This is a genomic window from Occultella aeris, assembly GCF_902703175.1.
GTDB classification, from domain to species: Bacteria; Actinomycetota; Actinomycetes; order Actinomycetales; family Beutenbergiaceae; genus Occultella; species Occultella aeris.
In genome coordinates this window covers 57,672-113,196 of record NZ_CACRYJ010000017.1, presented here as the reverse complement: position 1 = coordinate 113,196, position 55,525 = coordinate 57,672, and the positions used below count along the sequence as shown (strand labels likewise).

57 protein-coding genes and 1 pseudogene (2 of these 58 only partly in view) are annotated in these 55,525 nt (G+C 69.2%); 40 read left to right on the top strand and 18 right to left on the bottom strand.

Annotated elements, in window-relative coordinates; genetic code table 11:
- On the top strand, positions 1-161 hold the 3' portion of the coding sequence (locus tag HALOF300_RS06225) for a hypothetical protein (protein ID WP_156740081.1). 127 nt of this gene lie to the left of the window's left edge; 161 of the gene's 288 nt are visible here — the last part of the coding sequence; the start codon falls outside the window, past its left edge; the stop codon is at positions 159-161.
- 350 nt (positions 162-511) lie between these two features.
- Here HALOF300_RS06225 and HALOF300_RS06215 read toward each other — a convergent pair whose 3' ends face one another.
- Entirely contained in the window at positions 512-1,660 is a 1,149-nt protein-coding gene (locus HALOF300_RS06215; protein WP_156740079.1) for an ROK family protein, read from the bottom strand.
- Positions 1,661-2,013: 353 nt separating this feature from the next.
- Between HALOF300_RS06215 and HALOF300_RS06210 the strand changes: the two genes are divergently transcribed.
- The 10 genes from HALOF300_RS06210 to HALOF300_RS06165 all read left to right on the top strand — a co-directional run bounded on the left by HALOF300_RS06210 (position 2,014) and on the right by HALOF300_RS06165 (position 12,861).
- Positions 2,014-3,390 (top strand): ABC transporter substrate-binding protein, encoded by a 1,377-nt coding sequence (locus tag HALOF300_RS06210; protein ID WP_197522352.1) that lies wholly within the window; start codon positions 2,014-2,016, stop codon positions 3,388-3,390.
- Positions 3,390-4,358, top strand: a complete 969-nt coding sequence (locus HALOF300_RS06205) for a carbohydrate ABC transporter permease (protein WP_156740077.1) — start codon at positions 3,390-3,392, stop codon at positions 4,356-4,358. The genes HALOF300_RS06210 and HALOF300_RS06205 overlap by 1 nt, the downstream gene beginning before the upstream one ends.
- 46 nt (positions 4,359-4,404) lie before the next feature.
- Entirely contained in the window at positions 4,405-5,256 is an 852-nt protein-coding gene (locus HALOF300_RS06200) for a carbohydrate ABC transporter permease (RefSeq protein ID WP_231955097.1), read from the top strand.
- An 81-nt stretch (positions 5,257-5,337) separates the two neighbouring features.
- Entirely contained in the window at positions 5,338-7,242 is a 1,905-nt protein-coding gene (locus tag HALOF300_RS06195; RefSeq protein WP_156740075.1) for a glycosyl hydrolase family 28-related protein, read from the top strand.
- Positions 7,239-8,462: a Gfo/Idh/MocA family protein gene (locus HALOF300_RS06190; protein WP_197522351.1), complete on the top strand. Its 1,224-nt coding sequence runs from the start codon at positions 7,239-7,241 to the stop codon at positions 8,460-8,462. Before HALOF300_RS06195 ends, HALOF300_RS06190 begins: the two co-directional genes overlap by 4 nt.
- A gap of 3 nt (positions 8,463-8,465) precedes the next feature.
- Positions 8,466-9,470 carry an acetylxylan esterase gene (locus tag HALOF300_RS06185; protein WP_156740074.1) on the top strand — a complete coding sequence of 335 codons (1,005 nt, stop codon included), beginning with the start codon at positions 8,466-8,468 and terminating at the stop codon, positions 9,468-9,470.
- Positions 9,471-9,816: 346 nt separating this feature from the next.
- Positions 9,817-10,629 carry an IclR family transcriptional regulator gene (locus tag HALOF300_RS06180; RefSeq protein WP_156740073.1) on the top strand — a complete coding sequence of 271 codons (813 nt, stop codon included), beginning with the start codon at positions 9,817-9,819 and terminating at the stop codon, positions 10,627-10,629.
- Between the two features lie 51 nt (positions 10,630-10,680).
- Positions 10,681-11,286, top strand: a complete 606-nt coding sequence (locus HALOF300_RS06175) for a dihydrofolate reductase family protein (RefSeq protein WP_156740072.1) — start codon at positions 10,681-10,683, stop codon at positions 11,284-11,286.
- 25 nt (positions 11,287-11,311) lie between these two features.
- A complete protein-coding gene (locus HALOF300_RS06170) occupies positions 11,312-11,647 on the top strand; it encodes a YciI family protein (protein ID WP_156740071.1) in 336 nt (111 codons plus the stop codon).
- The gene (locus HALOF300_RS06165; protein ID WP_156740070.1) at positions 11,644-12,861 is read left to right on the top strand and encodes an RNA polymerase sigma factor; all 1,218 of its coding nucleotides are present in this window, start codon (positions 11,644-11,646) and stop codon (positions 12,859-12,861) included. The genes HALOF300_RS06170 and HALOF300_RS06165 overlap by 4 nt, the downstream gene beginning before the upstream one ends.
- Positions 12,862-12,882: 21 nt before the next feature.
- Here HALOF300_RS06165 and HALOF300_RS06160 read toward each other — a convergent pair whose 3' ends face one another.
- Positions 12,883-13,698, bottom strand: coding sequence for a class I SAM-dependent methyltransferase (locus tag HALOF300_RS06160; protein ID WP_156740069.1), 816 nt, complete (start codon positions 13,696-13,698; stop codon positions 12,883-12,885).
- A gap of 384 nt (positions 13,699-14,082) precedes the next feature.
- On the opposite strand from HALOF300_RS06160, the gene HALOF300_RS06155 reads away from it, so the two are divergent.
- Genes HALOF300_RS06155 through HALOF300_RS06145 form a run of 3 tightly spaced genes read left to right on the top strand, consistent with a single transcriptional unit; the run spans position 14,083 to position 16,027 of the window.
- Positions 14,083-14,718 (top strand): hypothetical protein, encoded by a 636-nt coding sequence (locus HALOF300_RS06155; RefSeq protein WP_156740068.1) that lies wholly within the window; start codon positions 14,083-14,085, stop codon positions 14,716-14,718.
- Positions 14,719-14,762: 44 nt separating this feature from the next.
- The gene (locus tag HALOF300_RS06150; RefSeq protein WP_156740067.1) at positions 14,763-15,566 is read left to right on the top strand and encodes a polymorphic toxin type 35 domain-containing protein; all 804 of its coding nucleotides are present in this window, start codon (positions 14,763-14,765) and stop codon (positions 15,564-15,566) included.
- 2 nt (positions 15,567-15,568) lie between these two features.
- A complete protein-coding gene (locus HALOF300_RS06145; RefSeq protein ID WP_156740066.1) occupies positions 15,569-16,027 on the top strand; it encodes a hypothetical protein in 459 nt (152 codons plus the stop codon).
- 19 nt (positions 16,028-16,046) lie between these two features.
- Here HALOF300_RS06145 and HALOF300_RS06140 read toward each other — a convergent pair whose 3' ends face one another.
- Positions 16,047-16,970 carry an arginase family protein gene (locus HALOF300_RS06140; protein WP_156740065.1) on the bottom strand — a complete coding sequence of 308 codons (924 nt, stop codon included), beginning with the start codon at positions 16,968-16,970 and terminating at the stop codon, positions 16,047-16,049.
- 150 nt (positions 16,971-17,120) lie between these two features.
- Between HALOF300_RS06140 and HALOF300_RS06135 the strand changes: the two genes are divergently transcribed.
- The 3 genes from HALOF300_RS06135 to HALOF300_RS06130 all read left to right on the top strand — a co-directional run bounded on the left by HALOF300_RS06135 (position 17,121) and on the right by HALOF300_RS06130 (position 18,148).
- A complete protein-coding gene (locus HALOF300_RS06135; RefSeq protein WP_156740064.1) occupies positions 17,121-17,492 on the top strand; it encodes a VOC family protein in 372 nt (123 codons plus the stop codon).
- A gap of 69 nt (positions 17,493-17,561) precedes the next feature.
- The gene (locus HALOF300_RS27690) at positions 17,562-17,783 is read left to right on the top strand and encodes an AbrB/MazE/SpoVT family DNA-binding domain-containing protein (protein WP_408636768.1); all 222 of its coding nucleotides are present in this window, start codon (positions 17,562-17,564) and stop codon (positions 17,781-17,783) included.
- On the top strand, positions 17,780-18,148 hold the full coding sequence (locus tag HALOF300_RS06130; RefSeq protein ID WP_156740063.1) for a type II toxin-antitoxin system VapC family toxin: 369 nt from the start codon (positions 17,780-17,782) through the stop codon (positions 18,146-18,148). Before HALOF300_RS27690 ends, HALOF300_RS06130 begins: the two co-directional genes overlap by 4 nt.
- A 68-nt stretch (positions 18,149-18,216) precedes the next feature.
- Here HALOF300_RS06130 and HALOF300_RS06125 read toward each other — a convergent pair whose 3' ends face one another.
- On the bottom strand, positions 18,217-18,696 hold the full coding sequence (locus HALOF300_RS06125; RefSeq protein WP_231955096.1) for an AAA family ATPase: 480 nt from the start codon (positions 18,694-18,696) through the stop codon (positions 18,217-18,219).
- 56 nt (positions 18,697-18,752) lie between these two features.
- Entirely contained in the window at positions 18,753-19,331 is a 579-nt protein-coding gene (locus HALOF300_RS06120) for a dihydrofolate reductase family protein (protein ID WP_156740061.1), read from the bottom strand.
- Between the two features lie 127 nt (positions 19,332-19,458).
- On the opposite strand from HALOF300_RS06120, the gene HALOF300_RS06115 reads away from it, so the two are divergent.
- Both HALOF300_RS06115 and HALOF300_RS06110 read left to right on the top strand, forming a co-directional pair.
- A complete protein-coding gene (locus HALOF300_RS06115; protein ID WP_156740060.1) occupies positions 19,459-19,851 on the top strand; it encodes a VOC family protein in 393 nt (130 codons plus the stop codon).
- A gap of 135 nt (positions 19,852-19,986) precedes the next feature.
- Positions 19,987-22,290: a hypothetical protein gene (locus HALOF300_RS06110; RefSeq protein ID WP_156740059.1), complete on the top strand. Its 2,304-nt coding sequence runs from the start codon at positions 19,987-19,989 to the stop codon at positions 22,288-22,290.
- A gap of 13 nt (positions 22,291-22,303) precedes the next feature.
- On the opposite strand, the gene HALOF300_RS06105 is transcribed toward HALOF300_RS06110, so the two are convergent.
- The 5 genes from HALOF300_RS06105 to HALOF300_RS06085 form a co-directional block, all read right to left on the bottom strand.
- Complete coding sequence (locus HALOF300_RS06105) at positions 22,304-23,020, bottom strand: dihydrofolate reductase family protein (protein ID WP_156740058.1); 717 nt, start codon at positions 23,018-23,020, stop codon at positions 22,304-22,306.
- A 48-nt stretch (positions 23,021-23,068) separates the two neighbouring features.
- Positions 23,069-23,536 (bottom strand): SRPBCC family protein, encoded by a 468-nt coding sequence (locus HALOF300_RS06100; RefSeq protein WP_156740057.1) that lies wholly within the window; start codon positions 23,534-23,536, stop codon positions 23,069-23,071.
- Between the two features lies 1 nt (position 23,537).
- Complete coding sequence (locus HALOF300_RS06095) at positions 23,538-23,876, bottom strand: ArsR/SmtB family transcription factor (protein ID WP_156740056.1); 339 nt, start codon at positions 23,874-23,876, stop codon at positions 23,538-23,540.
- Between the two features lie 72 nt (positions 23,877-23,948).
- Positions 23,949-24,734, bottom strand: coding sequence for an alpha/beta fold hydrolase (locus tag HALOF300_RS06090; RefSeq protein WP_231955094.1), 786 nt, complete (start codon positions 24,732-24,734; stop codon positions 23,949-23,951).
- 8 nt (positions 24,735-24,742) lie between these two features.
- On the bottom strand, positions 24,743-25,024 hold the full coding sequence (locus HALOF300_RS06085; protein WP_156740054.1) for a DUF1905 domain-containing protein: 282 nt from the start codon (positions 25,022-25,024) through the stop codon (positions 24,743-24,745).
- 91 nt (positions 25,025-25,115) lie between these two features.
- On the opposite strand from HALOF300_RS06085, the gene HALOF300_RS06080 reads away from it, so the two are divergent.
- The 3 genes from HALOF300_RS06080 to HALOF300_RS06070 all read left to right on the top strand — a co-directional run bounded on the left by HALOF300_RS06080 (position 25,116) and on the right by HALOF300_RS06070 (position 28,225).
- Positions 25,116-25,757, top strand: coding sequence for a TetR/AcrR family transcriptional regulator (locus HALOF300_RS06080; protein ID WP_156740053.1), 642 nt, complete (start codon positions 25,116-25,118; stop codon positions 25,755-25,757).
- 119 nt (positions 25,758-25,876) lie between these two features.
- On the top strand, positions 25,877-27,163 hold the full coding sequence (locus HALOF300_RS06075) for an MFS transporter (protein WP_156740052.1): 1,287 nt from the start codon (positions 25,877-25,879) through the stop codon (positions 27,161-27,163).
- Positions 27,164-27,286: 123 nt separating this feature from the next.
- Positions 27,287-28,225, top strand: coding sequence for a hypothetical protein (locus tag HALOF300_RS06070; protein ID WP_156740051.1), 939 nt, complete (start codon positions 27,287-27,289; stop codon positions 28,223-28,225).
- Positions 28,226-28,276: 51 nt separating this feature from the next.
- On the opposite strand, the gene HALOF300_RS06065 is transcribed toward HALOF300_RS06070, so the two are convergent.
- Positions 28,277-29,575 (bottom strand): substrate-binding domain-containing protein, encoded by a 1,299-nt coding sequence (locus HALOF300_RS06065; protein WP_197522350.1) that lies wholly within the window; start codon positions 29,573-29,575, stop codon positions 28,277-28,279.
- A gap of 142 nt (positions 29,576-29,717) precedes the next feature.
- Here HALOF300_RS06065 and HALOF300_RS06060 point away from each other — a divergent pair, with 142 nt between their 5' ends.
- The 4 genes from HALOF300_RS06060 to HALOF300_RS06045 are packed head-to-tail and all read left to right on the top strand — an operon-like array spanning position 29,718 to position 35,298.
- Entirely contained in the window at positions 29,718-31,010 is a 1,293-nt protein-coding gene (locus HALOF300_RS06060) for an ABC transporter substrate-binding protein (protein WP_156740049.1), read from the top strand.
- Complete coding sequence (locus HALOF300_RS06055) at positions 30,982-32,013, top strand: carbohydrate ABC transporter permease (RefSeq protein ID WP_156740048.1); 1,032 nt, start codon at positions 30,982-30,984, stop codon at positions 32,011-32,013. The genes HALOF300_RS06060 and HALOF300_RS06055 overlap by 29 nt, the downstream gene beginning before the upstream one ends.
- Positions 32,010-32,927, top strand: coding sequence for a carbohydrate ABC transporter permease (locus HALOF300_RS06050; RefSeq protein ID WP_231955092.1), 918 nt, complete (start codon positions 32,010-32,012; stop codon positions 32,925-32,927). The genes HALOF300_RS06055 and HALOF300_RS06050 overlap by 4 nt, the downstream gene beginning before the upstream one ends.
- Positions 32,928-32,970: 43 nt before the next feature.
- Complete coding sequence (locus HALOF300_RS06045; protein ID WP_156740047.1) at positions 32,971-35,298, top strand: FAD-dependent oxidoreductase; 2,328 nt, start codon at positions 32,971-32,973, stop codon at positions 35,296-35,298.
- Between the two features lie 27 nt (positions 35,299-35,325).
- Here the strand turns inward: HALOF300_RS06045 and HALOF300_RS06040 are convergent, their stop codons facing one another.
- On the bottom strand, positions 35,326-36,528 hold the full coding sequence (locus HALOF300_RS06040; RefSeq protein WP_156740046.1) for an ABC transporter permease: 1,203 nt from the start codon (positions 36,526-36,528) through the stop codon (positions 35,326-35,328).
- A gap of 75 nt (positions 36,529-36,603) precedes the next feature.
- Between HALOF300_RS06040 and HALOF300_RS06035 the strand changes: the two genes are divergently transcribed.
- From HALOF300_RS06035 to HALOF300_RS06025, 3 genes are all read left to right on the top strand, one after another.
- Positions 36,604-37,173, top strand: coding sequence for a TetR-like C-terminal domain-containing protein (locus HALOF300_RS06035; protein WP_197522349.1), 570 nt, complete (start codon positions 36,604-36,606; stop codon positions 37,171-37,173).
- A gap of 115 nt (positions 37,174-37,288) precedes the next feature.
- Positions 37,289-37,813: a hypothetical protein gene (locus tag HALOF300_RS06030; RefSeq protein ID WP_156740044.1), complete on the top strand. Its 525-nt coding sequence runs from the start codon at positions 37,289-37,291 to the stop codon at positions 37,811-37,813.
- Between the two features lie 124 nt (positions 37,814-37,937).
- Complete coding sequence (locus HALOF300_RS06025) at positions 37,938-39,692, top strand: bifunctional lysylphosphatidylglycerol flippase/synthetase MprF (RefSeq protein ID WP_156740043.1); 1,755 nt, start codon at positions 37,938-37,940, stop codon at positions 39,690-39,692.
- Here HALOF300_RS06025 and HALOF300_RS06020 read toward each other — a convergent pair.
- Positions 39,687-40,922, bottom strand: a complete 1,236-nt coding sequence (locus tag HALOF300_RS06020) for an alpha/beta hydrolase (RefSeq protein ID WP_156740042.1) — start codon at positions 40,920-40,922, stop codon at positions 39,687-39,689. The two genes, HALOF300_RS06025 and HALOF300_RS06020, sit on opposite strands and share 6 nt — an antisense overlap.
- Before the next feature lie 119 nt (positions 40,923-41,041).
- Positions 41,042-41,386: a DUF4352 domain-containing protein gene (locus tag HALOF300_RS06015; RefSeq protein ID WP_231955091.1), complete on the bottom strand. Its 345-nt coding sequence runs from the start codon at positions 41,384-41,386 to the stop codon at positions 41,042-41,044.
- Here HALOF300_RS06015 and HALOF300_RS26930 point away from each other — a divergent pair.
- On the top strand, positions 41,376-41,549 hold the full coding sequence (locus tag HALOF300_RS26930) for a hypothetical protein (RefSeq protein WP_197522373.1): 174 nt from the start codon (positions 41,376-41,378) through the stop codon (positions 41,547-41,549). The genes HALOF300_RS06015 and HALOF300_RS26930 overlap by 11 nt on opposite strands.
- 31 nt (positions 41,550-41,580) lie before the next feature.
- On the opposite strand, the gene HALOF300_RS06010 is transcribed toward HALOF300_RS26930, so the two are convergent.
- Positions 41,581-41,958, bottom strand: a complete 378-nt coding sequence (locus tag HALOF300_RS06010) for a hypothetical protein (protein ID WP_156740040.1) — start codon at positions 41,956-41,958, stop codon at positions 41,581-41,583.
- The gene (locus tag HALOF300_RS06005; protein WP_156740039.1) at positions 41,955-42,407 is read right to left on the bottom strand and encodes a hypothetical protein; all 453 of its coding nucleotides are present in this window, start codon (positions 42,405-42,407) and stop codon (positions 41,955-41,957) included. The genes HALOF300_RS06010 and HALOF300_RS06005 overlap by 4 nt, the downstream gene beginning before the upstream one ends.
- Before the next feature lie 148 nt (positions 42,408-42,555).
- Between HALOF300_RS06005 and HALOF300_RS06000 the strand changes: the two genes are divergently transcribed.
- The 10 genes from HALOF300_RS06000 to HALOF300_RS27610 all read left to right on the top strand — a co-directional run bounded on the left by HALOF300_RS06000 (position 42,556) and on the right by HALOF300_RS27610 (position 51,859).
- Complete coding sequence (locus tag HALOF300_RS06000) at positions 42,556-43,632, top strand: LacI family DNA-binding transcriptional regulator (RefSeq protein ID WP_156740038.1); 1,077 nt, start codon at positions 42,556-42,558, stop codon at positions 43,630-43,632.
- A 165-nt stretch (positions 43,633-43,797) separates the two neighbouring features.
- On the top strand, positions 43,798-43,935 hold the full coding sequence (locus tag HALOF300_RS05995) for a hypothetical protein (protein WP_156740037.1): 138 nt from the start codon (positions 43,798-43,800) through the stop codon (positions 43,933-43,935).
- Positions 43,936-44,014: 79 nt separating this feature from the next.
- The gene (locus HALOF300_RS05990) at positions 44,015-45,301 is read left to right on the top strand and encodes an ABC transporter substrate-binding protein (protein WP_156740036.1); all 1,287 of its coding nucleotides are present in this window, start codon (positions 44,015-44,017) and stop codon (positions 45,299-45,301) included.
- A 71-nt stretch (positions 45,302-45,372) separates the two neighbouring features.
- Entirely contained in the window at positions 45,373-46,341 is a 969-nt protein-coding gene (locus HALOF300_RS05985) for a carbohydrate ABC transporter permease (RefSeq protein WP_156740035.1), read from the top strand.
- A 5-nt stretch (positions 46,342-46,346) separates the two neighbouring features.
- Positions 46,347-47,255 carry a carbohydrate ABC transporter permease gene (locus tag HALOF300_RS05980; RefSeq protein WP_156740248.1) on the top strand — a complete coding sequence of 303 codons (909 nt, stop codon included), beginning with the start codon at positions 46,347-46,349 and terminating at the stop codon, positions 47,253-47,255.
- A 78-nt stretch (positions 47,256-47,333) separates the two neighbouring features.
- Positions 47,334-48,587, top strand: a complete 1,254-nt coding sequence (locus tag HALOF300_RS05975) for a family 1 glycosylhydrolase (RefSeq protein ID WP_156740034.1) — start codon at positions 47,334-47,336, stop codon at positions 48,585-48,587.
- A 61-nt stretch (positions 48,588-48,648) separates the two neighbouring features.
- Positions 48,649-50,103 carry an aldehyde dehydrogenase (NADP(+)) gene (locus HALOF300_RS05970; protein ID WP_156740033.1) on the top strand — a complete coding sequence of 485 codons (1,455 nt, stop codon included), beginning with the start codon at positions 48,649-48,651 and terminating at the stop codon, positions 50,101-50,103.
- The gene (locus tag HALOF300_RS05965) at positions 50,100-51,284 is read left to right on the top strand and encodes a fumarylacetoacetate hydrolase family protein (protein ID WP_231955089.1); all 1,185 of its coding nucleotides are present in this window, start codon (positions 50,100-50,102) and stop codon (positions 51,282-51,284) included. Before HALOF300_RS05970 ends, HALOF300_RS05965 begins: the two co-directional genes overlap by 4 nt.
- Positions 51,285-51,356: 72 nt before the next feature.
- Positions 51,357-51,674: a response regulator gene (locus tag HALOF300_RS27615; protein WP_331716212.1), complete on the top strand. Its 318-nt coding sequence runs from the start codon at positions 51,357-51,359 to the stop codon at positions 51,672-51,674.
- Entirely contained in the window at positions 51,671-51,859 is a 189-nt protein-coding gene (locus tag HALOF300_RS27610) for a response regulator transcription factor (protein WP_331716211.1), read from the top strand. The genes HALOF300_RS27615 and HALOF300_RS27610 overlap by 4 nt, the downstream gene beginning before the upstream one ends.
- Positions 51,860-52,130: 271 nt before the next feature.
- Here HALOF300_RS27610 and HALOF300_RS05955 read toward each other — a convergent pair whose 3' ends face one another.
- Entirely contained in the window at positions 52,131-55,262 is a 3,132-nt protein-coding gene (locus HALOF300_RS05955; RefSeq protein WP_269455263.1) for a DUF3427 domain-containing protein, read from the bottom strand.
- A gap of 63 nt (positions 55,263-55,325) precedes the next feature.
- A pseudogene (locus tag HALOF300_RS05950) lies at positions 55,326-55,525 on the bottom strand (SDR family NAD(P)-dependent oxidoreductase) (it continues 540 nt past the right edge of the window).

Sequence of the window (55,525 nt, the reverse complement as noted above, 5' to 3'; positions counted from 1 at the left end):
GCGTCTACAGCACGGAGTTGGCGGTCTTCGCCGCGATGGACCGGGCTCGCCAGCGGGAGGGATTCCGTGACGAGCCGGATTGCTTCATGGTAGATACGTACCTACTCGATGAAGACCAGTGGACGACGGGCTATGTGACGCTCTCGCCGGACGACGACTGAGGTTGTAATCGAAAGCCGACGGTCACGTCGGCACGTGCCCGATCATGGGCAATGATCGAACGCGACGTTCCGATGTTGACAAGCCTGGACCTCGAGGTGGACGCCGCCCACATCTACTTGGCCGGAGAGATCGCTTAAGGGGCGGTGGCTCGGACGGTCGTCATCGGGGACGCGCGGCTGGCCCGGATGGTCAACCTCGACCGGGACGTCGACGGCAGGCTAGTCGGAATCGAGGTGGTTGGCGCAAGCGCGATCCTGCCGCCCACGCTGCTCGACTCGCTCCAGACCCGAGCGACCCGGTGCGAATCGGCCCACCTGTGGTCTGTGCCGCAGACTCGGCGACGGCGCGTTCAGGTCCAGCGCTGGTCGAGCAGCAGGGTGTCGATATAGTCCAGGGTCCGGCGGATAGCGCCGACCGTGATCGCGTCGTCGCCGAGCCGGGTCAACTCGATCGTGGCCGGGAACAGCACGTCGGCGTTGACCTCTTCGCGAAGCCTGTTCAGAAGATAGTCACCCGAACGCGCCAGGTGCCCCCCGAGGACGATCATCTCGGGATCGAGTGCATGCTGGATGACCCGCACCCCTCGGGCCAGGTCGCGGACGAATCGCGTGGTGAACTTGGATGCGGCCTGATCGCCATGCGCTGCCGCATCGAAGACCTGCTCCGCAGCATGCCCGGGACGCTTGTCACCGGCCAGTTCGACGAGTTCGGTCAGGTAGTCCTCGGGCTTGCCCCAGTGCAGGTCGCGAATGGTGCCGAACTCGCCGGCGGCTCCGTTGCGTCCACGTAGCAGCTTGCCGCCGACGATGACTCCGACGCCGAGTCGCAGGCCGGTCAGGAGGAAGACCACGTCCTGGCATGGCTGTGCCACGCCCTGCCAATGCTCGCCGAGGGCCGCCAGTCGCGCGTGATTCTCCACGAACACCGGGCACTGCAGGACGGACTCCGCCTCGGTACGCAGGTCCAGGTCGTGCCAGGAGGGAACGGCCCAACTCCTCGTGATCCGGCCGTCGGTGGATACCACCCCCGGCACGCCGATGCTGGTGGCCCGCAGTGAACTGCGGGGCACCCCGGCCGTGGTGAGGCAAGCCTCCACCGCGTCGCGGACCCGCGTGACCAGGTCGGGTGCGGCGTCGTCGAGCTCCACCTCCTGGGTGTCGGTGGCGAGCACGGTGCCGCGCAGGTCCCCGAGCGCGGTGACCAGTCGGGCGCCGTCGAAGCCGATCCCCACGACGTGGCCGGCGCCCTGTCGGAACCGGAACCGCGAGGCCGGCCGGCCGGCCGTGGTGGAAGGGAGCGGTTCGACCTGCTCAATGAGGCCTCGTGCGTTGAGCTCTTTGATCGACTCGTCGAGCGTTGTCCGCGCGAGCCCGGTGAGTGTGCGCAGTTCGGTGCGAGTGGGCTCCCCTTGCTCGCGGATCGTCCGAAGCGTGAGCTCGGCGTTCAGTCGCCTGAGCATTGAAGGGTCGGCCCCTCCGGCCCCGGTGCCCTTGGTCATCCCCTACTCCGATCCGTGGTTGCAGCGAATGGTGCCACATCGAGTCATCCGTCCAGCCCGGCCGTCCCGCGCTCTTGACATTACGCCGAGACCTAGGCATATTAACACCACCGGCCACGAAGACGCCCTGACGCTCACGACGCTGACCCGTCCCGTACCGGTGCTAGCAAGCTCGTGATAGCCCCTCACAGGCCGTGCCGGACCGGGACCAACGGACGTTCACGGGCTTCGGAACGCGCCGTTCGGGGCGGCCCCCGCCGCGCCCACCAGACGATTCCGCTCACTCTCATCGTGGAGGACCCATGACCATGCACACCCTTACTCAGGCAACGCCGACCAGACGGACAATGCTGGTGGGCGCAGCCAGCCTCGCGGGTGCCGCGGCACTCGCCGCCTGTAGCCAGTCCGGCGGCTCGCCGAGCCCGAGCGGCACCGGGAGCGGGACGAGCACCGGTGCCACCCCGGCCGCGGTCACGATCTCGGTCTCGGGTATGCCGGACAAGCAGACCTTTCCGGAGGCGAACGCCCAGTTCCTCGAGGATGTCGCTGCCTTCGAAGAGTTGTACCCGCACATCACCGTCGACCCGCGCGCAACGGGCTGGCAACCCGACACGTTCCCGGCACGGCTTGCCGGCGGTCAGCTCGAGACCGTCTTCCAGGTGCCGGTCACGGAGGCACCGACCCTGATCCGGCACGGCCAGGTGGTTCCGATCACTGACTTCCTGGCCGACCTGGAGGGTTCGGACCTGCTCAACGAGCGAGTGTTGGAGCCGGTCAGCGTCGACGGTGAGCTGTACGGCATCCCGGTGCGGTCCCACTCGCTCGGGCTGATCTACAACCGCAGCCTGTTCGAGGCGGCGGGGCTGGACCCCGACGCGCCACCGACTACCTGGGACGAGGTGCGCGAGGCCGCCAGGGCGATCACCGCCCTCGGTGACGGAGTGGCAGGTTTCGCGGTCGGCACCAAGAACGGCACAGAGGGCGGCGGCATGTACGCCGCGATCAACGCGAGCTTCGGCGATGACACCTTCGTCGTGGAGGAGGACGGGAGCACGACGATCACGTTCGACAGCGAGGCGGGTCGTCGCGCGATGAGTTTCCTGCACGATGTCCGATGGCAGGACGACGCCTGGCCGGGTCAGACCATTCTCGGCATCGATGACGTCAAGCAGTTGATCGCGACGGAACGTCTCGGCCTGTGGGTCCACGCGCCCGATCAGGTGCGCAGCCTGACGCTGAAGTTCGGCGTGGACCCGTCCACGATCGGCCTGGCGGCGATGCCGCAGGCAGGCGGCGACGCCACCCAGCTAGGTGGCTCCATGGCGCTGTTCAACCCGGCTGCGTCACCAGAACAGCTCACTGCGGCGAGCCAGTGGATCTGGTTCGAGTACCTGCGCAAGTACCTCGATCCCGAGGTGGCCGCCGCCGAGGCCGAGGCACTCCGTGGCGACCCCGCCAATCTGGTGGGCATCCCCGAGTTGCCGATCTTCACCGGCGACCTCTACGAGCGTTACAACGAGGCGATCGCGCCGTTCGTCAACGCCCCACTGGAGAACTACGCGGACTACATCGAACGCATCGACGAACTGCGGCTGGTCCCGGAGCCGAACGCGCAGATCAAGTCGGTGCTCAACCGGATGGTCCAGCAGGCGGTCACCGAGCAGGACGTGGACGTCGAGGCAATGCTGGCCGACGGCGCGGGCGAGGCCGAGCAGGCAGCGTCCCGCTGATGGCGGTGTTGGACGAGCGGCGGCCACGGCCTGACCGGGCCCCCTTTGCGGGCGGCGCCGGTCAGGCGGCGCCCCCAGAGCGGCGTCGTCGCCTCAGCCTCACTCGTAGCACCGGGCTCGGCTACGTGTTCCTGGCGCCGGCACTGGTGGCGTTCGGGGTGTTCTCCTGGTTCCCGATCGGGCGTGGCATCGTCCTCTCGTTCCAGAGCGTCAACTTCGCCACCGAGTCGGTCTGGGTCGGCGTGGAGAACTACGCCGCGCTCCTCCGGGACTCGTTGTTCCTCGTGGCCTGGCGCAACACCGCCGTGTTCACGGCGCTGAGCCTGGTGGTCGGGTTCGTGGTCCCGCTGATCCTCGCCGGCGTGATCAACGAGGTGCGGCGGGGCGGACATGTGTTCCGGGCGATCGCCTACCTCCCGGTGGTGCTGCCGCCGGTGGTCTCGTTGCTGCTCTGGAAGTGGTTCTTCGATCCCGACGTCGGCCTGGCGAACACGATCCTTCGGGCGTTCGGTGGCGAAGGGCTCCGCTGGATCTACGACCCGGCGACCGCCATCCCGTCGTTGGTGCTCGTCGACACCTGGGCCTCGTTCGGCTCGGCGATGCTGATCTACTGTGCGGCTCTGCGCGGGATCGCGCCCGGCCTGTATGAGGCCGCGGAGCTCGACGGCGCCGGATTCGTGCGCAAGATCGTGCATATCACGCTGCCGCAGATGCGGTACATCCTGCTGGTCACACTGTTGTTGCACCTGATCGGCAACATGCAGGTCTTCACCGAGCCGTACGTCCTCACCGGAGGCGGGCCGAACGGTGCCACGACCACGATCGCGCTGCAGATCTACGACTATGCGTTCCGCTACAACGACTATGGCGCTGCTGCCGCGGCGAGTGTGGTCCTCGGCCTCGTACTTGCCGTCGCCACCGGGCTGTATCTGTGGGCTACCCGGAGGTGGTCGGGCAATGACAACTGACCAGATCCGGCCCCGGCGTCCCCAGTCGCCTCGTCGACCGAGGCCGTTGGAACGTGGCATCGTTTCGCCGCTGGCCTACCGACGGCCACGTGGACGTCTCGGCGGGGCGCTCGTCTGGCTCGGTCTCGCCGCCGTGCTCGGACTGATCGCGATCGGGCCCATCTACTGGATGCTGACGAGTTCGTTCAAGGACACGCAGGAATTGCTGCAGACACCACCGACGTGGCTGCCCGCGGTCTGGCATCTAGACAACTACGTCACCGCGTGGACCGTTCTCGAACTGCCCCGCTACATCCTGAACACCTTGGTGATCGCGGGCGGCACGGTGCTGACCGAACTGGTCGTCGCCTCGACGGCTGCCTACTCCCTGTCCGTCCTACGGCCCCGCGGCGGCGGCGTGGTGTTCGGCGCCATCATCGCGACCCTGTTCATCCCGGCCACGATCATCTTCGTCCCACTGTTCGTGACCATCCGTGACCTCGGCCTGATCAACAACCCGCTCGCGATCTGGCTGCCCGCCGCGGCCAGCGCGTTCAACGTGTTCCTGCTCAAGCGGTTCTTCGACCAGATCCCGCGGGAACTGCTCGACGCGAGCCGGATCGACGGGGCCACCCGCATGCAGACGCTGCGGCTGATCGTGCTACCGATGTCGAAGCCGATCCTGTCCGTCGTCGGGATCCTGGCCCTGATGGCGTCCTGGAAGTCATTCCTGTGGCCGATGCTCGTCCTTCCCGACCCCCGGCTGCAGCCGGTGTCGGTGATGCTGGCCCGGATCGGGGAGGACGTCGAACTCAAGTTCCTGCTCGCCGCGCTGGTCATGTCCAGCATCCCGGTGGTGGTCCTGTTCCTGATCTTCCAGCGCCGGATCATCGACGGACTCGGCTACATCCAGCGTTGACCCCTCGCACTCGGCGCCACCCACCCACCCAGCCATTCACTCGCACGCCCGCATCCTGCACATCACTCGAAGGAGAGTCACATGAGGACGACAGCCACGACCGAACCAGCCAGGCCTGCCGACCTGCTTGCCCGGAGGGGCCTGCTCGGTGCACTCGGCGTGGCCGGCGCCGCTATCCCCTTGGCGTTCGCCGGCCCGGCCCGGGCCGAGCCGGAGGCCGCCCCCGCCACGACGTCCTCGTTCGACGTGCGGGACTTCGGCGCTCTCGGGGACGGCAGCACCGATGACACCCAGGCATTCCGGGACACCGTCGCGGCCGTGGCAGCCGCCGGTGGCGGCCGGATGCACGTGCCCGCCGGCGTGTACATGATCTCGGGGCCGGTCTACCTGACGTCGGACATGGTCCTGGCAGGTGACGGTGATGCGTCGGTGATTCGAGCCACCCTCACCAGCGGTTGGACCACGGCTGACCGGCAGAAGGGCATCCTGAACATCGTCGGTGCGGTCAGGGTGCAGGTGCGTGACCTGTGCGTCGACCAGAACAGCTCGCAGCGGGAGCTCGCGCACTACGTGCAGTACTCGATGCTCCTCAACACGACCGAGGACATCGCCATCACGAATGTGACCTTCCGTGACGCCGGGCTGCGCAAGGAGGTGTCCCGACCGACCGGTCCGATCCTCGCCGTGTTCGCCAACGAGGAGAACGCCCCGAGCCCGGCGGGCGGCGGGGTCGGCGGGAACTACCGCGTGTACGTAGGTAACTGCCGGTTCCTCCAGCAGGGCGCGGCCCAGGTGCAGTTCGGGATCCGGGTCCGATCCGACTGGCAGGCCGACATCCCGCTGGAGGCGTACGAGCACTACAACGACGACATCGTCTTCGAGAACTGCCACTTCGACGGCTATTTCCTCAGGGAGGGCATCGAGTTCGCCGGACGGACCAATCGCTTCAACCAGGCCATCGGTTGTACCTTCGTGGGGCAGTACTCCACCGCGATCGACTTCGACAAGGGCACCAGCTACAGCGTCGCGGCCTTCAACCGGATCGACGGCATCCGCCAGCCCGAGGAGAACGTCCCGGACCCCAACATCCTGTTCTTCCCGATCACCGACCACGGAGCGCTGTACACGTTCGGGCCGTACTTCAACGTCGGCAACGTGATCGCCTACAACACGATCACCGCCTGCGCGACCCCGGGTGCTGGCAATGACCTCGAGGCTGCCTTCTATGTCGCAGGAACCCGGGACACTCGCATCATCGGCAACACCGTCGATGGATTCCACGGTGGAGCAGTCGGCGGCGGTCTGCGGCTCGATGTCGACGAGGTCCGTGGTCTGATCCTTCGGGACAATGTGTTCAAGGGGGTCAACTGGGGGATCCGGACGCCGGCCACCGAGCGACCCGCGCACTTCCAGGACACGCTGCACGACGTCGTCATCGCCGACAACACGATCGAGGCGGCCGGCCGGACGATCTGGCTGACCACGGCAGCGCCGGGAGGCAAGCACTTCCGGATCCACGGGAACCGGCTCGCCACCGGCGGTGCCGCCACACCGAACGTCGAGACGGGGCAGCAGGTGGCACTGCTCTTCACCGGCAACGCCGTCACGGGCGGCGACGTGGGTGTGCTCCAGTTCAGCCCACGGGCGGTCCTCTCGACGAACGTGATCAGCGGTGCCGCCACCGCATCGATCGATGTTCGTGCGGAGACCACCGTGCTCGCGAACGTGACCGACGACGCGGCGACGAACGACCTGGTCACATCGGACGGCACCCGACTGCCGACGCTCGTGGCCAACTCGTTCGCAGGTCCCGATGCTGCCTTGGGGCCCGCGATCAGCTACGCCGAGGCGCAGCCGAGTACGGGGACCTGGCGCGCCGGCGACCAGGTGTACCGCAGTCGGCCGTCAGCGGGTGCACCGTTCGGATGGGTGTGCGTGGCGGCCGGCACTCCCGGCACCTGGCGCGCGATCGTCGCCGCCCGATGACCGCCTTCCCGGCCGCGTCGGGGTCCATGGACCTTCTCGCCGACGATGACCTCCGCATCGGCCTGATCGGCTACGGCCGCCGTGGTCGTGCCCTTGGCCTGATCCACCGCCCACGAGCGGGCTCGGTGATCGCCGCGGTGCTCGACCCCAGCGATACCGCACGAGCCGAGGCGGCGGGCGCGTTCGGTGCCACAACGACGCTCTGCGCCAACCTCCCGCAGATTCTCGACCCGGCGCTCGGCCTGGATGCGGTCATCGTCGCCAGTCCGGACGCGATCCACGAGGAGCAGGTGGTGCCGGCCCTCGAGGCAGGGCTACCCGTCTACCTGGAGAAGCCCATCGCGATCACGACCGCCTCGGCGGATCGGATCCTGCGGGCATCGGAGCGCACAGGAACACCGCTCTACGTGGGTCACAACCTGCGTCACATGCCCTTCGCAGCCACGATGAAGGAGGTCATCGACAGCGGCGCCATCGGTGAGGTGAAGACGATCTGGTGCCGGCATTTCGTCGGCAGAGTCGGCGAGCTGTACTTCACCAACTGGCACGCAGATCGGCGCAACGTGAACAGCCTGCTCTTGGAGAAAGGTGCCCACGACCTCGACCTGATCCACTGGCTTGGCGGCGGGTTGACTGCACGTGTGCAGGCGTTCGGAGGTCGAGTGCTCTACGGCGACGACATGGTTGGACGGCCACCTCAGGACTCCGAGCCGCCGTGGTACCTCGATCCGGGCGACCCGGAGGCGGTCGCCGCCTGGCCACCGGCGACCGTACGTCGGTTGCATCAGGTGGTCGACGTCGAGGACATCTCACTGGTGAACCTTGAGCTGGACAACGGCGTGTTCGCCACCTATCAGCAGTGCCATTTCACTCCCGACTACTGGCGCAACTACACCGTGATCGGCACCGAGGGGCGCCTCGAGAATTTCGGGAACGGTGAGCCAGGCAGCCACGTGCTGGTCTGGGACCGCCGCCGGATGGGCTGGGGCGGCACCGCGGACCGTCGCATCGAGGTGCCGATGCGGTCGGGAACCCATTTCGGCGCCGACCGGCTGATCCTGGCCGACTTCCTTCGGACGCTGAGGGGCGCGCCGTCCGACCTCGGCACGGCCACGCCGCTCGCGGCTCGGTGGGCTGTGGCTGCGGCCGACGCTGCGACGCGATCGTTGCGGAGCGACGGCGGCCCTGTCGACGTGGCCGCGCCGGTGGGGGGAGGCTGACTGATGGTCCAGTTCGACCTGCCGTTGGCCCAACTGCGTGAGTACACCGCCGACCTGGTGGCGCCAGCGGACCTCCTGGAGTTCTGGCAGGAGACCCTGGCCGAGGGGACCGCGATGCTGGTGTCGTCGCCGAGGTTCGCGACGCCGTGGCGGCTTATCGACACTTACGACGTGACGTTCCGTGGGTACGCGGGCTCGCCAGTGCGGGCCTGGTTGTCAGTGCCCGCAGGCAACAGGACCCGCTTGCCGACAGTCGTGCAGTACCAGGGTTACAGCGGCGGACGATCGTTCCCTGAGAGTGCGAACGTGTGGGCGAGCGCCGGGTACGCCCACGTGGTCATGGACACCCGTGGTCAGGGATACGCCAACGGCGCACCCGCTCAGGCGACTCCGGACCCCTTGCTCGGGTCGGGCCACGCACCAGGATTCCTCACGGCCGGCGTCGAGAGCCCCGCCGAGTACTACTACCGGCGCGTCTACACCGACGCGGTGCGTCTCGTCCAGGCGCTTGGCGACTCGCCCCACGTGGACCCCGACCGGATCGCCGTGACTGGCAGGAGCCAGGGCGGCGGAGTGGCGCTCGCGGTGGCCGGGCTGGCGCACCTGGTGGGTCTGCGCCTCAGTGCGGTGCTGGCCGATGTCCCCTTCCTGTGTGCGTTTCCACGTGCCAATCAGGTCACCGACGCGGAGCCGTATCGCGAGATCGACCGGTACCTCGCCGGTTGGCGTGACCGGACCGAAGTTGTGTTCCGTACGCTCAGCTACTTCGATGCCGCACTTCTGGCCGCGACGGCACGTGCCGACGCGCTGTTCTCGGTCGGTCTCGTCGACCGGGTCACGCCACCGTCGACGGTCTTCGCGGCCTTCAACCGGTATGGCCTTGCGGCCGAGGAGGTGACGAAGGAGATTCGCGTCTACTCCCACAACGGCCATGAGGGCGGCGGCCAGTATCAGGTCCACGAGCAGGCCGCCTTCCTCGCAGCCCGGCTCCGTGGGGTTCAGGAGTGAAGCCGACGTGAAGGTGCACTCAAGACAGCCGCTGGACCCGATCCGTCGCCCTGATGACTCTGGTTGTGGCGGCGGTGCTCTGGACCTACCTGTGTGACGCGGCTTGTGTGTGCACGCGCCGGTGCAGACCCAGTGTCGCCGCGTACGCGTTGCGGTCTCGGCTCCGCATACTCGCGGCAGGCGCATCTGGCCCTGCTGGCCCGGCCGGTGCTAGCCCGGCTCGAGGACGCCCGGGTTCGCGGCCGTTGCTGGCCAACTAGCGCGTGGGCCTTCAGGCTCGGGATCGCCGTGTGCCACGCTTGGCGCGAGCGCGCACCGGCGTGGGTCCGCGCGATAGGGAGACGCGATGGCGACGAGCAGCTCGGTGCCGGCGGCCTCCCATGCGCTCGCGATCCTGCGCTACCTCGCCGCGCAGGCGGGCCCGGTACCCGCCGCCGCGATCGCCCGCGACCTCCGCCTGCCCCGCTCGAGCGTCTACCACCTGCTCGCAGTGCTGGAGCAGGACGGGTTCGCCGTGCACCTGCCCGAGGAGCGCCGGTACGGGTTGGGGGTGTCCGCGTTCGAGCTCGGGTCCGCCTACTCGCGCCAGGCGCCGCTGGCGCGACTGGCCCGGCCGGTGCTCGCCCGGCTCGTGGACACCGTGCACGAGTCCGCCCACCTGGCCGTGTTGCACGGGCGGGAGGTGCTCTACGTGGTGGAGGAGCGCGCCCGCGGCAGACCGCCGCTGGTCAGCGACGTCGGTGTGCGGCTGCCCGCGCAGCTGACCGCGAGCGGGCGCGCCATCCTCGCGGAGCTGCCCCGGGCGCAGGTGCGCGCCCTGTTCCCGAGTACCGACGCGTTCGTCGAGCGGCACGGCGCCGGCCCAACCACTCCGTCGGCGCTGCGTTCGCTCCTCGTCGACGTCCGCCGGACCGGGTACGCCACCGAGCATGGTGAGGTGACGCCCGGCTTCGCGTCCGTCGCCGTGGCCGTGTCCGACCACACCGGTCACCCGGTCGCGGGCCTCGCCATCACCTTCCCCACCGACGATGACATGCCCGACGGCGCAGCCTGGGCCGCGTACGCGGCCGCGGCCGGGCGGGCCGCGGCCACGCTGCGCGCGCGCATCGGCGGACGAACTCCGGAGGCCGGTGTCCGATCGGGGTCGAGCCGTTCGTAGTAGAGGTGAGGGCAGCCCGGGATGGGCGCCACGACGGAAGGGATGGCGATCATGAGACTGGTGACCAACACGCAGGTCTCGGTCGACGGGGTGATGCAGGCGAACGGGGGTCCGAACCCGGTCCTCGACCCCGGGATGGAGCGCGGCGGATGGGCCAGGCCGTTGTTCGACGACGAGTCACTGGCCTACGTCAACGAGGCGTACCAGCGCGCCGATGCGTTCCTGTTCGGCCGACGCACCTACGACCTGTTCGCCGGCTACTGGGGCGCGATGGGTCCGGAGAGCAACCCCATCGCTGACGCGCTGAACGCGCGGCCCAAGTACGTCGCGTCGAACACGCTCACCGACGCGGGCTGGGCGGACACGACGGTCCTCGCCGGTGACATCGCGCCAGCCATCCGTGAGCTGAAGGACAAGCCCGGCGGGGAACTGCAGGTGCACGGCAGCGGCCAGCTGGTCCGATGGCTGATCGAGCACCAACTCGTCGACGAGATCACCCTGCTCGTCTGCCCGGTGGTGGTCGGCCAGGGCACCCGGCTGTTCCCCGAGACCGGGCCCGACGCGGCGCTCGACCTGGTCGCCTCGCGGGCCTTCCCCAAGGGCATCACGCTGCAGGTGTACCGGCCCGCCGGTCGCCCGCAGTACGCCACCGACTGACAACCGCCAGAGGAGATGGGTTGACATGCAGTACCTGGTTTCCGTGATCGACAGCACCGCCGGCCTTGCCACCGACGAGGAGATGGCCGCGATCAACGAGTTCAACGACCGGCTCCAGGCCGAGGGCCACTGGGTCTTCGCCGGCGGCCTCGGGGCGCCCACCTCGGCCACGGTCATCGACAACCGCGGCGAGGAGGCGCTGTTCTCGGACGGGCCGTTCATCGAGTCGAAGGAGCACCTCGCCGGGCTCTGGATCTGGGAGGCGCCCGACCTGGATGTGGCGCTCCGGCTCGCCGCTGAGGGATCGAGGGCGTGCAACCGCAAACTCGAGGTACGGCCGTTCCTGACCTCGCTCGAGTGAGGGACCCCCACGAGGCGATCACCCGGGCCCACCGCGAGGAGTGGTCGCGGGTGGTCGCCTCGCTGACCCGGCGGTTCGGGGATCTCGACGTCGCCGAGGAGGCGGCCGCCGAGGCGTTCGCGACCGCCGTCGAGCGGTGGCCCGCCGACGGCGTGCCCCCGAACCCGGGTGGGTGGCTGACCACGACCGCGAACCACAAGGCCATCGACCGGATCCGGCGCGAGAACAAGCGCGAGGTCAAGCACAAGGAGGCCCAGGTGCGTTACGACGACCCGGCTGAGCCTCTTGGTGCCATCGATGACGAGCGGCTCCGGCTGATCTTCACCTGCGCTCATCCGGCCCTGGCGATGGAGGCCCGGGTCGCGCTGACCCTGCGCATGGTCGGCGGACTGACCGCGGCCGAGATCGGTCGCGCGTTCCTGGTGCGGGAGGACTCCATGACCCGCCGGATCACCCGTGCCAAGGTCAAGATCAAGGAAGCCGCCATCCCGTACCGGGTGCCCGACGCCGACGGTCTCCCGGCACGCGTGTCCGGAGTGCTCGCCGTGCTCTACCTCGTGTTCAACGAGGGCTACCTGTCCACGAGCCCCGACGCCGATCCCGTCCGGGCGGAGCTGACCGCCGAGGCGATCCGGCTCACGCGCCTGATCCGGGAGCTGTTGCCCCAGGACGGTGAGGTGGCCGGGCTGCTGGCCTTGATGCTGCTCATCGAGGCCCGCCGCCCGGCCAGGGTGTCGCCGGGCGGCGAGCTGGTCACGCTCGACGAGCAGGACCGGGGCGCCTGGGACGCGGCGCTCATCGCCGAGGGGCACCGGCTGGTGCGCGAGCGCCTGGCGACGGGAGCGGCTCCCGGCCGCTACCAGGTCCTCGCCGCGATCAACGCGGTGCACACCTCAGCCCGCACCATGGAGGAGACCGACTGGTCGCAGGTCGTCGCTCTCTACGACCAGCTTGTCCGCCTCGATCCATCTCCGATCGTGGCGCTCAACCGGGCCATCGCGATCGCCGAGCTCGACGGACCCGAGGTGGCGCTGGCCGCCGTCGACCGGCTTGTGGAACCGCTGGCCGGCTACCACTCCTTTCACGCGACCCGCGCGGACCTGTTGCGCCGCCTGGGCCGCAATCGGGATGCTCGTGCGGCATATGCCCTGGCCATCGAACTGGCGGGCAACACAGCCGAGGTTGCCGCCCTGACCAGGCGCCGTGACCTGTAGAAGAGGTCGCCGCCGTCGTGCTCAGGTAGACGGTCGACCCGCGCCGCCGGGCGCGGTGGGCTCCACCGGTGCCCGCTTGACCAGACGCGCACTGAGGTACCTGGTCTCGCCCGCAGCGAGCCGCGCATGGGTCCGCGTCCCCCGCAGCCCGGCGAACAGGTTGAAGGCACGATGGAACACGCGAGGGATCCACGCCGCGATCAGGGCACGACGGCGATCGTCGTCCAGGTCGAGTGCGGCCAGGACCCGCGGCGTGATGTCGCGCGTCTCCACGAGGTCCAGCCGACCGGACCTGAGCTGGCGACCAAGGGTGGCCATCCCGTCGGCTGACCGCAGGTCGGCGAACAGGAGATGGCCTCCCGGGCGCAGCACTCGGTGTACCTGCGCGAGGAACCGCTCCATCGAGTCGTAGCAGTGTGACGACTCCACGTTGACGACGACATCGAAGGAGTTGTCGGGGAAGGGCAGGTCGAGCGCATCACCCTGGACGAAGGTCAGGCCGGGGCCGACCCGGTCCCGTCGGCACAGGGCGATGGCCCTGCGGGAGAAGTCCAAGCCCGTCGTCGAGCGCGGATCGCGGTAGCGAGCGATGAACGATGCCCCGCCGCCGCGGCCGCAGCCGACCTCCAGCACGTCTGCTTCGCGCATCGGAGTCTCGCCGAGGACGTGGTCGTAGAGCTGGATGCACATGCGGTCGGGCTCGTCCGCGTCCTGGAGGTCCAGGTGCTGCCCGTCGGGGGGCGCGTAGCCGTAGTTCATGAAGGCCCACTCGGGCCGACGGACCCGCGCGGCGAGCAGCTCGTACAGTCCTCGCCAGGCGAGTTCGCGTGCGCTCATGACCGTCAGGCTACGGGTGTCCGGGCCGGTCACTCGGGCGATCCGTGACCATCGGATCCACGAGAGGGCGAATCGTGGCGGCCCGGGGACACCGCCGAGATCGCCACCCGGACCGGTCGCCGCGACAGGCTCGTGTGGTTCCCGGCGCAGGTCTGCCCGCAAGGGCGCATCACGGTGCCCTTCCGGCTGCACTCGCACCGCGAGTGTCGCGAACGTCGCATGACGATGATGGAGCAGACCTCAGCCTCCGCCACGACGGTAGTTCGGTCGCACTCCACAGCCATGAGGAGACCCATGGAGCCACGTCACGTCCAGCGTTTCCGGGAGACGTCCCCAATCCGCCGGGGATCGTCCGCCAGAGACGAACCCGCGGGTCTGAGTGCCGTGATCGCCGCCATTGCGCAGGGTCGCCGAGCGGGCCTCTCCGCAACGAGCACGGCGAGCATCCAGCGGCTGATCGGCAATGGGGCCATGGGCCGGGTGCTGGCCGGTTCGGCTGCCGGCTCCGCCACGCCCGCGGTGCAGCGCTTCAGTGTCGACTCGATGAAGCAGGAGGTGGGCAAGGACCTACGGGAGAAGCACGTCGGCACCGAGGCCATGCCGGACGTGAGCACAGCCGACGCGCGGGATCAGGCCGTCGCGGCGGTGTACTACCAGCGCGCCAGGGAGGACCGGCGCACGAAGAACACCGTCTTCTTCGTGGACCCGGCGACCCTCTTCGCCGACCTGCGAGAGACGAACAAGGACACCGACCTCCGGAGCGGACCGGACTACACCACGACCAACTCCTACCCGGCCATCAGCGTCCTGGTGGTCGGCAAGACCAACAAGGATTCCGAGGGGCGACAGGTGAAGGGCGCCGTCAGTGGCCCATTCGTGAAGTTCGAGATCGAGCACGGCCAGGCAAAGCCGATGGTCAGGATCAACAAGGACGGCGGACTGATGGCCTTCAACCATCTGCAGGAGACCAGCCCCAAGACACTCGGGACCAAGGTCGACGTGCTCAAGGACGAGGGCTGACGCCGGACACGGACCGGCTGGACCAGACCAGGAAGGCGGACCGAATGGACCTGCGGGACCGACGCCACGACGAACCCGGGCGCACCGGGTCTGCACCGACCCGCGATGTCCAGCCGGTGCCACCGCGGCCGGGCACGGCACAGCAGGACCTCCTGGACCTGCAGCGCTCCGCCGGCAACGCGGCGGTGGCGCGCCTGCTCCAAGCCGGCCGGCCGGTGCAGCGGCTCGTGGACCGGGCCAAGGCGCAGGAGCGGGTCACAACGTCGGAGTACAAGGACCTGAAGAACCGCCTGGACGCCGAGGGTGGCGCCGGGATGACCAGCCTGTTCACCGGCCAGTTCATCCGGCTGGCATCGCTGTTCAGGAAGAACCGTCCCTCGCTCGACATGCTCAGGAGCGCATCGCTCGAACACCTGGCCGTGGCTGCCTACGAGACACAGGACGCATTCGCCGCCACCAGGCTGGCGCAGGCGGTCTCGGGCTTTCCGGTGCTCACGCAGAAATCGCTCATCAGCAACGCGGTCCAGGTGGACGACCTGTCCGCCGCGATCGGAGCGCTCAGCGTGCAGAGCAAGAAGCACATCGCGGTGCCGAAACACAACTGGGTCAAGGCGGTCGCGGCGCCGGCCACGTTCCAGCCGTCCGACGAGCGTGCCGACGCAGTGCTGCACGAGCCCAGCTGGAACCAGGTGGCGGCGCTGATGTACGCGGCCATCCAGCACGGCGAGCAGACGACGTACAAGGTCTCGACCTTCCAACGGGTCCATGACTTCGGTGGCGAGCGGATCGCGGTCATCTTCACCGTGATCGGCGGCCAGCCCAGGGTCTCCGACGCGTGGGTGGAGTGAAGATGGCTGCCACCAGTGGGGTAGAGGCACTCGTCGGCCATGTTCGATCCGGCGATCTCACGTCGGCCGTCCGCGTAGCCGCCGAGCTGGACCTGACCGAGTTCCGCGAGGCCATGCTCGGCGAGGCCTTCGACCACCAATCGCTGTCCTGTTACGGCCTGTACGTCGGACTGCTCCAGCGGGGTGAGTCGGCCGAACTCCACGTCGCGGCGTCCGAGGTACTGAGCCTCGCACTCAACATCTACCCGGGTGCCTATCCGGTGGCGTTCGTCCACGCACAGCGAGCCCTGGCTCTCGAGCCTGACGACGTCTCGATCAAGGAGCACCTGCTGTCCTTCCACAACAATCCGGAGCGCCTGCTGCCGCCTGCGGAGGCGGCACGGGTGGCTGGAGAGGTCCTCGCCGTCGACCCCTCCAACGCAGCCGGACTGGAGGTGCTCCGAAGGCTCGACCTCGCGTAGAGGCAGGGGATGACGGCGGCTATCGGCGTAGCGCCAGTCCCGCGGCGACCTCGAGCACGCACAGTGCGGCAAGTCGGATCGTGCGCTGGTCGGGCGTGTCCGCGGTCGCGTCGATCTCGGTGAGATCGACCGAGGCGACGGCGGGGTGTGCGCCGGCAGCGCGGGCTGCGGCCCGTAGCTCGTGCGCGGCGATCCCGCCGGGTATCGAGGCCGGGCAGGCGGGTGCCACCGACCGGTCGCACACGTCCACGTCGAGGTCGACGTGCACCGGGCCGCCGCCCGACGAGGCGATCTCCAGGGCCTGGGCCATCACGTCCGCCATCGGGCGCCGGTGCAACTCGTCGCGATGGACGATCGTGATCCCGAGTTCGAGCGCGCGGGCCGTATGGGCCCGCGAGTTCGCGAAGTCCGCGATGCCGACCTGCACCACACGCTGCCCGTCCAGGCCGGCCTCGATCAGGCGCCGGACCGGGGAGCCGTTGCTGACGCCGTCGCGCAGGTCGTGGTGGGCGTCCAGGGTGACAAGGCCCGCCGTCGCGAGGTCCACGCCCCAGGTGCCGAGGGCTGCGGGCACGGTCGCGGCGTTGTCGCCGCCGAGTGCGACCAGGACGCGTGAGCGAGCCGATGCCTGCGCGACCGAGCGCATCGCGCGGGCCTCGCCGTCCGGGCCATCCGGCTCGGGGACGTCGCCGACGTCGGCGAAGGCCAGGGCGCCGAGGTCCGCGCAAGGTGGGCCTACGCCGTCGGGCACCACGAACTGGCTGTATCGACGCAGCGCGTCGCGGACCGCGGCGGGCGTGGCGTGCGCGCCGGTGGGGGACAGGGACGTGCGGTGGGTGGGGATGCCGATCAGGGTGAGGTCGACGCGTTCGGCGGGGTCGGCGGGCAGCGGTGGCCAGTCGCCGGCACGGGGCCAGAGCGGGTCGTGCGACAGCGCCGTCATGGTGGAAGGGTAGGCCGCGCAGGCCTCGACGGCGAGGCTCCCGTTCCGGATCGGGAGGTCCTCGAGATAGCGGCCAGGTCCTGACCTGTTCCCTGCGTAGGGTTTCGTTCAGGCGATCGGAGAGCGGTCGCCGTGAGGAGAGGATGACCGATGGACTGGAAGATCGAACTGATCCACGTGCCGGTGACCGATGTCGACCGGGCCAAGGAGTTCTACGTCAGGATCGGCTTCAATGCCGACCACGACCAGACCCCGTTCGAGGGCCTTCGGTTCGTGCAGATGACCCCGCCCGGCTCGGCGTGCTCGATCGCGTTCGGAACGGGGCTCGGGGGGACCCTGGAACCTGGCCAGCAGAACACGATCCAGGTCGTCGTGCCGAACGCCGAAGAGGCGCTCGCACACCTGCGGTCGGTGGGCGTCGAGGCCAACGGCGTCGACGAGCAGGCATGGGGGAACTTCGTCACGTTCGACGACCCCGATGGCAACACCTGGACGCTGCAGGAACTGCCCGCCCGCGGCTGAGGCAGGGTCAGCCCACTGATCCTGGCCCAGTGGTACCGTCATTGAGTGAGTGGTACGTACGCTGTGACGATGGGAGACCGGGGCCGATTGGTCGTCCCTGTGGAACTCCGCGAGCGCGCCGGCCTGAGGGTGGGCACACCGCTCATCCTCGTTGAGAGTGAGGCAGGCCTCGTCGTGATGACGAGGGAACAAGCACGTGCCCACCTGCGAAGGCAGCTCGAAGGGGCCGATCTCGTCGGTGACCTCCTCGACGACCGCCGCCGGGCCGCAACGGCTGAGGATGTTGCGTGAGGTCGGTGCTCGACGCGTCCGCGATCCTCGCGTTCCTCCAGGGCGAGCCCGGGGCAGACGCAGTCGAGTCGGTCCTCACGGATCAGGCGCATTGCTCAGCGGTGAACTGGTCGGAGGTCGCTCAGAAGGTCCGATCCGCGGGCGGGGACTGGCCCGTCGCCGACGCACTGCTGTCGAGTTATGGAATTCAGATCGAGCCGGCCACGATCGCCGACGCCGAAGCTGCTGCCCGGAGCTGGCGGCGCGGCTCCGGGCTCTCCCTGGCCGACCGGTTCTGCCTCGCGTTGGGCGAGCGGCTGGGTGCGACAGTCTGGACCGCGGATACAGCTTGGAGTTCAGTGGCCGACGTGCGGCAGATCCGGTGACTGCAGTGCGGACCGCAGATTGACAGATCGTGACCGATGGTGACCAGCCGGCATCGTCGCCGGGTGGCTCAATCCGACCCTGGTGGGGGGTCGAACAACGCGAGCTCGGCAGCATCGGGCGCCTGGAAGAGGGCGGCCCATTCGTCGAGGTGGTCGCGGCGGATGGGCGCGCTGTCCCAAGGTGGCTTCGAGTTCCGAGCCTCGATGCGCCGCCAGAGTTCGTCCACCGGGACATCGAGCACATGCAGTTCGACACCGACACCAAGGCCACGGGCTACGGAACGGACCTGATCACGTTCGGCCCGCGCCGCGAACCCGAAGTCGAGGACAACGCTGAGGTCCAGGCGCACAATCTCCTGGGCGAGCAGCCAGAGTTCGTAATTCACCTTCGCCTGGGTCGTCGTGGCCCACGGGGTGGGCCCGAGAGCCCAGAGCCAGTCATCCTTCGTGAGGCGTACGGCGCCCCGGTCCGCGGCCAACTGCCTCGCGAGTGTGGTCTTGCCCGCCCCGGGCAATCCGCAGGTGAGAATCAGTCGGGCCTCGCTCACGTGCTCAGTCAAGCAGTTCTGCGGGCTCGGTGAGGGACCATGCGCACGGCCACAGGTCAGCTGTGCCGGCTCGGTCGGTAGGTGAGTTCCTGGATGCTGCCGTCCAGCGTCCGCGTCTCGAGCAGCTCGAGGTCGAAGTCGGCGGCGCCCCCGAAGATCGGATCCATGCCGTTCTCGCCGGTGATCACGGGGAAGAGCGTCACCTGCACGACGTCGACCAGGCCGGCGTTCAGGAGTGCATTGTTCACCGCGAGACTGCCGTGGGAGCGCAACGGCACCTCGGACTCCTCCTTCAGTCGGGCGACCACGTCGACGGCGTCGCCCCCAACGACGGTCACGTCCGGCCAGTCGAGGGGACCTTCCAGGGTGTTCGAGACCACCGTGGTGGGCAGGTTCCGCATCCGGGTCACCCACGGGTCACGCACGTCGGAGTCCTCGGTGCTCGCCGCGAGCATCTCCACGAACGAGCGGAACGTGTGCGCCCCGAACACCATCCGCTGCTCCGCCTCGTATAGGGCGAGACGGCGGTCGAGCAGTTCGGGCCCCTGCTTGCCCCAGTACCCGGTCCAGTTGCCGCCGGCGGCGCCGAAGCCGTCGAGGCTGCTGAAGACGTCGAAGGTGTAGGTCACGGTCATGGTCGGCTCCTCGCGTGAGTGGTTGCCCCAAGGAGGCAGACCGAGGGCCACGGTGAAACTCATCGCTGCCGATGCGCCTGCGTGTCCGTTCACGTCGGCATCCGGCCTGCCTGGCAGACTCGCAGGGATGCCCGGACTTCATCATGTCGAGTTGTGGATCGCCGACCTCGAACAGGCCCGGACGGAGTGGGGCTGGCTCCTGGCCCGAGTGGGTTTCGCGCTGGACGGCGACTGGTCCGGCGGGCAGACCTGGACCGCCGGCGGCGCGTATCTCACGTTCACGACCTCACCGAACCTGACGAGTGCCGTGCACGATCGCCGCAGTCCTGGACTCAACCACCTCGCGTTCAAAGCCGGCGCGCGGGCTGCCGTCGACGCCATCATGGCCGATGCGCCGGAACACGGCTGGCGGCCGCTCTACCAGGAGCGCTACCCGCACGCCGGCGGGCCGGACCACTACGCGGGCTGGCTCGAGAACTCCGCGGGCTTCAAAGCCGAGATCGTCGCCGACGCGTCGTAGGGGCGTTCGACGCTGGTTCGAGTCCGGCTGCCCCATCGGGCGTACCGCGTGCCCCTTCGGCCGGTCGTCGCGGGCGGCGGAGCGTCAGGGTGCGCACCGTACGCTCGGGCGAGCGCTTTCACGTTGGGACCACCGATGGTGAGCAAGGTCGGGCAGGTCGCGGGCGACGGCGGAGCATCCGTCTCCCCGCGGTCTGTGCTGTCCGCTGCTCCGGTCGAGCGGGCCGCGATCGCGGCGGGCCGAGTCGCTGGGGTGGCCGGGTGGCACGTGCCTGCGCGGGCGTTGCTGGGAGACCTTCCCGGCCTGCAACGCAGCCTGGGGAACCGCGGGGTGGGTCGCCTGATCGCGGCGCAGAGGTCGACGTCTGCCACAGGGACGCCCATCCAGCGCACCACGATCGCGCACAAGGACTCACCGCCGGTCCGTTCCGGCGTGTGGAAGCACGCCACGCAGATGATGCAGGCCCCCGGCGACTCGCGGAAGGAGCGCGCGGGCGAGGTGGAGGCCCTGGTGGACCCGCTGCAGCCGGTCAACCCGATTGCCACGGCCAACGGCTACAACCCGCTCGGCTGGTACTGGGTCGGACAGTTCGTGGTCGCCGGTGTGGCGGCGAACAACGCACAACTCGCGCACCAGGGGTGGGTGCGGTTCCACCTGCTGAACGCGACCCTCGGCGGTGACGGCCATGACCCCGCCCACCTGGTCCCGACCAAGTCCGCGACGAACACGGGGAACCCGTGGGTCAACTTCGAGTACAACGCGAAGGCGCAGCCGTTCCTGCGCAAGTGGCTCCACTACCACGTGGAGGTCGGCTACCACCCTGCCGGCGGCACCGGTCTGCTCGGCGACCCGCACCTGGAGTTCTTCCCCAGCTCGATCCACGCCGAGTACAGCACCTGGGACCCCGTGCGGCTGGCGTGGGACCCCGGGATGACCGTCGACATCCCCGCGAACCAGCTCCAGGTCCCCAACGCCGCGCCGCACACCCAGACCCACTACATCGACGGCATCTCCGCCGGTGAACTGGTCATCCTCGGCGTGAACCCCTGGCTCGCCGCGCGGATCCTGAACGCATCGCGCGACCTCGCTCGCGCGACGACGTTGCAGAAGGTTTACGACGATGTCGTCGACTACGCCCAGATCGACCGCGGCCAGACCCAGAACCCCCTGGCGGCGGTGAACGGCGCGTGGCCAGGGCTCGAGGCCCTGCTCCGCAGTCACGCCGGGCACCACCTGCGTATCGCCGTGGGGGTGTCTCCCACGGACGCGGTCCTGCTGCGCGCCCGGCTGTCCGCACAGCAGATCCGGCAGTGGGCACTTACGGAGCCTGGTCGGATCGCGACCGCATGGAATGTGAACCAGGACGTGGTGCTCGCGATCGCCGCGGTGCTCACGGCCAATCAGCAGCTGACCTCCACGAACCTCTACCTGACGCTCGAGCAGCGGCACGGCATGCCGTATCTGGCCGCGACGATCGACCCGGACTGGCCGGCCATGGTGACCCGGATGGGTCGGGCCGGCGAGGTCTCGATCGCGATCGCGCATGACATGCGGTTCGCCACCGTCACGAACCGGCAGGCGGAACTGCGCTCGGAGAGCCACCGGGGCGTCCAGACGATCGGGAACCTGATCGCTCAGTACGCACTCCAACTCGGGCAGGCCGGCGAGGGCTTCCGGGCCACGGTCGCAGAGGTGCCCGGCCGCCTCGGTCGGGCGCTGTCCGGGCTTGGTGTGGCAACCTCGCCCAGCCTGCTTCGCCCCGCCCAGTCGAACGTGTCACTCGACGACATCCTGATGGGCATGGACATGTCCCAACGCTCGGAGTCACAGTTCACGAGCACCGTCCCGGGCGTGGAGTCCGCCGTGCGAGAGGCTTACGCCCTGGTTCGCGGCGAGTTCCAGAAGGCGCAGGAGCGGGCACGGGCCGAGCAGCAGCAGCGCGATGCACTGCAGCGCCGTGAGCAGGAGGAGCGGCGCGCCCGGGAGCTGCAGGAGCGTGAGCGAGTCGAGCAGGAGCGCCGGGCGCGGATGCAGGTCGAGCAGCCGCGGTTCGGGGATGGCCCGCGCGATCAGCGGGGGATCGAGCACGACCCGCGCGAGCGCGGTCGTTTCGACGCCGACCCGTACGAGCAGCCACGCCACGAGGAGGACCCGTACGAACGCCGTCGGGAGCGGTCGCCCGGAGGCGGGCGCTACCAGCACCCCCCGACCCACCGCACCGAGCCCTACCGCCGCGGGGGCGGCGATGTCCGTGATCGTCGGCACTACGACGACTACCGCGATCCCGACGACTATGACGAGCGCCGTGAGGGCGATCGGGACCGTCGCCGCCGCGACGACCGGCCGCGCTCCCAGTACGACCGGCCGCGTGGCGGCTACCCGGGGCCACACGGGGGCCGCCGCTACGACGAGGACCCCCGGCGCGGGCCGAACTACTAGTCCGGCTGGGTCGTCAGGAGCCGGCGACCGCCACCACCGCCGGTCCTTCGTCCCGGCCGCGATTGTCGAGCACCAGCGGGCGCTTGCCCTCGATGCGGTACCGGATGTGAGTGAGCCCATCGGTGGCGATCACGCGGATGGGCGTCAGCTCGATGCCCTCCTTGTCACCGAGCCCGAGATCGGGGCCGAGCAGGCGCATCCCGTCGCCGAGCAGCACCGGGGCGATGTGCAGTTCGAGCTCGTCCACCAGCCCGAGCGCCAGCGCCTGACGTACCAGCGAACCGCCACCGGCGACCTGCACGTCCTTGCCGCCGGCTTGCGCCTTGGCCTGCGCCACCGCGCTCGCGACGCCGTCGGTGACGTAGGTGAAGCTGGTGCCGCCACCGCGGTGCAGTACCGGCCGCGGGCGGTGGGTGACCACGAACACGGGGGCGCGGAAGGGTGGCACCTCACCCCAGGGCACCTCGCCGCCGTCCGCCATCCGCCGGCCCATGACGTAGGCGCCCGCGGCCGCGAAGGTCTCGGCGATGATGTCCGAGTCGGTGGTCTGCTCGCCGCCGGCGAAGCCCTGGCGCTCCCGCCAGGCGGCGGCGTCGACGGCCCAGCGGGTCACGCGGAAGAACCCGGCGGCCTCCGCGCTGTCGATCCAGTTCGTGGCGGTGTCGGTGTGCTCGGGGCCGGCGTAGAAGCCGTCGAGCGAGATCGACATCTGTGCGGTGACCTTGGTCATGATCGTTCTCCTGCCTTCGTCATGGGTAGGGGGTGTGACCGGACTCGGTCACGCGGCGAGCGACGCCCCGAGCTTGTCCAGCAGCCCCTTGGTGCCTTCCTCACGGCCGGCGGGATCGTCGAGCCCGTCGAAGTGAGCGCCCTGCTCGGTGTAGGTGAGGCGGGTGGCGTCGCCGTCGGGCTCGAGCGCGATCGTCACCAGCGAGGTGGACATGTGCCGGTCGTCGACCCACATGTCGTAGGTGAAGACGATCCGGGTGAGGTCGACGATGTCGGTGTAGGTCGAGTGGTAGCGGGACCGCGGGCCGCCGTGCCACTGACCGTCCTCGGTGCCGTGCCCACCGACCCGGAAGTCGTGGGACTTCTCGGTCTGGTTGAACTCGGGTTCGCCGGAGAACCAGAGGTCCCGCGCGTCGTTGTCGGAGAGTGCGTGCCAGACGCGTTCGGGCGTTGCGGGATAGGTCCGCTCGATCACGAACGTCGCGTGCGTCTGGCTGTGTCCGGTCTGTGTGTCCATCTCAGTTCTCCTTCGTGTTGTCAGGGGTGAGGAAGTCGCCCAATCGGTCGAGCCGGCGTTCGGCAGGAAGCCGCTGGCGTCCGATCCAGTCCGCGCCGGGGGTCAGTGCGTCGACGGCGAGTTGGAACGTGCGGACCCGGCCCACCTTCGTCGAGGTGACGAGACCGGCCCGCTCCAGCACGCCGAGGTGCTGCAGCAGGGACGGCAGGGCCATCTCGAACGGGCGTGCCAGTTCGCTGACCGAGGCCGGGCCGCGGACCAGCCGTTCGATCAGGGCGCGTCGCGTGGGATCGGACAGGGCATGGAACACCCGGTCCAGATCATCACGATAGTTAGGCATGTGCCTAAGTATCAATCGACGGACCACCCGGGGTCAAGTACCCCAGCCGTCACGTGGCTGGGATGGGTCGTCTCAACTGCTTCGCCGGGTCACGAAGCGCACCACCTCGGCCGCCATCGCCGCCGGCTCCCAGGCGTGATCCTTGCCTGGAACCGACCGGTGCGTCGCCCCGGGGATGGCCGCGACGACGGCGCGCGCCGCGTCGAGCATCATCGGGAAGGTGTGCGTTCCGGTCAGGTACTCCACCGGCACCCGGATGCCGTCGAGGAGTTCCCGGAGCGGCTCGGACTCGATCCAGGCGAGCGACTGCGCGTCCGCGACGTAGCTCACGACGCCCGCGACCATCGCCTCCCACATCGGCGATCGTCTGGCATCCGCGAGCCACTCAGGGGGCATGTCCTTCATGTAGTGCGTGAGGGCACCCTCGAGGTCGCCGCTGTCGATGCGGCGCAGCACCTCCTCGGTCCAGGGCACGGCGCCGCCCGTCTGCCCGCCGATCGGTGCCTCCCAGAGCATCAGTCCGTCGACCGGGAGTCCCTGGACGGCGGCGGCGAGCGCGATCGTGCACCCGGAGGAGTGGCCGCAGAGCACGGCGCTGCCCCCGGCCTCATCGATCAGTGCCGCGATCGCCGCGAGCTCACGATCGAGGTCGAGCATTCCGGTCGCCACTGACTCCCCGCGCCCGAGGCGGTCGTAGACGATAGTGATGAGGCCCGCGGCGGCGGCGCGCTCCGCTGTCTCGGTCGTCCAGGGGTCGATCGCTCGGAACGGACCCGCGCCGGCCACGAACACGATGGCCGGGCCGTCGCCGCGCTTGTCGAACGCGACCAGGTCGTTGGCGGCGCTGGTGAGGGTCATGGACATGGTCAGCCGACCCGCTCGGTGAGATGGACCGTCACGGGGTCTCCGTCGGTCTTGCCGAGAGGCTCCCGCAGGGCGGCCTTGACGGGGACCATGTGGGTGCCGTCGCCCATGGGCAACAGGGTGGCGGCGAACGGATGCCCGTCCAGTTCGCCGCGGACCTTCACCGGTCTGCGGGTGCCGAAGTACTCGCCCGAGCCGGGCATGACCACGATCGTCCATGCGCCGGGGGTCTGCTCGTCCCTGCTGAGCGGACCGGTGAACGTGGTGTCGATAGGGCTTGACATCATTCCTCCATAGAACTGGACCGTACAGTACTTGTTCGGTGAAACTAGACCGTGCAGTACTGTCAGGTCAAGTACTTCCGAGGAGACCCAGATGGCCGATACCGAAGAGCGCGGGCCGACGAGCCGCGCCGCGCAGCGTCGAGCGGCGATGCTCGCCGCCGCACAGGAGGCCTTCCTCCGCGACGGCTACCTCGGCACCAACATGGACGAGATCGCCACCGCGTCGAAGGTCTCGAAGCAGACGGTCTACAAGCACTTCGGCAGCAAGGAGGCCCTCTTCGTCGAGATCGTCACGTCCATGACCGTGCGAGCAGGCGACGGCGTGCACGACGTCAGCCCGGACGTCCAGGACGCCGAACGGATCACCGACTACCTCCGCGACTATGCCTTCCGGCAGTTGACCGCGGTGCTGACCCCCCAGGTGGTGCAGGTCCGTCGGCTCGTCATCGGCGAGGCCGGCCGCTTCCCGGAACTCGCCAAGGCTCTCTACGACCACGGCCCCCAGCGTGCGCTGGACTCGATGACGGACGTCTTCGCGAAACTGAGCGCCGGCGGGCTGCTGCACGTCGACGATCCTCGACTGGCCGCGGAGCAGTTCAACTGGCTCATCATGTCCGGTCCGGTCAACCGCGCGATGCTGCTCGGCGATGACGCCATCCCCACCCGTGCCGAACTTCGCCGCCACGCCGAGAACACCGCACGCCTGATCGTCGCGGCCTACCGGCCGGTCTGACTCGCCGTCGAGATGCCCTTGCCTTCCGCGGGCGGGTCCGATCGCGCGGCAGGCGCGCGCGCCCGCGCGGGGACCTCGCGGGAATGGACAATCCAGGGGCGAAGCGGTTGACTCCTGCGGTGCAGCGCCCCCGCAACCCGATGATCGCCACCCTCCTCAACCTCCGAGGCAACGGTCGCGCGGCCGTCTACACCGAGCCCCTGTGGGGCCTGTCGATGATGCTGGTGCTGCCCTACGCCTCTGTGTTCATGCTGGCCCTGGGCGTGAACGACGCCCAGATCGGGCTGCTGGCCACCATCTCGATACTCTCGCAGGTGGTCTTCGGGCTGCTCAGCGGTGTGATCACGGACAAGCTCGGACGTCGCCGAACCACGGCGCTGTTCGACATCATCGCCTGGGCGATCCCTTGCCTGATCTGGGCGTTCGCTCAGGACTTCTGGTGGTTCCTGATCGCGTCCGTCATCAACGGTGTCTGGCAGGTCACCCAGAACTCGTGGGACTGCCTGCTCGTGGAGGATGTCGACCGGTCCGAGATCCCCAAGGTCTACTCGCTGGTCAAGGTGGCGGGCGAGTTCTCGGCACTCTTCGCGCCTATAGCCGCCCTGCTCGTCTCGAACCTCGGCCTGGAACTCGCGGTGCGGATCCTCTACCTCAACGCGTTCGTCATCATCTCGGTGAAGGTCTGGCTCCTGTACCGCTACACGACCGAGACGGCGACCGGGCTGGTCCGGATGGAGCAGACGCGCGGGATCAGCATCTGGACGTCGCTCTGGGAGTACCGCACGGTGCTCGGCTTGATCGTCCGCTCGAAGGGCACCATATTCTCCTTGGTGATCGCGGCGCTCGTGGCCGCCGTCGCCCTGGTGAACGGCGTCTTCTGGCAGGTCGTGGTCAACCAGCGTCTCGGCGTGCCCGACGCGCTCCTGCCGTTCTTCCCCATGGTTCGCTCGCTCCTGTCCGTGCTGTTCTTCTTCACGATCATTCCGCGGCTCACGCATGCCAGCGCGCTGAAGGTACCGACCCTCATCGGCTTCTCCGTGTACCTCGCCGGGCAGCTGCTGCTCGTGAGTATCCCCGCCCCGGACGGGGCCGCCACCGCGTCGACCTACCTCATGCTCGCCGTCTGCCTCCTGCTTGACGCCTTCGGCGCCGGGATCCTGTTCATGCTGTCGGAGTCGCTGGTGGCGCTCCATGTGGATCGCAACGAACGATCCCGCGTGATGGCCATCCAACGCACCACGGTGATGCTCGCCACCGCCCCCTTCGGATGGATCAGCGGCTGGCTGTCCGGGATGGACCGTAGCTGGCCCTTTCTGCTGACCTCGGTGCTGCTGGTGCTCGGGCTCGTGGTCACTGCCCGGTTCTGGACGACGACGCACGAGGAGACCCATGCCGTCGAGGCCTGACGCCGGCTGACATCGCTGCCCGAACGGACCCTGGCACTGCCCGTTCGGCCGGTCGGCCCGCACCAGTCACCGACCTCCACCAATCTCTATCTGACGCTCGAGCAGCAGCACGGGCTGCCCTACATGGCCGCCCAGATCGACCCGGACTGGCCCGCCATGGTGGCCAGGATGGGCCGTGAGGGTGATGTCTCGATCGAGATCGCCCCTGACATGCGGTTCGCCTCCGTCGCGAGCCGGATGCTGGAGCTACGCAACGAGAGCCACCGTGGCGGGCAGACGATCGCCACCCTGATCGAGCAGTACGCCCTCCAGCTCGGAGACGGAGGCGAGGTGTTCCGGGCAGCGGTCCGGGAGGCCCCGGGCCGGCTCGGCCGACTGCTTGCGGGGCTTCAGATCGCACCCTCGCGCAGCCTGCTCCAGCCCGCGCAGTCGAGGGTGTCGCTCGACGACATCCTGATGGGGATGGACATGTCCCAGCGCTCGGAGTCCCAGTTCACCAGTGCGATCCCTGGGGTGGAGGCGGGCGTCCGAGAGGCTTACGCCCAGGTCCGTGCCGAGTTCCAGAGGGTGCAGGACCGGGCTCTTGCGGCACGGGAGCCGCAGCGGCGCGAGCAGGAGGAGCGCCGCGCCCGGGAGGTGCAGGAGCAACAGCGCCTCGAACAGGATCGCCAGGCCCGGATGAACGTCGAGGCGCCCCGCGTCGAGGAGCGACCCCGGGGGCGGCAGTTCGACGACGACCCGCGCAGGGGGCGGGGGTTCGAGGATGACCCGCGCAGGGATCGGGGGTTCGAGGACGAGCCCTACGGCCGCCGTCGGGAGCGGTCGCCCGGTGGCGGGCGCTACCAGCGCGGCTCCGGCTACCGGACCGAGCCCTACCGTCTTGGCGGTGGCGCCGACCATCGCGACCGTCGCCGCCAGGACGAGCGCCGCTATCACGAGGAGTACGACGACCGGCTACGCGGAGACCGCGACCGGTACGGCCGCGACGACCGGCCGCGCGGTGGCTACCAGGGTCCGCACGGCCGCCGGTACGACGACCCGCGGGGCCGGCCGAACTACTAGGACGACCATGTCGACGGCGATTATGGCCTCGACGGCGTTGCCGGGCGGTACTCAGTCGGCCGTCGGGGTGGCATCCAGGTGCAGGTCGCTGCCGAGCGCCCGCAGGATCCGGCGCAACGACGGGACCGTCGGGCTCACCGCATCCGCCTCGTACCGCGCGATCATCGCCTGGGAGGTGCCGGCGGCCGTGGCCAGTGCCGCCTGGGTCATGCCGGCCCGCGCGCGGGCCTTGCGAATCAGCATCGCTGGGCTCGGCTCCTCATATCTGATCTGATATGGCACGGCCGGGTTGAACGTGGCGGCTCGGCCGAGCGTGCTCGAGCGCACGACCAGGCGGTGCTTCACCAGGGCCCGACGCGGTGGCGTCTCCGGCTCTGCGATACGAGCGATGAGCAGGTTCAGCGACTGGGTGGCGAAGTCGCCCATGTCCGGCGCGATCGTCGTCAGCGGCGGCCATGAGTACTCGCCCTCCGGGGCGTTGTCCCAGCCGAGCACCGCGACGTCGTCGGGCACGCGCAGCCCGAGGGAGGCGAGCGCGTGCAGGGCGCCGACGGCGAGCAGGTCGGTCGCGCACAGCAGAGCATCGGGCGTGGGACCCGACTCGAATGCCAGCCGCGTCCGGGCGAATCCTTCGGACCGGCTGAACTCGCTGGTCTCGATCAGAGTGAGCTCTTGCCGGTCCTGCTCGGTGGCCAGTGCCTGCTGGATCCCCCCGATGCGCAGCGACGAGGCGCGCCGGTGGCTCGGCCCGATCTCGGCGCCGAGAAACGCGAGGCGGCGTCTGCCGAGCGTGAGCATGTGCCGGGTGGCCTCACGGGCGGAGGCCCCGTTGTCGATGCTGACGTGGTCCAGGCCACCCGACTCGGGCTGTTCGCCGAGCAGGACCACCGGGGTGTCGCTGCGCAGGGCGCCGATCTCGGCGCCGGTCAGGCGCGACGGGCTCAGCATGACGCCGTCGGTGAAGCGCACCGCGTACCCGCGCGCGGCTGCCGTCTCCCGTGCGATGGAGTGCCCGGTCTCGTCGATGAGCACCGTGTAGTCGTCCTCGCGTGCGCGCTGCACGATCGACCGGGCCAGGTCCGCGTAGTACGGGGTCGCCAGGTCGGGGACGGAGACGGTCAGCAGGCCCGTGCGGCCGTGCCGGAGCTGACGTCCGGCCAGGTTGGCCCGGTAGCCCAGGTCCTTGATCGCCTGCTCGACGCGTCGCCTCGTCGCCGGTCCCACGTTCGGGCGGCCGTGGATGACATTCGTGACCGTCTTCCATGAGACGCCGGCCGCAGCAGCCACGTCTTTGATGCCGATGGAGCGCTGCCGCGGCTGGCCCGGCTGTGGGTATATCGGATCTGACATACCGGAGACCCTATACGCGTATCCATGGCGCTGCTTGTCATGCGAACCGGTGCAAGTGCGCCTTGACAGGGCCATCCGCTTCCGTGCCACACTCGTCTAACGTTGTACTGCTTGTCACCGAAGCCAGGCCCTAGGAGAAACCGTGAAATCCACTCGGCGCACGCACCGCCACGCTCCGCTGATCGCCCTCACCACCTGCGCCGCCCTCACGCTCGCCGCGTGCGGGGTGGGCGGCGGGCCGGACGATCCGGGTGGCGGTGAGGCAGCCGACCCATCGGCCCCGATCCGCGCCGCCTGGTGGGGTGAGGACAACCAGAACCAGGCCCTCGACGAGGCGATCTCCGCGTTCACCGAGGCCGGCGGGCCGGCTGTCTCGGTCGAGCCGCAGCCCTGGGACGGGTACTGGGACAAGCTCGCCACGCAGGTTGCCGGCCGCGACATCCCCGACGTCGTGATGCAGGCGGCCAGTCAGCTGCCCACCTACGCCGGCCGCGACGCCCTGCTCGATCTCTCCGAGGTCGACCTCGACCTGAGTGGCCTCGACGAGGGCATCCGGGACTTCGGTTCGATCGGTGACCAGACCTTCGGCGTGGTCGCCGCGACGAACGCGACCGGCTTCGTCACGAACGCCGACCTGCTCGGTGAACTGGGTATCGCAGCCCCCGAGGGGGAGTGGACCTGGGACGACCTCGTCGCATTCGCGAACGAGGTGCGCACCGGCAGCGGCGGCGAGGCCTGGGGGGTCCAGGACGGCAGCGGCGACATGATCCTGTTCATCCTCTACGTGCGCGACAGCGGGCGTGAGTTCTACAACGACGACGGAACGATCAACGCCACCGCCGACGACCTTCGCAACTGGTTCCAGCTGTGGGCGGACATGCGCGAGAGCGGCGCCATCCCGCCGGCGGAGGCCACCGCCGAAGCCAGTGGCAACCTGCCGGGCAGCCCACTGGCCACCGGCCGGGCCGCCGCGAGCTTCGCCTGGACCCAGGACTACGTCGCGCTCCAGTCGGTCACCGATTCGGCACTCGACATCGGTCTGCCGCCGTACAACGCCGAGAACCCGAGCCTGTGGATCAACGCGGCCAGTCTCTGGTCGATCTCCGCGTGGTCACAGAACCCGCAGGGGTCCGCCGATCTGATCGACCACCTGGTCAACGACCCCGAGGCGATCGAGACCCTCGGTGTCTCCCTGGGTATCCCGCCCACGGCGGCCGCCCGCGAGCAGCTGGTGGACGTGGTCAGTGACCAGGAGCGCCCCGCGGTCGAGTACATGGACCTGGTCGCGGCGAACTCGCGTCCGCTGAACCGGCTCTGGCCCGATGGCTTCGCAGACTCCCGGACGCTCTTCGGCCAGCTGGCCGAGTCGGTGGCGTTCGGTCAGATGACGATCGATGAGGCCGTTGATGCGTTCTTCGCCGACGCTGAAGGCTGACCAGACCGCGCCCGAGGCGACGGCGGCCGGCAGGTCCGCGGCGCGGGTGCGGCCGGGCGGTGGGGCACCGTCCGGCGGCGCGGCCCGTGACCGGGCGGGCCGGCCCCGCCGCTCACCCCGTCAACGGGGCGAGGCGCGGGCGGGCTACCTCTTCCTGCTGCCGTGGTTCATCGGCCTGGTCGGCCTGGTGCTCGGTCCGATGCTCGTCTCGGCGTACCTGTCCTTCACGGAGTACGACCTGTTCAACGACCCGGTCTGGGTGGGCCTGGACAACTACCGCACGATGTTCACCGACGATCCGCGCTACCTCCAGTCGCTGCGGGTCACGTTCACCTACGTGCTCGCCGCGGTGCCGCTGCGTCTCGCGGTCGCGCTCGGGCTCGCGCTGCTGATGAACCGTGCGGTGCGCGGGATGTCGTTCTACCGAGCGGTGCTCTACCTGCCCTCGCTGCTCGGCGGGAGCGTCGCCATCGCGGTGCTGTGGCGCCAGTTGTTCGGGGGAGAGGGCGCGGTGAACCAGATCCTCGCGCTCGTCGGCATCGACGGTCCGAGCTGGATCTCCTCGCCCGACACCTCGCTGCTGACGATCATCGTGCTGGCGGTCTGGCAGTTCGGCTCACCGATGGTGATCTTCCTCGCCGGCCTGCGCCAGATCCCGCAGGAGGTGCTGGAGGCAGCCACCGTCGACGGCGCGGGTGCCGTGCGGCGCTTCTTCTCCGTGGTGCTGCCGCTGCTGACACCGCTGGTGTTCTTCAACGTGATCATGCAGACGATCGTGGCCTTCCAGGCGTTCACGCCGTCGTTCATCATCTCCAACGGCACGGGTGGCCCAGTGGACTCGACGCTGTTCTACACGCTCTACCTCTATATCAAGGGATTCGGGGAGTTCGAGATGGGCTACGCCTCGGCCATGGCCTGGGTGCTCGTCGCGATCATCGCTGTGTTCACGGCCGTCAACTTCCTCGGGGCCCGTCGCTGGGTCTTCTACGGGGACGAGTCGTGACAGCGCCGGCCGCCCTCCGTACGGCAGACCCCCAGGGCGCCAGGGCCGCGCGGGCACGCCCGGCCAAGCGCCCGACGAAGCGATCGACGCCGCTGCGGACGATCGCCTGGCACGGGCTGATGGTGCTGATCTGCGTCGTCTCGATCTACCCGCTGCTGTGGATGGCGCGCAGCTCGGTGGTGCCGGAGAACGAGATCTTCTCGAGCCCCTCGGTGATCCCCTCGGGTATCGACCTCTCGAACTACCCCGCCGGCTGGGTCGCGAACCCGCCAGGATTCGGGCAGTTCATGCTGAACTCGTTCGTCATCTGCGTCGGCGCCGTGCTCGGCAACCTGATCGCGTGCACCCTCGCGGCCTACGCGTTCGCCCGGCTCCGGTTCCCGCTGAAGGGGCTGTGGTTCACGGTCATGCTCGGCACGATGATGCTGCCCGGGCACGTCACGCTGATCCCGCAGTACGCGCTGTTCTCCGCCATCGACTGGGTGGGCACCTACCTGCCTCTGATCGTGCCGAAGTTCCTTGCGACCGACGCGTTCTTCATCTTCCTGCTGGTCCAGTTCATGCGGGGCATCCCGCGTGAGCTCGACGAGGCGGCGGAGATCGACGGCGCCGGGCGCTGGCGCACGTTCCGCTCGGTGATGCTCCCGCTCACCGTGCCCGCCCTGGCCACGACGGCGGTGTTCACCTTCATCTGGACCTACGAGGACTTCCTCGGGCCGCTGATCTACCTCAGTGACCTCAACGCTTACCCGGTGCCGCTCGGGCTGCGCATGTTCGTCAACGCGATGGGGAACTCCTCCTACGGTCAGCTCTTCGCGATGTCGCTGCTGTCCCTGCTGCCGGTGTTCGTCACCTTCCTGCTCTTCCAACGCAAGCTCATCCAGGGCATCGCCACGACCGGGCTCAAGGGATGAACCCGGTCCGCCCCTCCACCACCACATCAACTGAGGACTCCACGTGATCACCCGTCAGGAAACGTTCCAGGTCGTCGTCTGCGGCGGCGGGCTCGCCGGCGTCAGCGCCGCCGTCGCCGCCGCCCGCCTCGGCCTCTCGACCGTGCTCGTCCAGGACCGCCCGGTCCTCGGCGGCAACAGCTCCTCCGAGGTGCGGGTGGTCCCCCGCGGCTCCGCGAACTACCACGGCTACGCCAGGGAGACCGGGATCATCGGGGACCTGCTCGAGCAGGAACGCTTGCTCAACCACGAGGAGATCTTCGAGAACGGCTTCACCAACAGCGTCTGGGACCTGACCATGTACGACCTGGTCGAACGGACGCCCGGGCTCGAGCTGCGGCTGAACACCGCCGTGCGTGAGGTGAGCGTCGGCGGTGACGGCAGCATCGCCGCCGTCGTCGGCTACACGGCCAGCGCCGAGACCGAGACCACCTTCCACGGCGACGTGTTCGTGGACTGCACCGGTGACGGCGTGGTCGCCGCGCTCGCCGGCGCTCCATGGCGGATGGGCACCGAGGCGCGAGCCGAGTTCGATGAACCGCACGCCCCGCTCGAGGCCTCGGACGACGTGATGGGCAACTCCATCCACATCAAGACCAAGGACGTCGGTCACCCGGTGGACTTCACGCTCCCGGACTGGGCCGTCAGCTACGACGACGCCGCGTTCTTCTACAAGGGCGGCCGCAAGCCGTCGACGCTCAAGGGCGGCTACTGGTGGATCGAGATCGGGGTGCCGTGGCACACCATCTACGACGCGGAGACGATCCGGCACGAACTGACCCGGCACGCCCTCGGCGTCTGGGATTGGGTCAAGAACAAGGACCCCCAGCTGCGTGACCGGGCGCGTACCTTCGCCCTGGACTGGATCGGCCAGGTGCCCGGCAAGAGGGAGAGCCGCCGGATCATGGGTCAGCACCTGCTCACCGAGGGCGACCTGACCCGCTCCGAGCCGTTCGAGGACGAGATCGCCTTCGGCGGCTGGAACATCGACCTGCACACCCCCGGCGGACTGCTCGCCGCCACGAGCGAGCCGACGGCCGCCGAAGGGCACGAGACCACCGCACCGGCCGCCGTCGCCGCCTACGTCGGCCCGTTCGGGGTCCCGCTCCGGTCGCTGATCGCGCTCGAGGTCCCGAACCTGCTGATGGCCGGCCGCAACGTCTCGGCGACGCATGTGGCGCTCGGTTCCGTCCGGGTGCAGGCGACGACGGCGATCATGGGCCAGGCCGCGGGCACCGCGGCCGCCGTCGCCATCCGTGACGGCGTGCCGGTGCACGAGGTCGCCACCCGCTCGATCGAGGCGATCCAGCAGCGACTGCTCCGCGACGGCGCGTTCCTACCGAGCGTGCGCAACACCGACGCCGAGGACCTGGCCCGGCAGGCCACGGTCAGCGCGTCCTCCAGCGCCCTCGCCTACGGGGCCGGACCGGAGTCGGTGGGCGTGGCCGGCGGGCTCGCCGACTACTCCCGGCGCACCGACGACGTGCTGGCCGAGGTACGTGGCCAATGGATCGCCGTCGAGGTGGGTGCCGACGCACCCGGCCTGCGGACGGTCTCGGTGTGTCTGACGAACGCCTCCTCCGAGACCCGCACGCTCGCCGCCCGGCTGCGGGCCGTGGACCACATCTGGGACTACCGCATCGACGACGCGCCGGTCCTGGCGAAGACGGACCTCGAGGTGCCACCGGGGGAGCGTGTCTGGGTGTCCTGGGAGCTGGACCTGCCCGCGCAGGACCTGCCGGAGGGGGTGGCCGGCGACGTGCGCTACGTGCGCCTCGACCTCGATGCCGACCCGCAGATCTCCTGGCACCGTGCCGGCACGGTGGTGCCGGGATGCCTCTCGGGAGTGCGGATCGGCTCGGGCCGGATGCGCCGCTACCTCGATGCGATCACGCTGTCGCACCGGATCGACCCACCGCAGTCGACCTACCCGGCGTCCGAGGTGCTCACCGGGGTCACCCGCCCGCACGGCTCGACGAACCTCTGGCGCTCCGACCCGGCGCAGGTTCTGGACCAGTGGCTCGAGCTGGCCTGGGGCACCCCGCAGCGGCTCGGCCGTGTCGAGTTGACCTTCGCCGGCAGCCTGCTGCGCGAGTACGACCGGTACCCGCCCGGGTACCGGGACCCGCAGGCCGCCAGGTCCTACTCGATCGAGGTCGCCGACGGTGATGGCGAGTTGCGCCGGGTGCTGACGATCGACGGGAACGCGACCCGCCGGCGCCAGCACGACCTGCCCGAGCCGGTGCAAGCGACGCGGCTGCGGCTCGTCGTGCACGCGACGAACGGCGACCCTTCGGCCGCCGTCGCCGAGGTCCGCTGCTACGCGCCCTGACGCCCGTGCGCGCTCGCCGCGGCCGGCTCAGACCGCGGCGGGCGCCTTCTCGAGCTCGCGGTGCTCACCGGTCCCGACGGCGGTGATCGCCTCGTGCGCGGGCGCGCGCCGGTCGCTGTGCTCGGGTGCGTCGGCGCCGACGGCGACGGCCGAGACGTGCTTGGCCGCGTGGGCGGCGCCGGGACGGTTCCGGAGCGTGTGCCGGAGCATGCCCAACAGCGCGGCGACCACGCCGATCGCGGCCCAGATGCTGAGGGCGAGCAGCGGGCCGCCGATCCCGTTCGCGTCGAAGTACTCGATGTCCCGGAGCAGTTCTAGGCCCCACGTCTGCGGGACGATGTAGCGCACGACCTGGAAGAAGTCGCCCAGCATGTGTAGGCCGAACGGGCCGCCGGACGCGGAGTTGCCGAGCAGGACGAACAGCGCCGAGACCACCCCACCGACGATGGTGCCGCCGAGGGAGGCGATGCCGGTGACGGCGCCGCTCACCACGAGGCAGTAGAACGTCAGGGCGCCGAAGTACGCCCAGCCGTGCTCGCCGGTGATGCCGTCGAAGAGCTGGGTCGCGTAGAACGCAGCCCCGGCGGCCAGGGCGGTGGACAGGACGATCAGGATTCCCGCGCGGGTGAGGAACTGCGCCGCCGTGCGGATCGGGCCGAGGACCCGGCCGATGATCGTCGCGCCGAAGGAGGCACCGAGGGTGAGGAAGATGACGAGGTAGAACTCCAACGTCCCGTTCGGGTTGTTCTCCGAGGGCGGCGCGAGGTCGACAACGCTGTTGGTGGTGCCCAGTTGCTCGGCGACCTGGTCGCCGAGCGCGCCTGCGGCGAGGGCCAGCATCCTGCTGGCGCCGGTGGCGACGTAGGTGGTGACCTCGCCACCCTCGGCACCGGGGATCACGAGGGCCGCCTCGGCGTCCCGGTCGAGGACCTGCTCCTGGGCGGCGGCGGCGTCAGCGACGACCGTCACGTCGAGCGAGTCGTTCTGGAGCAGGCCGACGATCGCGTCGGCGTTGCCGGCGACCGCGATGGGCACATCGTTGACCGTCGGGTTCGCGAGCGCCTCGGAGTAGCTGACGACCATCCCCATGATGAAGATCCAGCCGGCGATCAACACGGCGGCAACGGTGAGCGCCTTCTTGCGTCGGCCGGGGCCGTCGGCGGCCGGGTGCTCGGAGGGCGTGATGCCGTGATCCTCCGGTAACCGGTTCAATGCCTCAGTGTCGTTCATGGTTCTCCAAGTCAGTGGATGATGCGCAGTAGGTTACATATGTAATGTACTGCCCGATAGGGTAACATGGCAACCATGACAGTCCAAGACCCCCGCGTGGCCCGCACGCGACGAGCGATCATCGACGCCGCCCGCGCTGCGCTGCTCGACGGTGACGCGGACCGCCTGACCCTCTCCGACATCGCGACCCGGGCCGGCTACAGCCGTCGGGCCGCCTACGCGAACTTCACCGACGTGCACGGCATCATCCGAGCGGTGACGCTGGACGCCCTGGAACTGCCGGAGGGCGAGGGCGGGCGGATGACCGCTCCGCTGGCCCCCGACGAGCTCCGGCGCCGCATCCTGCAGGTGCTCATCCGGATCGAGGCCGAGCGGGACGTGCTGCTGCGGATCGCGCAGCTTCCCTCGCAGCCCGGGCTCACCGACGCGCTGCGCGACGTGGTCGACGAGATCTTCGACCGCAGCAGGATCGGCATGGGTCTGGGCTCGGCCGACGACATCCATGCGGCCTTCCTCGTCGGCGGCTGCGTCAACGTGCTGCGGGGCTGGATCGAGGGATCGCTCAGCGGCACCCCGGAGCAGCTCGCGGACACGGCGACGGCCCTCATCGCCCTGATCGGCGCCAGATCGCCCAGCGGCGCCTGAGCGCCGGCACCGGAGGCATCGCCAGTGCCGCTTCGGTTCAGGACCAGACGCCGTGCCAGACTGCTGCTCGGCGCACGCCGCCGAGGAGTCGCACACCACCACGAGAGGCATGTCGATGGTTCCCGAAGATCTCGCCATTTGGCGCCGCCAGCAGGCTGAGGGCAACTCGAACCCCTGGTCGGAGGCTCTGCGCCTGCTCGATGACGACGAGCAGCCGCCGGCGCTGGACACCAGCTACCTGACCGCCGAGGACCTCGCGAATCCGGACATCGCCGCCAACGTCCGGGCGATCGCGCAGACGGCCACGCTGATCACCTGGGTCGCCCAGGACGAGGACGAGGGCCAGGCGTTCGGCTACTGGCGTGGTCCGAACGACCTTCCGCTCGCCGCGGCACCCATCGTGAGCTTCGACACCGAGGGCCAGTTCCACCTCCTCCGGGGCACCACCCTCAGCGAAGCCCTGAGCGACGAGTACGGCCAGTGGGCCGACGACGGCTATCCCGGCCTGGTTGCGCAGTGTCGGGCCCAGGGCGTGTCGATCAGCGCCGACGATCCCGACGACCTCCCTGAGCCGACGGCCTCGCCCACCCCGGCGGAGCACCACGAAGCTCGCTACCGCGAGTTCCTCGCGGGCAGCTGACCTGGAACCCAGGCCCGCCCCGGCCATGGCGCGTACATTTCTGAGTATGACTATCCGCGCACCGCTGCACGTCGTCACCGCCTGACGACGACCGACGGCACGTCGGGGCACAGGAGCATGAGCCATGGCACCCGAGGCGAGGCGGCCCGGGCAGGTGCGGGTCGACCGGACGCGGTGGTCGGCTCGCGGGATCGGCGCGTCCGACTGGCTACGGCACGACCGGTCCCGGCGGGTGGCCACCTACGCGGTGGTCGTGCTCGCGGTCCTCGGGCTGCTCTCGGCGGCATCGGCCCCGCTGCGTGGGCGGGTGCGCATCCTGCTCGAGATCGTCCCCCTCGTGGTGCCGGAGACGGCGGCGCTGACGCTCATCTTCGTCTCGTTCGCGTTGCTGCTGACCGCGCGGGGTCTTCGCCGCGGCCACCGGCTCGGCTGGATCGCGGCCGAGGCGCTGCTGGTCACCTCCGTGGTGCTGCACCTGAGCAAGGGCCTGGACGTCGAGGAGGCCGCGCTCGCTGCGGGCGGCGCAATCTGGCTCGCCCTCAACCACCGGGCTTTCCCCGTGCTGGCGAGCCGTGCGGCGCTGACCCGGGCCGCGTTGGTCGGGATCGGCGGGGTGGCCGTCACGCTCGCCGTCTCCCTCGGGCTGGCCGTCCGGTTCGGAACCGTCGACGCGACTGACCTCGACGAATCGGCGCGGGCGGTGCTGCTCCGCCTCGGTGGGTGGAGCGACCTCCCGCTCCCGTTCATGGGCCCCTTCGCCGGCCCGCTCCTCACGGCCGTCGGGCTGGCTCTGCTCGGCAGCGTGCTGTGGGTCCTGCTCTCTCCGGCGGCCTCGGCGCCGCTGGTGGGGGAGGCCCATCGGCAGGAACGCGAACATGCCAGGGCCGTGGTCTCCCGCTACGGCGGTGGCAGCCTTGACTACTTCGCATTGCGGGACGACAAGCAGTGGTTCTTCACCGGACGCAGCGTCGTCGCGCACGCGGTCCGGGGTGCGGTGTGCGTCGTCTCCCCGGACCCGATCGGGCCGCCGGAGGAGCGCGCCGAGGTGTGGGCCGAGCTCACCGCCCACGCCGAGCGGCACGGCTGGTCCGTCACGGTGCTCGGAGCGGCGCAGGAGTGGCTGAGCATCTACGAGTCCAGCGGGCTGCGCTCGTTCTACCTCGGTGACGAGGCGATCGTGGACTGCGCCACGTTCGACCTGACCGACAGCGCATCGAAGAGTCTGCGGCGCGCCCACCGGCGCGTGGTCGCCGCCGGCTTCACGGTCTCGTTCCTCGACCCGGCCACGCTCGACGGCGCCGCGCGCGCCGAGCTGGTCGAGTTCGCGGTCCGTAGCCGGCAGGGTGAGGCCGAGCACGGCTTCTCGATGACCCTCTCCAGGCTCTTCGACCCGGCCGACGTCGGCCTGGTGCTCGCCGTCGCACGAGATGGCGCCGGCCAGGTGCAGGCGTTCATCCAGTGGGTGCCCGCTCCCCGGCTGCCCGGCTGGTCGCTGGACACCATGCGGCGGAGCCCGGCCGAGGGCATCCCGAACGGCGTGATGGACTTCCTGGTGATCGAGTCCATCCGCTACCTCGCCGCACGCGGTGGCGCATCCGTGGCACTGAACTTCGCGGTCCTGCACAGCGTGGTCGCGGGGGACAGCGACGCACCCTCGAGCCGGCTCGCCCGCAGCGTCCTGCGCCGCGCCTCGAGCCGGATGCAGATCGAGTCGCTGTGGCGGTTCAACGCCAAGTACCGACCAAGGTGGGTACCCCGCTACGCCGCCGTCGGGTCCATGGACCTGCTCGCGGCCCAGGGACTGGCGATCGCCGACGTCGAGGGACTCACCGGGCTGCCGGTGGTCGGCCGCTTCCTCGGCCACCCGCCACCGTCATGAGCCCGGTGGTGCACCGGGAACCGGCGGGGTGCCGCGCAGGTGCGCCGAGGCGAACGTGAGCGCGTACGGCAGACCGTCCCGCACCTCCGCCCAGCTGTGGCCGTGCCCCCGCGCGATGCGGAAGTACACGGTCTGGCCCCGGTCGGCGAGCTGGCGCGCGAGGTCGCGAACGGCGCCGACGTCGGCGGTCCGTTCCCCGACGTCGAGGTAGACCGGCAGCCGGTACGGCAGCGGCAGGTGCGGCAGGTAGCTGCTGGGGGTGTGCGCGGCGATCACGTCGGGGTCGTCGCCGAGGGCCGCGGGTCCGGCGCTGCCGGGGTCGCCGTAACCCTCGAACACCAGCGAGAGCCCCCAGCTGTCGAGGTGGCGCAGGCCCTGGTCGAGGGCGCAGAACCCGCCCATCGACATGCCCCCAAGGCCGCGAGCGGTCCGGTCGGCGATGGTGGGCAGGGTGCGGTCGACGAACGGGATGACGGTCCGGTAGAGCCAGGTCTCGATCTGCGGGCCGTCGCGCCAGTTGAGGCACTCGGTGTCCTTGGAAGGTCCGCCGTTGGCGTCGATGGAGACGAGGATCATCGGCCGGACCAGGTGGGCGTGCAGCAGGACGTCCATCGCCCGGTCCACCAGGGCCGCGGCGAACCAGTCCGCCGAGGTTCCGGGCGTCCCATGGATGAGATAGATGGCCGGATAACGGACCGGGGACGCCGTCTCGACACCAGGTGGCAGGTACACCCAGGCGGTGCTCGGCGGCACCTCCAGGTCGAGGTCGCCGGGGACGGTGACCGTGTAGACGGTGCCCCGCGACGGCGGTCCGTGCAGCAGCGCGGTGCGCCGGCCGGTCCGGCTCATCGGGTGCCGTGGCTGGAGCTCGGTGCTCTCGTGCCGGGGTCGGCGGAAGCCATGGGTGCCCAGTCGCAGGCCGGCCGCGGCGGTAGGCACGTAGCCGGCCAGCGCGTTGGCCACCAGCGCTCCCGTCGCCATGAGCAGACCCGCGGCGGCGCCGAGCGGGACCAGCACGGCGGAGGACGCCGTCGGGCTGCGCGAACCACGGCGAATTGCCCGGGCGACCCGCAGGACCAGGGCACCGGCCGCCGTCGTGCAGGCAATGCCGACGGGGAGCACCACGCGCCAGGAGCTCAGCCACACCACTTCGTGGAAGCGCCGGATGACGGCGGCCGGGACGTGGACGTCGACGTCGACGGTCGTGGGAGGGTCGTGGGCGCGGTCCATGGGTGGGTCCTCTCCGGGAACCACGATAGAACCGTCGGCAGCGCGGCGCCCGACGCTCCAGCGCGGCGGTGGACCCGAGCCGCCCGTCGCGGCCCGGGTCCACCGGTTCAGGGGCGCCGTCAGCTCAGCGCCCCCTCCACGGCACCCGAAAGGAACGAGTCGTGCAACTCGAGCGTGCTCGGGACGGCGTCGGCCGGGATGTCGAACACGATCGTGCCCGCCACGGTGTTGCCGGGGTTGATCTCGGTGACGAACGTGTCGTTGCCCTCGATCCAGATCCCGGCGGCGGAGTTCGCGGCGAACTCACGCCCGGCGGCGTCGAGCTGCTGGTCGCTGTCGGAGAAGTACTGGGGCGCCTCGCCGATGTTCGTCACGGTCAGGTGCACCAGGACGAACTGACCCGGCGCCTGCCCGTTGAAGTACTCGCTGCCGACCGTGTCCACACTGGTCTCGATGCTGGTCACGACGAACTCGAACTTGCGGTCCCGCACGGCGGCGCCGACGCCGGGCCGCGGCCTGCAGGGCATCGCCGAGCGCGTCGAGGTGCTCGGTGGTCGCCTCCTCCACTACGGGGTGGACGACGGCGGAGCCACGTTCCGCGTCACGGTCACCCTGCCCTGGCGGTAGGTCGCGTGACTGGATGTCGGGACCGCGTATCTCACCGGCGGGCGAGTTTGTAGGTCTCCTCGTGCTGGATGAGGTACTCACGCAGGTACGAGATCGTGAAGTCGACCAGGCCACGCCCGGCGGGATCGATGACGTCCGCCTCGATGAGCCGGTTTCGATACACCGAGGCGTACTTGTCGGTCTGACGCATGCGGGTGGCGACCTGGGAGGTTCGCGATGGGCCCGCCTGGTCCGCAGTCATGGCCACCAGGTACTCGAGGTCGACCTCGGACAGGCCATCGAGTGCGGGGGCGTGCACGACCGTACCGAGTTTGCGGCTCGCGACGAGGATCGCCTGCTGGGCGTCCTCGGCGTCGATGGTGCCGTCGTGGGCGCGACGCCAGAGTTCGTGCCCGACGACCTGGATCATGAACGGGTAGCCACCGGTTGCCGCGGAGGCCTGGTCGAGTATCTCGGCTGGGTCTTCACGCCACCCTCGGCGAACGTCTGCCATAGGGCCAGCGAGACGTCCCTGATGCGCACGTGCGCCAAGTCGCGCCGATCGGCGCGGCGCAAGAACGTGATGACGTGGTCGTTGAGGAGGGTCGAGACCGATGCGGGCAGGCCCGCCATGGCTAGGGCGATCTCCCGGCCCTCCCGGATGAGGTGCTGGACGGTCGTGGCTATCGCGCGCAGGTCCTCGATTGCACCGCGGTGCACCTCGTCGATCGTGATGATCAGGCCGGTCCCGTTGCTCTCGAGCACGTCGATGAGCACCCCCAACGGCTGGCGCAGCTGCGGGGGCAGCGCCTGGATGGGCGGATCCAGAGAGACCCCACCGACGCCGGGCGCGTCGAATTGCTCGGTGGCCGTCTCCAATGCTGAGTGGACGACGGCGGAGCGACCTTCCGGGTGAGGGTCACCGTGCCGTGGCGGCAGGTCAGGCAGCCGGCCCCGGCGATGCCAGCGTCTCGGCGTCGCGCGGCACACCGGACGCAGACCGGTTGCGACGTGCCACGATGTCAACATGCCCGCTACGATGCGCGACGTCGCGAAGCTCGCCGGGGTGTCGGTGAAGACGGTCTCCAACGTCGTCAACGACACCTACCCCTACATCCGCCCTGAGACGCGCGCGCGGGTCGAAGCCGCGATGGAGGACCTCGGCTACCGCCTCAACGTTTCCGCGCGCAAACTGCGCACGAACCGCACCAACCTCATCGGCCTCGCGCTGCCCGAACTGCGCCTGCCGTACTTCGCCGAGTTGGCCGACGAGGTGATCCGCAAGGCTGCGGACGTCGGGTTGAAGGTGATCGTCGAGCAGGTCGAGGCCTCCGAGCACGTGGCGGTCGAGAGCCTGGTCGGGTCACACACCCACCTGGTGGACGGCGCGATCGTGGCACCCGTGGGGCACGGCGACGTGCTGTCGAGATCCGCTCCGCCCGGCTTCCCCGTGGTGGTGCTCGGCGACCACCGCATCAGCGGCGAGGTGGACCAGGTGTTTCTGGCCAACGCTCGCGGTGCGGAGCTCGTCGTGGAGCACCTCATCTCGCGGGGAGCTCGCCGCATCGTTGCCCTCGGGGCCGACCGGGACGTGGCCGTCGGGACCGCGGGCGAACGCACCCGGGGATACCTGAGCACCCTGGCGCAGCACGGGATCGCAACGGATGACCGCCTGATCCGCTCCACCGACGGGTGGAGCAAGGCGGACGGCGCCGCGGCGATCCGAGACCTTGCTGCCGAGGGCGTCGAGTTCGACGCCGTCTTCGGCTTCAACGACACGCTCGCACTCGGTGCACTGGCCGAACTGCTGCGCAGCGGCACCCGGGTGCCCGACGACGTGCAGGTCATGGGATTCGACGACATCGAGGACGCCCAGTACAGCGTGCCCGCGCTCAGCACGGTGGCGGTCGACCGTGCCCAGCTGGCCGAACTGGCCGTTGGCATCTTGGTCCGCAGGCTGCGGGCGGAAGCCGACGGCGCACCCCGCCCCGACGCAGCGGCGCCCACCGGGGAGAATGTGCGGTCGGGCGAGGCTGGGGGAGCAACCGTCCGTGATGCCATCGAGGTGCCCCCACGGCTGGTCCTGCGCGACTCCACTAGGTGACGGAGACGCCTCGCGCTTAGTCACGGGGTACAACTCGGTGGGCACTGGCCTGCCCGTGCCTCGCGGGGGTCTGACCGCAGATCCGGGATTGACCTGGACCGCAACCTGCGCATACGCTCGTAGTACAACGGTGTACTACGGGCCTGACGAAGGGTAGCGAACGCGATGATGCGTCCAGACGTGGTGGTGATCCTCGCCGACGGCCACTCCGGCTCCGCGGTGGCGCCGGCCGCCGCGAACCACCCTTGGTCGGCTCGCTTCGAAGTGATCCCAAGGGACTGGATCCTGGCTGCCGCTCACTGATCGGCGACCGGCTCCCAACCTGTAGACCTACGCCGTAATACACCGATGTACTACCGCACAATTCCCAGAGGAGAGTCAGATGATGTCCACCACCCCACAACTCCGCCGCCCGGGAGTGCTCATCGCCGCGGGCGCCGCCGTCGCACTCACGCTCGCAGCCTGCTCCGGCGGCGCCGATCCCGGCGGTGACGGCGGCACCACCCCCGTCACCATCTGGCACGGCTTCACCGAGGCCGATGGCGACGTGGTCGCCCAGCTCGCGGAGGACTTCAACGCGTCACAGGACGACTACGAGGTCACCATCGAGGTCAATCCGTGGAACGTCATCACGGACAAGCTGCTTCCAGCCATCTCCGCCGGGAACGGCCCTGACCTCGTGGTCCAACCGGCCGACGCGGGGGAGGGCTACGTGAACCAGGGCGTCTTCGTCCCGATGGACGACTTCTACGCGGATCCTGAGAACGAGACCGACACTTACTACCCGCACGTGGTCGACTACGCCACCTTCGACGGCACCCACTACGCCGTCCCGATGGCCTACGGCCCGTTCTCCGTCTGGTACAACACCGAGATGTTCGCGGCGGCGGGCATCACCGAGGAGAACTTCCCCACCACGTGGGAGGAGTGGATCGCCGTCGCCGAGCAGCTCACCGTGGACTCCAACGGTGACGGTACGCCGGAGATCTACGGCCTCGCCCTACCGGACGCCGACGGCACCTTCCTGCCGAGTTTCGTCCAGGCGGGTGGCGGCTCGGTCTACACCGACGGCGAGGTCACCCTGGACACCCCGCAGAACGTCGAGACGCTCCAGTGGTGGCAGGACGCGTATGAGGGCGGCTGGGGTCCGACGAACGTCACCCTGCCCGAGGCGGTCGATCTGTTCAAGGCCGGCAAGGCGGCCATGACCGTGATCGGCCCGTGGATCATCACCGGCGCCGAGAGCGTCGGGCTGGACATCGACGTCTTCGAGATGCCGGCCGGTCCGGACGGCATCGTGACGCAGGCGGCCGCCAACTACTGGTGGTTGACGTCCCAGGCCGATGACGGCGCCACCGCTGGAGCCGAGGCCTTCCTGCGGTACTACAACTCCCACGACGCTCAGGTGCTCTGGGCGGAGCAGTCCTTCTACCCGCCCAACCGAACCGACATCGCCGCGGACGCGATCGCCGATACGCCGTTCGTCGGCACGATGATCGCCCATACCGAGAACGCCTACATCCGGCTGTACGGCATCCCCGGTGGACTCACCGACGTCAATGCCGAACTCTCCGCGCTGAACACCACCGTCAGCCAGGGCGGCGACGTCGCTGTCGCCACCACCGAGACCGCGGCAACGATCACGGAGATTCTCTCCAGGTTCGAGTAGCCCCAGTCCACCCCTGGTGCCGGGCCGGCGCGTCATGGCCGGCCCGGCGCCCGGAGCCCCTTGGAGACCTCATGACCAGCACCACTGCCGGCCCTACCTACCGAGCGCCCAGGCGCCTCGGCGGTGGTGGGCCACGCCCGGACAACTCGCGCCAGATCGCCTCCCGTGAGCGGGGCCGGACCCTGCGCGCGACGGCGTTCCTCATCCCCGCGCTCGCGGTGATCGTCGCGTTCGTCCTGATCCCCGCGATCCTCGCCCTTCGACTGTCCTTCACCGATGCCAGCGGGTTCGGTGAGGCGTCGTGGATCGGCCTGGACAACTACGTCAGCGTCTTCTCCGATCCGGCGACCGTCCGGGCGATCGTGAACACGATGCTCTACGCGGCGATGTACGGCCCGTTGGTGATCGCCGTGGGCCTCGGCGCGGCCCTGCTGCTGAACCGGAAGGACGTGCCCCTGCGTGGCTTCTTCCGCACCATCATCTTCCTGCCGTTCGTCATCTCGATGGCGGTCGCCTCGCTCGCGTGGGGGTTCCTGCTCGATCCCAACCTCGGCCTGATCCCGTACTGGCTCGGTGGACTGGGGATCCGGATGGGCGACGTCTTCGCATCCACGACGTGGGCGTTGCCCGCCGTGACCGCGGTGGCGATCTGGAAGAGCTTCGGGTACTTCATGGTGATCTTCCTGGCCGGCCTGCAAGGGATCCCGCGCTACCTGTACGAGGCGGCGATCCTCGATGGCGCGGGCGCTTGGCGCCAGTTCCGCGCCGTCACGCTGCCGGGCCTGCGGAGCACGATGACGTTCGTGATCGTGTTCGCGATCATCGGTGCCTTCCAGGCGTTCGACCAGATCTACATCATGACCCAGGGCGGGCCGGACCGGGCCACCGAGACGATCGTGTACCGCATCTACACCGACGGGTTCCGCGACTTCCGGATGGGCTTCGCGTCCGCGCTCTCCTATGTCCTGCTCGCGATCACCCTGCTGCTCGGCCTGATCCAGCTTCGGGTGGGCACCAAGCGTGAGAAGGACCTGGAGTGAGCGCCATGACATCGACGACGTCGTCATCCGCCCGGGTGGCCACCCTCGCCTCACGCACGCCTCGCCGAGGCGGCAGCGCAGTGCGCGCGACCCGAGTGTTGCGCCAGTTCGGGGTGGTCCCCGGACTTCTGGTGTTCGCCGCACTCACGTCCCTGCCGGTGCTGGTGGTGGTGCTCGGAGCGTTCTCCCCGGAGTCGGAGGTGCTCTCCTGGCCGCCGAACTTCATCCCCTCGCGGTTCACCCTGGAGAACTTCGACGGTCTGACCGCCCGGGTTCCCGTCCTCCTGCAGTCCTGGAACTCGCTCGTGTTCGCGGGGGTGGTGACCGCGTCCGCGCTGGTGCTGAACTCACTCGCCGCATACGCCCTCGCGCGGATCGAGTTCCGCGGCCGGATCGCCATCTTCACGGTGCTCATCGCGATCATGATGGTTCCGTTCCAGGCGCTGCTGGTGCCGATCTACCAGATGGTCTCCGCGCTCGGCTGGGTGAACACACTGGCCGGTCTGGTGATACCGCGGGCGGCCGACGTGGCCGGGATCTTCCTGCTCCGGCAGTTCTTCATCACGCTGCCGCGGGATCTGGACTCCGCCGCCAGGATCGACGGTGCCGGCGAACTGCGGGTCTTCTGGTCGATCGTCCTGCCGAACGCCAAACCCGCGCTGCTGACGATGGCGTTGTTCCACTTCGTCGGGAACTGGAACGACCTGCTCTGGCCGCTGATCATGACCAGCGACTCCAGCGTGCGCCCGCTCACCGCCGGCTTGGCGCTGCTGACCGGATCCGCCACCGGTGTGGCCCCGTACGGCGTGATGATGGCCGGCTCGCTGGTCGCGATCGTGCCGCTCGTCGTCCTCTATCTCATCGTTCAGCGCCGCTTCATCGAGGGCGTCGCGATGACCGGGATGAAGGGCTGAACCAGCTGCACCCGGGTGGGCTCCGCCGTCCGCCCGGCGACCGTAACCACAGATATCGAACAACGTGAGGATCAACCGATGACCTGGTTCCAGGACGGCCGACTGCACTTCGGGGTCGGCGTCGAAGACACCTTCGTGCCGCAGACCCGCGAGGGTGAGCGAGCGCTGGATGAGTACGAACTCACCGAGCACTACGAGAACTGGCACGCCGACCTCGGTCTCGCTGCCGAGGTCGGCGCCGAGTTCATGCGCTGGGGCATCCCCTGGTACCGGATCAACCCGGCGCAGGGCCGATGGGACTGGACCTGGCTGGACGGCGTGATGGCGCGGTTCGCCGAACTGGGGATCCGCCCGATCGTGGACCTGCTGCACTACGGCACCCCCCAATGGCTGGACGGGGAGTTCGCCAACCCCGACTACCCGCAGCACGTCGCCGAATACGCGGTGGCCGTCGCCGAGCGCTATGCCGACACGGTCACCGACTACACACCCGTGAACGAGCCGATGATCCACGCCCGGTTCAGCGGCGAACTCGGCTACTGGCCCCCGTACCTGACCGGTGAGGACGGGCTCACCCGGATGATCGCGGCGCTCGCGGACGGGTTCGTGCGCAGCCAGCACGGCATCGCCGAGGTGCTCGGCGACCGGGCCACGTTCGTCCACGTGGACGCGACCACCCGGGTCGTCGGCGCTGTGGATGGCGAGCACGCGGACAAGGTGCGCCTGCTCCGGAACCAGGCCTTCGCCGTCGAGGACCTCGTGACCGGAAGAGTGCGCGAGGGGCACCCACTGCTGGACCACCTGCTCCGGCACGGGATGCCGGAGGACCTGCTGGACAGGCTCGCCGCAACCCCGGCCCTGCCGGACGTCATGGGTGTCAACTACTACCCGAGGCACTCGACCACCCTGGTCGAGGACGGGCCGTGGCCCGCTGGCGGGTTCGTGGAACCGTCACCGACCCGGGACGACGGCGTCACTGGCCTCGAGGAGATCATCCGCACCTACGCGCAGCGGTACGGCGCCCCGGTGGCACTCACCGAGACCTGCGTCACCGCCTCCGTCGCTGAGCGCGTGACCTGGCTGGAGGAGTCGGTGGCGCTCGCGCACCGCCTCCGTGCGGAGGGCATCCCACTGGTGGGTTACACCTGGTGGCCGCTGTTCGACATGTACGAGTGGACCTACCGCCACGCCGACACGCCGCGTTCGGAGTCGCTGCTCACCATGGGGTTGTGGGATCTGGTGGAATCGCCGTCGGGGCTGCTCCGGCGACGCAATGGTGTCGCGGACGCCTTCCAGCGCCTCGCCGCCGCCGATCGCGCGCCCGTGCACTGATCCGCGGACGGGTGGGGACGCGCATGATCCGGGACGGTGCGCCGGACCGTAGGCTGGCTGCATGACGACCAAGGACGAACTGGACGCAGCGGTCCAGCAGGCACAGGTGGCATTCCTCGCAGCACGTGGAGCCGAACCGGACACCCGCGCGGGCTGGCTGGAGGCCATCGCTGACGGCCTGGACGCCGCCGCCGGGGAGCTCGTTCCGCTGGCCCAGGCCGAGACCCACCTGGCCGAAGGGCGGCTGCAGGGGGAGTTGAAGCGGACCACGTTCCAGCTGCGGCTGTTCGCGCAGGAGGTCCGCCGCGGCGAGATCCTCGACGCCACGATCGACCACGCGGACGAGTCCTGGGGCATGGGGCCTCGGCCGGACCTGCGCCGGATGAACGTCCCCCTCGGTGTCGTCGGGGTCTTCGGTGCCTCCAACTTCCCGTTCGCGTTCTCCGTCATGGGGGGCGACAGCGCCTCCGCGCTGGCCGGCGGCTGCGCCGTGGTCCACAAGATCCACGAGGCCCACCTGCAGCTCGGGCTCCGCACCGCGGAGATCGTCGTGACCGCGCTCGCGCAAGCGGGTGCGCCCGCGGGCCTGTTCGGCGCGGTCACCGGCCGGGATGCCGGCGAGGCGCTCGTCGACCACCCGCTGACCACGGCGGTCGGCTTCACCGGCTCGACCCGGGTGGGCCGCATCCTCGCCGACCGTGCGGCCGCCCGCCCCGAGCCGATCCCGTTCTACGGCGAGCTGGGCAGCATCAACCCCGTGGTCGTCACCTCGCAGGCCTGGGCCGCGCGGCGCGACGAGATCCTCACCGCCTACGTGGGCTCCTACACCCTGGGCATGGGGCAGTTCTGCACGAAGCCCGGGATTCTGTTCGTGCCCCAGCTCGACGAGGACAGCACCCAGGTGCTCCGCGAGACCGTGGCCGGCACCGACCCGTCGCCCATGCTCACCACCGGCCTGGCGGAGGGATTCCTCCACGCCCGCTCGGCCATGGCCCAGCGCGGTCTGACCGAGATCGTCCCCGGCGGGCAGGGCGAGGCACCCGCGCCCGCCCTCTTCGCCACCACCGTCGATGCAGCCGTGCAGGATCCGGCGATCGTGCGCGAGGAGATGTTCGGCCCGGCCAGCATCGTCATCTCCTACCGGGACGAGGCCGAGCTCACGCGTGGCGTCGAGCTCCTGGAGGGCCAGCTGACCACCACGGTCCATGCCGAGCCCGGCGAGCAGCTCGACGAGCTGGTGGACGTCCTGGCCGCCCGCTCTGGACGGGTGATCTGGAACTCCTGGCCCACCGGCGTCACCGTCAGCTACGCCCAGCAGCACGGCGGCCCCTACCCGGCCACCACCGCGCCCGGCACCACCTCGGTCGGCACCGCGGCCGCGCGCCGGTTCATGCGCCCGGTGTCCTACCAGGGGTTCCCCGAGTCCTCGCTGCCCGCAGCCCTGCGCGAAGACAACCCCTTGGCGATCTCCCGCCGCGTCGACGGCGAATGGCAGCTCGCAGGAGGAGCGAAGTGACCACGAACCCCCACCCCGGCGGCGCCCACGCGATCCTCCCCACCGACGCCGACCAGGCGCTCCTGGTCGGCCGGGTCTGGGACCCCGAGACCGGCGGACCCCGACCCGTCCGGGTGCGCGGCGAGGACGTCCACGACCTGTTTGACGTCGCCCCGACCGTCGCCGGCCTGCTCGAGCGCGATGACGCCGCGACGGTCGTCGCCGGCACCACCGGCGACTCGCGCTGGCGACTCACCGACCTCGTTGAGGCCTCGCTGGCTCGGACCCAGGACCGCCCGCACCTGCTGGCTCCGCTGGACCTGCAGGTGGTCAAGGCGTGCGGCGTGACCTTCGTCGACAGCATGATCGAGCGCGTCATCGAGGAGCGCAGCGCCGGCGACCCGGCCCGTGCCCGCCAGGTCCGCGAGACCCTCGCCGCGTCCCTGCACGCCGAGATCGACACCATCGAGCCGGGCTCAGAGGCCGCCGCCCGGGTGAAGGAGGTCTTCCTCGCCGAGGGCCTGTGGTCGCAGTACCTGGAGGTCGGCCTCGGCCCGGACCCGGAGGTCTTCACCAAGGCCCCGGTGCTCTCCTCGGTCGGTTACGGCGCCCAGGTCGGCATCCCGGCGTTCTCCTCCTGGAACAACCCGGAACCGGAGCTGGTGCTGGTCGTCGACTCCCGTGGCCGGGTCCGCGGGTGCACGCTCGGCAACGACGTGAACCTGCGCGACGTGGAGGGCCGCAGCGCCCTGCTCCTGGGCATGGCCAAGGACAACAACGCCTCGAGCGCGATCGGCCCGTTCATCCGGCTGTTCGACGACGCCTTCACCGTGGACACCGTCCGGACCGAGCGGATCACGCTGCGGGTGGAGGGCGCCGAGGACTGCTACGTCCTCGAGGACGAGAACAACGTCGCCCGCCTGAGCCGCTCCTTCGAACGACTGGTCGAGGCCACCAGCGGCGACCACCACCAGTACCCGGACGGCTTCGCCCTCTACACCGGGACCCTGTTCGCCCCCACCCAGGACCGCGGCGTGCCCGGGCTGGGCTTCACCCACAAGATCGGCGACCGCGTCACCATCGCCAGCCCGCACCTGGGCACCCTGACGAACGAGGTAGCACCGACGGACTCTTTGCCCCGATGGGAGTTCGGGATCCGATCCCTCGTGGATTACCTGCACCGCTCGCTCCGGAGCACATAGAAGGGGGCGACGGCGGAGGTTGCCTCAGTCGGCCAGCGCACCCCTGTTGGTGCGAACGCCCACGTCGGGGCCATGCCCCGACCGCACCGAGTGCTCATCGTCGACGACGACGCTCTGGTGCGCACTGGGCTGCGCCTGATCCTGGACAGCGCGGCCGACGTGGAGGTGGTCGGCGAGGCCGCCGACGGCGACGAGGTCGTGCAAGCCGTCCAGACGCACGCCCCCGACGTGGTGCTCATGGACCTGCGGATGTCCCGAATGGACGGCAGCGCCGCCACCGCAGTCACGCGCGCCCTGCCGAACCCGCCACACGTGATCGTGCTGACCACCTGGCCCGGGACACCGGCGGCACTGAGCGGCGACGAGCAACAGACGCGACGGCAGCGTTGAGCGACTGGGAGCGAGACGTCGCCGTTGCGGTCGGACACGGGCACTCGAACGCCGAGATCGCCCGGCGGCTGTACATCTCCGGGGCGACCGTGAAGACGCACTTATCGGGAGCTCAGACGAAGCTCGGCGCGCGGAATCGTGTGGATGTGGCGGTGCTGGTGGAGCGGGCGGGCCTACTTCGTTAGGTCGCTGGCGGCGATCCTCAGCAAGGTCGCTGTCGCATGTCCACGCTCGAAATTGGGGCAGCGTTCGCAATCCGGCTTGAGGTCAGGCGAAGGGGGAGCCCAGAGGTGACACGGCGACACACAATGCACCGACCATCGGGAAATCAGTTAACTGCCCAGCCTGCGCTAGTGGACTGTTCAACTCGAGCCGTGACGAGTCGCGTTGGAGAGTGCTGGCACTTCATTGTCCTCCGGCAAATGACGCGCCCGATGTATCGGCTGGTCCTCGGGCTTAGGGTGCTGCCGCAGTGGTTTCCGTGAATAGATCGAGCGGCATTCGGGCTTGCAGTCGCCACGTGATTGCGATGGGCCGCTCTCCCTGGTATGAGACGAGCTCGACTGGCCCGAGGTAGGTGTATGGCTCGGTTCCGAGCTCACCGCTACTACGAGCCCGGACGAACAATACGACTGTGCTGCTTCCGGTGATGTAGCGCAGGCCAGTTCGTGACGATAACGACGTCGTTGATTGTGACTCCCAGTGGAACAGCATTCGAGAAATCGGATAGTCACGGTACATGGTGCTCGGCGAGAAGGATGCTTCGGACTTTTCGACGGTCACGAAGAGCGCGTCGATGTTCTGTTTGGGTTCGTGGAGAACGCCAATCCAGAACGACGTCGGTTTGCGTGCGAGGGTTGCCCAGCCCAATGCAGCGAGAGCTTCCTCACGTTGGTATCGCGCATGTAGGCGCAGCGGGAGGTTGGCGGTGGTCCCAGTGGATGTGACCGTTAGTCGGAGCTGTGTGGCACGTGCAAGGTCGACCACTGTCATCAGTTCCTGGTTCGCGGCGGTCTCACGCGACGCCGCTCTGAGCCCATCGGCATACGACTCGAATCCGCCGCCATCGGGGTATAGCGAGAAGAACAGCATGCGGGCGAACGCTTGTTCCGTTGGGGAGAGCGATTCGTAGTCAGCGCCGGCCAGGACGGCGAGGTATGCAGCGGCCCGTTCGGAGTCGTCGACGTGGGCAAGCGCTCGGACTCGGCGGAGCAACACGTCCTCAAGCGGCCCACCCACCGGTGCCTCGAGGCCCGCCTCGCGTCGCAGTCGTGTCCAGGAGCGCTCGGGTCGCTCGATGACCGCACCAAGGTCGTTGCCCGTCTCGTGTAGATATGTGCCCAGCGATACGTCGCCACGTTGAGCACTCAGCGTCCGGAGTTCACTCACGAGCCGAGACCATCGGCGGGAGACCTGGTCTCTGACGTTTGCGAGGATTCGTTGCTGCGACTCCCGCTCCAGGACAATCTGGCAGCCGCTCGGCAGAGTCGCGAAGCCCTTCTCGACGCCCTCAATCAGCCCTCGGCGAGACTGTCCGGTGATTGCTCCCAATTTGAGATCCCAGCGGAACTCCTTGCGCTGGAGCCCGACGAAGTCGAGCGCGGTCAGGACGCTCTTAGTTCGAGTGCGTCGCAGGCCTCGTCCGAGTTGCTGAACAAATATGGTTGCGCTCTCCGTTGGACGCAGAAACAGCACTGTGTTGACGTCCGGTATGTCGACCCCTTCGTTGTAGACATCTACGGCAAAGATCACTTTGGTGGCGCCGCTGCGGAGGTCTGCCAAGGCGTCGTCTCGGTCCGCGTGAGCAGTCTCGCCGGTGACTGCGCGCGACGGAATCCCGGCCTGGTTGAAGGCTTCAGCCATCGCGTGAGCATGACGAACATCGACGCAGAATCCGAGTGCCTTCATCGCGTCGAGGTCAGCCACCTTGTCTCGCAACTGGCTGAGGATGATCCGCGACCGGGCATCATTGCCTGTGTAGAGGTTGCTGAGGGACTTGGCATCGTAGGCGCCGCGCGCCCAGGCGATCCGAGACAGATCTGTCTCGTCGTTGATGGCGAAGTAGTGGAATGGCGTGAGCAGATCTGAGGCGATTGCGTCCCAGAGGCGCAGTTCCGTGGTTGGAGCATCGCCGAACAGTTGCGCAACGTGTACGCCGTCGGCCCGTTCCGGCGTTGCGGTCAGTCCTAGCGTCTCGTCTGGGGTTAGGTGTCGAAGCAGCTTCTGGTACGTGCTGGCGGCGGCGTGGTGGAACTCGTCCACGATGAGGACGCGGAAGCTCGCCGGTGGAATGTTCTCGACCCCATAGGTGGTCAGCGACTGGATGCTGGCGAACACGTGCTTCCAGCGCTCGGGGCGCTTGCCATCGACGTAGAGCTCGCCGAAGTCTGGGTCGGTCAGCACTTCGCGGAACGTGCGCAGTGATTGTTGGAGGATCTCCCGGCGGTGGGCGACGAAGAGCAGCCGTGGGTGCTCTCCTGGCGCCGCCTCCTCCGAGAGTCGGCGGTAGTCCAAAGCTGCGACAACGGTCTTGCCCGTGCCGGTGGCCGCCACGACCAGGTTGCGGTGGCGTCCGTACACCTTGCGTGCGGCCTCGATCTCGTCGAGCATCCGCTGTTGGTATGGGTAGGCCCGCACCTCGAGTCCAGAGATGGAAATCGTGACTCGGGTGTGCTGGGAGCGGCCACTGGCCTCAGCGAGCGCGTCGTCGAGCCGGTCGCGATCTCCGACGACGTCGGGATCATAGTCCTCGAACGTCGGGTCTGACCAGTATGTATCGAACGTCGCCTCGAACTTCGCCAGCAGTGCTCGGTTGGCTCTTTGCGAGAGCCGTACATTCCACTCGACGCCGTCAAGCAGAGCCGAGTGAGACAGGTTCGACGATCCGACGTACGCCGTCGAGAAGCCTGAGCGGCGGCGGAACATCCACGCCTTCGCGTGCAGTCGCGTCCGCTGGACGTCGTACTGGACCTTGACCTGCGCGCCAACTTCCCTGACCAGGCGATCCAGTGCCACGCGTTCCGTGGCTCCCATGTACGTAGTCGTGGCAATTCGTACTGGAACTCCGCGATCTCGGAGGGAGGCGAGTCCGGGTCGCAAGGTTCGGACACCGGTCCACTTCACGAAGGCGCAGAGTAGATCGACCTCATCTGCACTTGGCATTTCCGCGAGGATCTCCGATTGGAGCGATGGTTCACCGTGCGCGTTTGTGAGGAGGGCTGCCTCCGAAAGTGGCGCCTGCGGTCGGATCGCGAAACGCGTGGATGCCGTAAGTTGGGTCGGTACTCGCCGCTCGACAGCGAGCAGACGTTCAGCCGACGGGACCGTCTCGCCGTCATCAATGGTGTTGAGCACCTCGTTCACTAAGGCGAGGCGCTCGGCTGAGTCTTTAACCCCGCGCAGCCGGCGATGGACAGCTTCGGCGACGTGGGCGGCGAGCACGTGGGGTTGGTCCCCGTCCTGTACGGAGCCGCTAGCCCAATCATCGGCCGGAAGGGTGCGCAGCGCGGCGGCAAGCCGCTCAGTGATGAGTTCCTCGTAGGCGCCCTCGACGAGCGCACCATCGTCGGGCAAAGGCGATGACGTCACTCGGTCAGTCTCACAGCAATCGGAAGCGCGGGTGGCTCGTCGAGGCCCTTGATTGCCTGCCGGCTATGAAAAGTGCACCCCACCATTGAGGTCCAGCACCGTGCCAGTCACGAACGCCGAGTCGGCTCGGGCGAAATACTCCGCCGCCGCAGCCACATCGTCCGGATACCCGGCCCGCCCGACCGGGATCGAGGCGATCGTCTTCTCCTGGTCGGCCGGCGGCGTGAATGTGTCGTGGAACGGGGTGTCCAGGATCAGCTCGG

Excerpts from the sequence above, each read along its gene's own strand:
- HALOF300_RS06215 (WP_156740079.1), bottom strand. The coding sequence starts at position 1,660 with ATGACCAAGGGCACCGGGGCCGGAGGGGCCGACCCTTCAATGCTCAGG.
- HALOF300_RS06205 (WP_156740077.1), top strand. The coding sequence starts at position 3,390 with ATGGCGGTGTTGGACGAGCGGCGGCCACGGCCTGACCGGGCCCCCTTT.
- HALOF300_RS06195 (WP_156740075.1), top strand. The coding sequence starts at position 5,338 with ATGAGGACGACAGCCACGACCGAACCAGCCAGGCCTGCCGACCTGCTT.
- HALOF300_RS06190 (WP_197522351.1), top strand. The coding sequence starts at position 7,239 with ATGACCGCCTTCCCGGCCGCGTCGGGGTCCATGGACCTTCTCGCCGAC.
- HALOF300_RS06185 (WP_156740074.1), top strand. The coding sequence starts at position 8,466 with ATGGTCCAGTTCGACCTGCCGTTGGCCCAACTGCGTGAGTACACCGCC.
- HALOF300_RS06180 (WP_156740073.1), top strand. The coding sequence starts at position 9,817 with ATGGCGACGAGCAGCTCGGTGCCGGCGGCCTCCCATGCGCTCGCGATC.
- HALOF300_RS06175 (WP_156740072.1), top strand. The coding sequence starts at position 10,681 with ATGAGACTGGTGACCAACACGCAGGTCTCGGTCGACGGGGTGATGCAG.
- HALOF300_RS06170 (WP_156740071.1), top strand. The coding sequence starts at position 11,312 with ATGCAGTACCTGGTTTCCGTGATCGACAGCACCGCCGGCCTTGCCACC.
- HALOF300_RS06160 (WP_156740069.1), bottom strand. The coding sequence starts at position 13,698 with ATGAGCGCACGCGAACTCGCCTGGCGAGGACTGTACGAGCTGCTCGCC.
- HALOF300_RS06150 (WP_156740067.1), top strand. The coding sequence starts at position 14,763 with ATGGACCTGCGGGACCGACGCCACGACGAACCCGGGCGCACCGGGTCT.
- HALOF300_RS06145 (WP_156740066.1), top strand. The coding sequence starts at position 15,569 with ATGGCTGCCACCAGTGGGGTAGAGGCACTCGTCGGCCATGTTCGATCC.
- HALOF300_RS06140 (WP_156740065.1), bottom strand. The coding sequence starts at position 16,970 with ATGACGGCGCTGTCGCACGACCCGCTCTGGCCCCGTGCCGGCGACTGG.
- HALOF300_RS06135 (WP_156740064.1), top strand. The coding sequence starts at position 17,121 with ATGGACTGGAAGATCGAACTGATCCACGTGCCGGTGACCGATGTCGAC.
- HALOF300_RS27690 (WP_408636768.1), top strand. The coding sequence starts at position 17,562 with ATGGGAGACCGGGGCCGATTGGTCGTCCCTGTGGAACTCCGCGAGCGC.
- HALOF300_RS06120 (WP_156740061.1), bottom strand. The coding sequence starts at position 19,331 with ATGACCGTGACCTACACCTTCGACGTCTTCAGCAGCCTCGACGGCTTC.
- HALOF300_RS06115 (WP_156740060.1), top strand. The coding sequence starts at position 19,459 with ATGCCCGGACTTCATCATGTCGAGTTGTGGATCGCCGACCTCGAACAG.
- HALOF300_RS06110 (WP_156740059.1), top strand. The coding sequence starts at position 19,987 with ATGGTGAGCAAGGTCGGGCAGGTCGCGGGCGACGGCGGAGCATCCGTC.
- HALOF300_RS06105 (WP_156740058.1), bottom strand. The coding sequence starts at position 23,020 with ATGACCAAGGTCACCGCACAGATGTCGATCTCGCTCGACGGCTTCTAC.
- HALOF300_RS06100 (WP_156740057.1), bottom strand. The coding sequence starts at position 23,536 with ATGGACACACAGACCGGACACAGCCAGACGCACGCGACGTTCGTGATC.
- HALOF300_RS06095 (WP_156740056.1), bottom strand. The coding sequence starts at position 23,876 with ATGCCTAACTATCGTGATGATCTGGACCGGGTGTTCCATGCCCTGTCC.
- HALOF300_RS06090 (WP_231955094.1), bottom strand. The coding sequence starts at position 24,734 with ATGACCCTCACCAGCGCCGCCAACGACCTGGTCGCGTTCGACAAGCGC.
- HALOF300_RS06085 (WP_156740054.1), bottom strand. The coding sequence starts at position 25,024 with ATGTCAAGCCCTATCGACACCACGTTCACCGGTCCGCTCAGCAGGGAC.
- HALOF300_RS06080 (WP_156740053.1), top strand. The coding sequence starts at position 25,116 with ATGGCCGATACCGAAGAGCGCGGGCCGACGAGCCGCGCCGCGCAGCGT.
- HALOF300_RS06070 (WP_156740051.1), top strand. The coding sequence starts at position 27,287 with ATGGCCGCCCAGATCGACCCGGACTGGCCCGCCATGGTGGCCAGGATG.
- HALOF300_RS06065 (WP_197522350.1), bottom strand. The coding sequence starts at position 29,575 with ATGTCAGATCCGATATACCCACAGCCGGGCCAGCCGCGGCAGCGCTCC.
- HALOF300_RS06055 (WP_156740048.1), top strand. The coding sequence starts at position 30,982 with ATGCGTTCTTCGCCGACGCTGAAGGCTGACCAGACCGCGCCCGAGGCG.
- HALOF300_RS06040 (WP_156740046.1), bottom strand. The coding sequence starts at position 36,528 with ATGAACGACACTGAGGCATTGAACCGGTTACCGGAGGATCACGGCATC.
- HALOF300_RS06035 (WP_197522349.1), top strand. The coding sequence starts at position 36,604 with ATGACAGTCCAAGACCCCCGCGTGGCCCGCACGCGACGAGCGATCATC.
- HALOF300_RS06030 (WP_156740044.1), top strand. The coding sequence starts at position 37,289 with ATGGTTCCCGAAGATCTCGCCATTTGGCGCCGCCAGCAGGCTGAGGGC.
- HALOF300_RS06025 (WP_156740043.1), top strand. The coding sequence starts at position 37,938 with ATGGCACCCGAGGCGAGGCGGCCCGGGCAGGTGCGGGTCGACCGGACG.
- HALOF300_RS06020 (WP_156740042.1), bottom strand. The coding sequence starts at position 40,922 with ATGGACCGCGCCCACGACCCTCCCACGACCGTCGACGTCGACGTCCAC.
- HALOF300_RS26930 (WP_197522373.1), top strand. The coding sequence starts at position 41,376 with ATGCTGGTCACGACGAACTCGAACTTGCGGTCCCGCACGGCGGCGCCG.
- HALOF300_RS06010 (WP_156740040.1), bottom strand. The coding sequence starts at position 41,958 with ATGATCCAGGTCGTCGGGCACGAACTCTGGCGTCGCGCCCACGACGGC.
- HALOF300_RS06000 (WP_156740038.1), top strand. The coding sequence starts at position 42,556 with ATGCCCGCTACGATGCGCGACGTCGCGAAGCTCGCCGGGGTGTCGGTG.
- HALOF300_RS05995 (WP_156740037.1), top strand. The coding sequence starts at position 43,798 with ATGATGCGTCCAGACGTGGTGGTGATCCTCGCCGACGGCCACTCCGGC.
- HALOF300_RS05990 (WP_156740036.1), top strand. The coding sequence starts at position 44,015 with ATGATGTCCACCACCCCACAACTCCGCCGCCCGGGAGTGCTCATCGCC.
- HALOF300_RS05985 (WP_156740035.1), top strand. The coding sequence starts at position 45,373 with ATGACCAGCACCACTGCCGGCCCTACCTACCGAGCGCCCAGGCGCCTC.
- HALOF300_RS05980 (WP_156740248.1), top strand. The coding sequence starts at position 46,347 with ATGACATCGACGACGTCGTCATCCGCCCGGGTGGCCACCCTCGCCTCA.
- HALOF300_RS05975 (WP_156740034.1), top strand. The coding sequence starts at position 47,334 with ATGACCTGGTTCCAGGACGGCCGACTGCACTTCGGGGTCGGCGTCGAA.
- HALOF300_RS05970 (WP_156740033.1), top strand. The coding sequence starts at position 48,649 with ATGACGACCAAGGACGAACTGGACGCAGCGGTCCAGCAGGCACAGGTG.
- HALOF300_RS27615 (WP_331716212.1), top strand. The coding sequence starts at position 51,357 with ATGCCCCGACCGCACCGAGTGCTCATCGTCGACGACGACGCTCTGGTG.